The sequence below is a fragment of the Acidiphilium acidophilum genome (assembly GCF_033842475.1).
Lineage (GTDB): Bacteria > Pseudomonadota > Alphaproteobacteria > Acetobacterales > Acetobacteraceae > Acidiphilium > Acidiphilium acidophilum.
The window spans coordinates 1,984,267-2,041,181 of sequence record NZ_JAWXYB010000018.1 but is presented as its reverse complement, the minus strand read 5'-3'; the positions used below and the strand labels follow the sequence as shown (position 1 = coordinate 2,041,181).

Here is a 56,915-nt window from a genome sequence, read left to right as displayed (position 1 = left end):
CAACCTTCGAGGTAATACAAGTATTCTGTCACCGGCAGCACAGTCACGCATCGCACCAATACTGCACAACGAGGAACAATGCGCGACATTGAGGGACAACGCAGGACATGGCGGGGGAGGCGTTCACGAAAACGTGATTTCGACGCTAAGGTGTTCGAACTTCACGGGGCAGGCGAAATAGACTAAAAAAGCAATGCCGTTCTTTAGGTTGTGGAAACAAAACCATCCGCACATCACATCACATCACATCAGATGCTACGTCAATTGTGACGCTAGATTCATTTGGGTGTTTAATCGTGAATACAAAATCAGTAGAACAACGCGCTCGCCGTGCAGCTATTAAACGCGGGTTCCGGTTATACAAATCGCGTTCGAAATACGGCTATGCTTCCCTGCATCATTCGGGGCCAACATTCATGCTGTGCGGCGATCGTAACATTGTCGTCGATTACGGCAACGATCCGATGGCCTTGGTGCAGCGCATCCGGGCGGAGTAGCAAAGGGCGGGGCGGCTTGGGGTTCCCCATCCGCCCCCCGCCTACGCACTTCCAGCGCACGACGCCGCCGCCAGCGCCGCAATCTCCCGCTTGCGGGCGGCATAAAACCGCCAGCCCACCTCTCGCAGCAGCCAGTCTCCTATCATATGTAGGTGATCCACGCGCTCTGGGTCGCGCTCTAGATTTCGGGTTAGCGACAGATCAGACCCCGGCGCGAGCCCGAGCGCATCCAGTAGTCCCCCGATCTCCGGCGCGCCGGGAAAGATCATGGCGGCGGATACGGCATCGACGGCTGCCAGCAAGGCGGCGTCATCAAGTTCACCGATGCGGTTGGCGATCAGTTCCAGCGCGCCGGACCACTGCATGTAGTCGATCACGTGCAAATCTCCCGTTTTTGATGGCTTTGGAGGTGGTGCGACGGATGGCAGCGCGAGCAGGACCAGCCGCTGCTAGCGCTCCACCACGAAGCGCCGCCGCACCGCTGGCACCGAGCGCCCGGTGATGGGGGATCAGTGTCTTGCCAGCGGGACAAGCGACGGTGCGTGGAGGGCGCTGGCGGGGTTGCCGGGGCTTGGAGGTGGATCAGTGCAGGCGGGGCTGGGGGCGGCTCTGCGGCGATCGGTGGCGGCTCTGCGAGGGCAAAGCCGGTGTCGATCCGGACGTGGTTACTCTGATGCCGGCTCAAACTCGATTTCGGTATTTTGTACTTTGCCGCAGTCGCACTCAATCCGGTCTCGATCACCTCACACTCGATCAAGAGACGATCCGCCCGGGCGCACACCGAGCAGGGCCTGCCACCCTGTGCGGCGCTCACGACCGGCCTCCTGCATGGCCGTTTGTGCGGGGCTTTGCTGGCTTCGGTGCGTGGAGGCCATTGAGTTCGGCCCGATCAGCGGCGGCGGCTTCGGCCTGATTCTCCAAGATCATATCAAGTTTGCGATCCATCCGGTCGAGCTTGTCACAAACTTGATCGGCGGCGTCGTGGAGGGCGAGACGGAGGGGGGAGGTGCTCATGACCGGGCTCCGATCAGTTCTTGGTACGGGATGCCCATGTAATCGCACCACGATTCCAGCAGCGGGTAATCAATCGCCCCGTCAGCCGTCTTGAATGAGACGCCGCCTTCGAGGAAGGCATCCATCCATCCAGAGCCGGAAAAAATGCCCGCGATGTCCGCATTTTCTGGATCATACGCAAACTCGATCGCATCCATCTCGCCTGGACCGCCAAAGGTTAAAGCGCTCATGCCCCGGCTCCTTGAACGCGGGTGCGCTGGGCGACCACCAAGGCAGTCAGGGCGATTGCATCGGATGCGGTGTGGGTGTCGTAGTGATCGAGCAGCCATTTGCGGGCGATTGCAGCAGTGTCGCATACGTCGATCAGGGCAGACCGAAATCCGCCGTTGTCGAAGTTCAGTTGCTTCACTGCCTCTTCGAACTGTTCACGTTTCATCGCATAGGTTCCAATCAGGTTAAGGTTGCAGGGGATAATCGTTCGATGCCGAACTATTCGATATCGAAGTATTTTGGGGTTGGTGGCGGGGTGACGTGCGGGGCTACTACCCAATGCGTAATCCGGTTGTCGTATGCGTGGTGTAGGGGGGAGGTGACGCCCCCCACACCGATCAGTGTGAGGTGATCTGGGGTTCTCTTCATCACCCACCTCACCATCCCCGCAACGCCCCCGGCACTCTCGCAACTACGCGCATCTATAGATGCGCGTTGCGTGGTTGCGAGGGTATGTGCAAACTCGCAATTGCGAGCCAGTTGCGAGCCAGTTGCGGGCGGTTGCGAGCCAGTTGCGAGGATTGCGAGGATTGCGAAAAAGCGAAAATTGTTAGCGTGGCTTAGAATTGCGATACAGTTGCGATACAGCCATACTAACGGAGCTTTGTTACGGTTTACGAGCACTTTTTTACCCTCAAATCGTGGACGATTTCCCCGTCGATGCCGATTAATTTCATCGCCTTGAGCTTGCTCATGTGCGCCCTAAAGTTGCGCTGCTTGGCGTCTTTCGCCTTAAAATCGTCATCGGGATGGATTGCTTCGGCGAGGCCGACGCGCACACATTCACCGAACCAAACTGATTTCGTGGTGCTGCCGGGCGTCTCTGTGATCGAGAGGGCGTCGTTGAACGCGTCATAATAGTCTTTGATTTTGCCGACGAGCTTACCGGCTTTGACGCTGGCCTGCGTGGGCAGAGCCCCCCGCCACTGATCATCAGACAGCGTGATCTTCACCGTCTCGAAGTCCCTCCAGTTTGCGGGGGTGCGCCTGCGGGCTTTGCCTGGGTGGTCGAAACTGAGATTAAACCCGACTTCGCCGTCCGCCAGATCGGCCTCGGGTAAAGCACTCATTATGCCTACCGCATCAAAGCGCCAGGCTTTAGTACTTGAACCATATTGGCGGTCAGTTGCGTGGCCGGTGTGGTCCATCCAGACTTGGCCGATCTGGTTGTTTGTGAGAAATTGGACCAGAGGAAGGGTGGCGTTCCAGGCGAGTTCGTCTTTCTGATCGCCGATAAGCAAGCTCATCACGTTGTCGAAGATAACGACATCAACCCCCCCGATCACATCAATCAGGTTCGCAACCCATTTGGCTCCGGCTTCGGTGTTGAGAGGCTGCATTTTACCGATGCTGGGGATGGCGGATGCCAAACGGTCATCTATATCGCGCCCGTACAGCATTAGATTTTCTAGTGGTATCGTTCCGTTTGCGCGGCGCATCGCCTCCCGCAACCGAACCTGAATGAGTTCAGCGGGCATCTCGCCGTCGATTACTAAAACCTTTGCTTTTCGATACGATTTCCAGTGAAGAAAGCCTGTTCCCGAAGCGATGCCTGCGGCAAGCGCCATGCTAAACAGAGTTTTCCCGAGGCCGGTGCGGCCAACAAGGAATATGCGGCTCGTTGTAGTCAGCAAATCTCCGAGAAGGCGGTCTGGCGGGGCGATATCCATGTCGAGCCATGCCTGTGCGCAAAGCATGTTTACGGCGGTGCTCCGATCGTCTTGCGTGGACTGTTCCGATTGCTTCGCGCCATCCGTCTCGGCTTTGGCATCCGGCCCCGGATCATCGGCGTGGTATGCCTCATGCGCAGCCCGCGCCTTGTTGATGATGGCGCTTACATCGGCCTGATATTCCGGCCTCGGTCGATCCGGGCCAAGGTCGAGAGGCGACGCGCGGCCCGCCTTTAGGCCATCTTGCGCCGTCTTGCGCGCCGCACTCCAATCCTGCACATCACCGCCGCCATCTTCGAGCGCCTTGACGATCCAATCGACCGCCTCGCCATCCGTGAATTTTGCTTGGTGCTGCACCCCGCCAAGAGATTTCGCGTTACGCAAAACCGTGTGATGCTTGGTGCCATCGGGGGCGGTGCGGACATTGGCGAGCAAGGTGTCGATGAAGGCGGACATGCGCCGATCATTGATCCGCTCTGACGGCGTGGTGCGCGGCGCGTCGGCTGGGGGCGCCGATGATTTGACGGGTTTGTTGATCGCGCCTTCGTCGAGTTCGTCGAGCAAATCGATGAACTGGCCTTCAACTAGATGAACCTCATGTGATGGCGAGCGATTGACGCTGCCGTAAAAATAAGATTGCGAAAGCGCGAAGCTTTCCCCGCTCAGGACGCCACCTAGCGCGCCGTTTAACCGCGCCAGGAGGCGGCTACGCTGGTCCGGGGGCAGTTCACGCGAGAGGGGAGCCAAAGCCCGCCACCTTGGCGTATCGGGCGTGTGGCTGGGTGATGTGTAGACCATGGCCGCTATGCCGCGCATCGCGAGGGATTCGATGGCGTCATCGACCGCAATCTGTTCGCCGTCATAGTCCGCTTCGATGCCGGTGATCGCCAAGACGTTTGCGTTATGGCGCAGCGAGCCGATTGTCGCGGGCGGTTTTGGTGTTGTGCGCTGATCACCGAACCGTGCCAGTTTGAGCCAGGGGAGTCCGCCCTTCGTCGGGGCCGTGGTATCCCGCACCCGCTCGACTAGATCACGAAGCGAAATCTCTGTTTCGCTCTTTGTCTTGGCGAAAGCGTCCGCGAAAAACGTGACGGCAAGCGGCTTGTCGAGGGCGCTTTCGTCCGCCCCGGCCAGCGCCTCCGGGGCATCGGCCTCGTATGCGTCGTCCGGCACATCCAGCCACGCTGGCGGCTCGTCGTTCGGGTCGGTAGGGTGGATGTAGGTCATAGCGGTCTCTTTCGAGAAACCGGTTTAGAAACCTTGCAAAAGTAATCGGTAACTGCTATCACAATTTCGGTGATGATAGGCTATTCCGATTAACCCCGCTGGTGTCCATGCCGGCGGGGTTTTTTTACGCGGTTTTGCGATTAAAGGTCGCGACGGGCCGGTTTTCCAAGTATTCGCGAACGGACGAAACAATAACATAGGTCCGCCGCCCTTGCTTCACCGCCTTGATATCGCCAGCGGCCAGTCGGCGGTAACATTCACTATGCGTCCACCCGGTCAGTTCTCTCACGCCCTTAATGGTCGCGGTGATGGGCTGCTGGTAGATGGCCGTATTTACTTGTAATGGCGCGGTAGACATTGATGAACTCCATCTCTGTGTTGTCGATGGAGCCAAATTATTCAGGAACGTCAGGGAAAAAAAGGGACTTTTCCCGCTGTTCGTGTCGGTATCGAACTATTCTGGTATCCAGCTATTCCGAGGAAACCCCCACGCGGGCTCAGGGAACCGCTCAGGGAACTGAACACGGTCAAGTATTTCCAAAAATATTGCGGAGTTATCCGCCAATACATCTCGCAGAACTCGGTCGATATCGCTCCGATGAGGGTCCATTATAGCTTTGAACAGATTTACCATAGCAGTAAAACTGTCGCCGTCCGGCTCACTCATCCCCTCATTACGTAGCCGGCATGGAATTGCCGAATATGCCGCTGCTGCGCAGCATTTCCGTGAACCGCCGCATCAGGGGCAGTAGCCGGTGCTTCGGCATGTTCGGGATCAATTCATAGAGCATGCACCCCTGACGGAACAACGAGTGTGAGCGGGTCTTCGAAGTGTTGGACTTGAGCTGTCGATCCATTCCCAGGCTCTCGCCTGCCGTCCCGAGCATGGTCAGCAGCGCCATCGCAAACGCGCTGATGAGCAGCAGCCGATCGCGCCGCTCTGGTTCGGCGATGCGGATCTCAGCCATCCCCATCCCAAAACGCAAATCCTTGACGTCCCTGAAGCTGGGTTCGATCGTCCAGCGCCGGGAATATTGCTTGATCAATGTCCCTGCAGACGCCACGGCGTCACTGCTCGCCAGGCACCACGGCTCCTTCATGTCACGCGCATGTACGCACACCACGGCACCGACCTGATAGGCGTGCGAGGCGGTGACGCGCGCACCACGCAGTTTGCGCGCCCGGCCCGATTTGCCGACCCAGTCCGCCGCGGTTCGCGTCTCGCCTGCGGCATCGGTGACATGGATGTTGCCGCGGAAGCGAATGATATAGGCAAAGCCAAGCTCCGTAAGATACGCGAACAGCTTGTGGTCACCGAAGCCGCGGTCGGCCAGGATGGTCACGCGGCAGCCGGGCGGGACAACCTCCGACAGGCGGCGCAGGCAAGTATCCTCGATGGCGTTGCGCTGATCTTTCAATTCCTCTTTCCACATCGACAGCCACAACAGAGGCATCGCCCGGCCATGCTTGCTCACCAGGTTGAGCGCCAACGTTGCCTGATCGTCGCCGTCGAAATCCGTCCAGTCCATGGCAACGACGATGTCGGTCTGCGAACCCACCAGATGCGGTACCCAACGGGCGAAGCTTTCCCAGACGTCGATACTCTCGTTACTGAGCATGCGATCAACCTGCTTGATCGCGTGCTTGGTCACCAGCCCGCGCGCCTGTGCCAACGCCTGACCGATCATCGCGACGGCGAGCGACGCGCCGGTCATCACGCCCAGTGTCGCAGCAGACAGGGAGTCAACGCGTTTGGCGTGGAGATCGTGGGCATACAACTCGTCAATGAATGCGCGGATGTCCTTCAACCGCCCACCATCACGCTTTTTCGATGCTGCAATTCCCATGATCCACCCTCATCCATGCATTCCAACGCTTGGTAGAGAATCGCAGCGAATCGGCGCAATACCTGGACCTATGGAAAATGGGGGGATTCCTGAGGCCGTCCGGTTTTACCTCCCCGCCAGATCGGCCAGGAGGCAAATACATTCCTCTCGTGTAAGCAATCCCTAGACCCAGTATGGCGGTGCGCCACTGATCCTCAGAGTAGCGCCGATGCCTGATGTTTCTTATGCTCTTGGCTTTGTCTAGCAATCGCTTTCGTAGTTCCGGGTCTTTCCGCCATATATGCCTCACCTCGTGCGTGGCATCTTCCGCTTCCAATGCCCGCATTTCGTAATACTCGCGTTGACTCTTAGCCGCGCCATGCTGATCTGAAAATTGACGTAGAACGCCGTCAATAATCTTGTCGAATAACGGGTCATGATGCTGATTGAAGCGGGCGAGCGCCACCTTTACTGCGTCGGTCATGCTCGCATAGGCACGATTTGTGCGCCGCCCTGTTCGATGCCGTCGAGGGCGTCGGCCAATAGTTGCAGTGCCTTCGCCACATCGGCCTCATACCGAGCGGTGTTGTAAACCGATGCAAGAGGGGAATGAACGCTGGCGTGGTTCAGAGCGCTTTCGATGACGTGGGGTGCGACGCCCAGCTTCCCCATTTTCGTTGCGGCGGTGCGGCGTAGATCGTGGCGGGTCCAGCCCGTGGTGCCCGTTGCGGTGAATAGTTGCTTGGTGCTCTTGTCCCAATTTCCCAATGGTTTGCCAGTGCAAGTCGCAAAGATCAGCGCATCCGCCGCCACGTCATCTGGCCGAATTGAGGCAACGAGGTCGATGGCTTGGCGAGATAGCGGAACGAGGTGCGGGCGCTTGTTTTTCGTGTCTTGGATCAGCCATGTTGCTGCCCGGAAATCAATATCCCCCCATTTGGCATATGCCGCTTCGTCGCGTCGAGCACAGGTCAAGAGCAAAAACCGCATACAGGCTGCAAACGGGCGGTTATCGGCCCTCAGCACCGGCAGGATGCGCCGCAACTCATCATCGGTCAGCACCCGGTCCCGCTTCACGATGGTCGCCGGAACACGGATATCGGCGAGGTCGGCAGTGACGTATTTGCGTCCCGGTGCGCTCGCCCATTTCAGCAGTGGACGGATGCACCGAACCGCGCTCGCGGCCTGCTGCTGCGCCTGGTATCGATCCGCCGCCATCTGCAAACTACCGATCGTCACCCTGCTCAGGGGCATGGGCAGCAAGGGGCCGAACACGCGGCGGATTGCACCCTGATATTCCGGCCAAGATTTCAGCTTGCCACCTTGCTTTGCGCCGTAGTGCGCGATCAGGTCCGAGAGGGTATTGACGTTCTCTCTCGCAGCCTCCGCCTCGGCGCGGCGCTGGCGAGCGTCGTCTATAGGGTCAAACCCCTCCCTCACGCGCTCCCGGAGTTTCCGCGCAGCGTCGCGTGCGTCCGCTATTCCTATTGCCGGGTGATGGCCGATCGTGAACCGGCGAGGCGCGCCAGCAGCATCGCGTGCTCCCAATATCCAGACCTTGGAGCCTGTCGGCGTGACCCTCAAGCGCAGGCCGCGAAGCGCAGCATCAGCAATTTCAATGCGTTGGCCGGTCTCGGTAGCCTTCCTAACCGCCGCTGTTATCGCCGTGTCTGTGATTCGGGATTTCATTTCGGTTTCTCCGATCCGGGGCATCATTGGGGCATCATGTTTGTTCCGATAGGAGGAAATAATCTGGAACAATCCGGGCCTATAATTAGGAGGTATTTTCGCTAAAAGCAAGAGAAAACTTCAGTGCAATGGACAGTCTGAAACATAGGGCATCATCCTGAAACACCCATATCATCTAATTGGTAATGAGGAGGTCGAGGGTTCAATTCCCTCTGACAGCACCATTTTTTTGTGCGCAAGCGGGGCGTTGGCGGCACCGGCGATGTTTCGATGTCGTGAGCAGAGGCGCAGATGTGGGCGCGATGGCCGGCGGGTTGCCAAGTCTTCACCGGATCGTTGCTGATTTAACTTGCTCTGTCTGCCCGACAGTACCAGAGTCACGGCATGAAAACGACAAGTGGACCGATCATCGATATGACTCCGTCTGGCGAGTTCGCGCGGGAGCCCATAGCCGGGCCGACACTCGGGGTTATTTTTGCCCGTGTCGTCGCCTTCGCCATTTTGCTCGGCTTCGCGGCGATCGCGTTCTGGCTGGCGATTTTTACCATTCCGTTGCTGATAATCGCGGGACTCGGCGGCTACGCGTATCTCCGGTTCAAAATGCGCCGCCACGGCGTCCATTTCCGCCCCATCGTCGTGAGCAACTTCAGGCGGTGATGTTTCGCGCCGTGCGGGATCGGGTTCTAACCGGTTCTCACGGCGCATTGTAACCTGAGATTGTGTCTGGAAAAATTGCATAGCGGCCTATTCCCTGTAGCAGCCACCGGTTTACACCTCTGGGTTGATTGACGCGATCCTGCAACTAACTATTTTGCTTGCAGGACGTTAACTCAGACCGTAAGACGGTTTCGTATGTGGATCATTCGCTGTGCGCAGGCTTGCCGTGGTGTCGTTCTCAGCCATCCGATTGTGGCGGCGGTTCCTGCTGCCGTTGTAACGATCGGGGCCGGGGCGGCGCTGTCGATGCTCACCGCGCAAAAGCCACCGATGCCCCAATTGCCCTGCGGTTGTCATCAGGTCTGGGTCGCACCGGTGGTGCCCATGACGCCTGCAACCTACGGGAGTGTCATTCGTTCGCTCGGCGATGCCGCACTTGCGGGCATTCCTCTCGCGGATGCGCCGGGAGGATCGATCGTCGGAACGCCGCAGTTCAATGGAGTGCCGCCTGCTCTGCTCGTTCCGGTGACCGCGATCGTGCCTCCCGTGGTTCGAAACACGCCACCCGATGTCCCGCCCGCATCACCGCCCGTGGTCCCGGTACCCGAGCCGTCCTCGCTGCCGCTGCTCCTTGCCGGGGTGTTCATGCTTTTCGCAACGCGCCTGATCGCATGACGGGGCTGAAGCGTCACCCGGCCTCGGCATCCATCCGGTGAGCCGGCGGGATCGGTGCGAAATAGCGCGCCACGAGTTCCGCAGCCAGAGCCTCGACCGCCGCATGCGTCGATTCGAGCTGGGTGCCGATCGCTTCGGGGCCGCCGCGTCCCTTCGCCAGTGAGAGAGCCAGCCCTTGCAAGCCGCGCGTCAGCCGTGACGCACTGACCGCCTGGTCTTCGGCCCCGATCCGCCGCAACGCGACCGCGAGCGCATCGAGCTGGAAGGCCAGACTGCGGGGGTAATCGACCGCGCCGATCAGCAGTTCGATCGCCGGAATGGGCGAAATCGGGCCGGCATGGAGGAATTCGTAGCTCAATTGCGCATCCGCAAGCTCGATGGCGAGCGAGAGGCCGGGATCGAGGCGATCGACCGTGCCATCGAGGAGAATCCCCAGCGTCTCGGCGAGGGCTTCGGCTCGCTCAAGTCGCCGTCCGATTTCGAGAAACACGAAGCCGCCGCTGCGCGAGGCATCCTCGGCGATGACGCCGTTGAATACGGCGACGAAGCCGAGGCACGCGGTGTGCGCGGCGGGATCGCTGTCCGGCTGAGAGGGTATCCGGTCGAGCGCTGCATGCACCAGCTCCCGCATCGATGTACTGAAGCGTTCGCCGCAATGGTCGAGCAACCGGCGAACCTCGCCGATCAGCTCGCTCAGCGGACGTTCCTTGTCCAGCGTCTGATGCAGCCGCCGCGCCGAGAGAAACGGGCCGGTGGTTTCATCCGGCAATAATCGCGCCTTGATGAGGCACGAGGCCAGCATCGCCCGCTGCGCCACTTCGTGCGGAAGGCTGCTCGCATCGATAAATCGCGGGAGCGCCAGCCGCAGCAGCCGTGCTGCGGCGTCGAGCCGTTCGACCATGCGCCCGAGCCAGAGAAGGTCGTCGGCGAGGCGGCTCGGCAGTTCGGTTGCGATCCGTCCCGCTGCGCGGACCACACTTCGGTTCGGCGGGCTTGCGGTACCGTGATCGGTTTCGCCCGAATCGATCACCCAGATATCCTTGACCACTTCCTGGCCGTCGGCGCGCCGGGCGAACCCCAGCCCGCCGGGCAGCACCCGCCATACCGCGCCGATCCGGATTGCGAACAACCGGTGGCTGATGGTCGCGAAATCGAAATTCGCGGACCCGGCAACGGGGGCCTGCTCCGCATCGAGCCCGGACGGTGGCGCGACCGGGCGCAACTGCGGCAGCGTGCCGTGCCAACGCTCATATATTATGTCGAGGAACGGTCTCAGCCGGTCGTCGCCGAGCACGCCGCTGCCGGGCGCGTTGAGCATCGTGCCGCTATTGCTGCGCAGGACCCGGAACAATCCGGCGATCCCGTGGGCCGGCGCACCGCCCTGCTCCAGGGGATCGATTCCACCGCTCAGGGCCATTCGCAACAGGAGGCTCACCGGCAGCGACCCCGCCAGGGTGCGCAGCCGCAGAGTGCCGCCGGCGCATGACAGATCATCGGGGCGGAGGACCAGCGCTCCGATCTGCCGTGCCAGAAGCCGGGCATCGGCGAAATCGGCATCGCTGCCCGCAATCAGCCCGATCGGTCCGCCCCCCGCCTCGTCATGCAGCCAATCCTGCAGGCTTTCGATCACCGGCCGCTGGCTCGCCAGCGTCACCTTGCCGAACAATTCCGGCATGACCTCCGCCACCGAGCGGCGGATCGACATGGCCAGCCCCAGGCCGCGGGCTTGATCGGTATGGTCGCGCAACACCCCGAACCGGCCGGTGGCGGGGTCGCGAGCGAGGTCCACCGCATAGAAACTCAGGCGCTGGCCACGAAAGCCCGGCTGCCGCGCCAGCTGCCGCACGAAATCGGGCGCGCCGAACAGAGCCGATACCGGAATCAGATCATCGGCGATGCTGGTCTGGGCGCCGTAGATATCATCGAGCAGCGTGCCGAGGAACGTCGCCCGCTCCACGAGCCCCGCGGCAAGCGCTGCGAATTCGTAATCCATCAGCGGCACCGGTATCGGGTCGAGCCGTGGCGCTGTTCCGGCCCCGCTCGGCTGATCGAACCGCGTCCGCCGGTCCAGCGCTGCCGCCCGTGCCGCGAATTCGCTCGCCCCGATCACCTGCATGGCATCGACCACCGGCCGCCACGCCGTCCTGATATGGCCCTTCGCGTCGATCAGGCCGCCGATGGCGTCGCGTCCGTGCATCCCCCCGCATAACACCCCGGCGGGTTCGATGCGAGAGCGCGCTGAACCCGATCCGATAACCGCAGTCGCACGGCGTGAGATCATTTTCTTGTTGCATCGCGGCGGCGGTGCGACAAACATGCATGAACCGGATAAGGATCGATAATGGACCACGAACAAGCGGCGATTTTCGCAGACTACGCGCCCCATCCGTATTTCTGTGAACTGACCCGCGAGCGGGGTGACGATCAGGGGGTTCCCGAACTGGTCCGCGCCCGCCTCGCCCGCATCGGCGTCGAGGCCCTGCGCGCCCGTGCCACCCTTGCCGAAACCGACCTGATCGATCTCGGCATCACCTTCACCGTCTATTCGGATGCCACCGCGATCGACCGCATCCTGCCGTTCGACTGCATCCCCCGCATCATCACGCCGTCCGAATGGCGCACCATCGAAACCGGCGCGATCCAGCGGGTCACCGCGCTCAACGCGTTCCTGCACGACATCTACCATGATGCGAAAATCATCCGCGACGGCATCATCCCCGCCGATCTGGTGTTCGGCAACGCGAACTTCCGCCCCGAGATGCGCGATTTCGCAGTCCGCCACGGCACCTATGTTCATGTCTGCGGCATCGACATCATCCGCGACGAAGCCGGCGATTTTCGCATCCTCGAAGACAACGCCCGTACCCCCTCCGGCGTCTCCTACGTCATCGAGAACCGCCACCTCATGCTCCGTGCGTTTCCGGACCTGATGTCCGGCGTCAAACTCCGCCCGGTCGATGATTACGGGCGTCGCCTCCGTGCCGCGATGACCGAAATCGCCCCCGGCGAGGTACCGGACCCGCAGGTCGTCCTGCTCTCGCCCGGCATTTATAATTCCGCTTATTTCGAACATGTGTTCCTCGCCCGCGAAATGGGCGTGCCGTTGGTTCAGGGCTCGGATCTGACCGTCGAGAACGACCGGGTCTATATGCGCACCACCACCGGTCTCTGCCGGGTCCACACCATCTATCGCCGCCTGAACGACGATTTCCTCGACCCGGAAGTGTTCCGCCCGGAAAGCATGCTCGGCGTTCCGGGTCTCATCCGGGCCTGGCGTGCCGGCAATGTGGCGCTGGCCAACGCGGTCGGTACCGGTGTCGCCGACGACAAGGCGGTCTATGCCTACATGCCGCGGATCATTCGCTATTATCTTGGTGAGGAGCCCATCATCGAGAATGTCCAGACCAATATCTGTCGCGAACCCGAAGGCCTCGCCTATACGCTCGAACATCTGCACGAACTGGTGATCAAGCCGGTCGGCGAATCCGGCGGCTACGGCATCACCATCGGCCCGCGTGCCAGCAAGGCCGAACTGGAATCGGCGCGCGCCGCCATTCTCGACGATCCCGCTCAATGGATCAGCCAGCCGATGATCGCACTTTCCGTCGCACCCACCCTCGCCGAGGAAGGCATCGGCCCGCGCCATCTCGATCTGCGGCCCTTCGTCGTGACCGGTCGCGACAGCTGGGTTCTGCCCGGCGGCCTCACCCGTGTCGCGATGAAGCGCGGCTCGCTCATCGTCAACTCGTCACAGGGCGGCGGCTCGAAGGATACCTGGGTTCTGGCAGGGGGGAACTGAGCATGCGCGTCGAACCGGTTCTGCTCGCCCGCGACGCCGAAGGCCTGTTCTGGATGGCCCGCTATCTCGAACGGGTCGAAAACCTCGCCCGCCTGATCGATGTGGTGCAAAGCTTCGAAAGCCCCGGTCGCGAGGCGGAATCCTGGACCGCGCTGGTCGCGATCATGTCCGATCAGGACAAGTTCGAAAGCTACGACGCCGCCAGCGATCCGGATGCGGTCAAGCGGCTCTATCTGCTCGATCCGACCAACCCGACCGGCATCCCGTTCTGTCTCGATAACGCGCGGACCAACGCGCGCACGCTGCGCCCGCTGATCAGCACCGAGATGTGGCGCCAGATCAACGTGTTTCATCGTTTCGTCATGCGGATCGATACCGGCGATCTCGATGGCGACCGGCTTTCGCGCCTCTGCACCAAAATCAAGGAGTCGGTGCAGACCCATACCGGCATCACCGAAGGCACGATGTATCGCGATCAGGGCTGGCAATTCTACCAGCTTGGCCGGCTGGTGGAACGCGCCGATCAGACCACGCGGCTGCTCGACATCAAATATCGCCTGCTGGTGCCGCGCGACCGCGAAGCCCGGCGGGTCACCGAACTGACCATGTGGAACGCGGTGCTGCGCGCCGCAGCGGGCTATCATGCCTTCAAGCGCCTCGCCCGTGCCGAGTTCTCGGCGGAGGACGTCGCCGGATTTCTGCTGCGCGACCCGTCATTCCCCCGCTCGGTCTGCCTTTCGGTCCGGCGCGCCGAATACCATCTCGACGAGCTGCGCCGGATTCACCACCTTCCTCACACCAGCGGGCCGATCGAACAGGCGGAATACCTCCGGGAATTCCTGCTCGAACGCCCGATGAGCGAGGTTCTCGATGGTGATCTTCACGATTATCTCGACCGGGTCCAGATCCAGCTCAGCGAACTCGCAGGATCGATTGGCCGCGCCTTCTTCCGCGACTGGAAGCCCGAACCCGCCAGCGTCGCCGCGCCGTTGCAGTCTCAAACCATGTGACCCCCGCCCTCGCGCCGCAGGATGGCGGTGAGGGGAGGGGGCTCGATTTCGCGGGGCGGCGTTAAACCGCGGCTAGGATCTTTCGCAGCAGCGTGAACATCTCGTCGAGCTGGTCATCGGTCGTGATGAACATCGGCGAGAGGATCACGGTATCCGAGGCGACGCGGAGGACCAGCCCGCTTTCGAAGGCGCGCCGCAGCACGGCAAACCCGCGCTTGCCGGGGGCACCGTCGGTCGCGAGATCGACCGCGCCGAGCAGGCCGAAACCGCGCGTGTCGGTGACGATCGGGATATCGCGCAGGCTCGCGATCCGTTCGAGGAATTTCGGCACGAGGGCCGCGCCGCGGGCGAACAGATCGTCATCGCGATAGATTTTCAGCGTCGCCAATGCCGCCGCGCACGCGACCGGGTGGCCCGAATAGGTGTAGCCGTGGAAGAACTCGATCGCATCAGGGCCTGCCGCATCGAGGATCGCCTGCTGGATATCCTGGCGGATCGCGATGGCCGCCATGGGAATATTGCCGTTGGTGATGGCCTTGGCCATCGTCATCAGGTCGGGCGTCACGCCGAATGCATCGGCGGCGAAGGGGTGACCGGTGCGCCCGAAGCCGCAGATCACCTCGTCGAAAATCAGCAGGATACCATGCTGGTCGCAGATCGCCCGCAGACGTTCGAGGTAGCCCTTCGGCGGCACCAGAACGCCGGTGGACCCGGCGATCGGCTCGACGATGCAGGCTGCGATCGTGTCACCGCCATGCAGATCGACCATGCGCTGCAGGTCGTCCGCCAGATCGACTCCGCCATGATCGCCCTGTCCCATGACGAAGCGGTTGGGTTCGATATGGGTGTGGCGCATGTGCGAGACACCCGGCAGGCCGAGGCCGAACGCATCGCGGTTCTTGACCATGCCGCCGACCGACCAGCCAGCGAAATTCACGCCGTGATAGCCGCGCGCCCGCCCGACGAAACGCTGCCGCTGGCCTTGTCCGCGCACGCGATGATACTGGATCGCGACCTTCAGGGCCGATTCCACCGCTTCCGATCCCGATCCGGCAAAGAAAACCCGGTTCAACCCGGCCGGCAGCATCTGCGCCAGTTCATGCGCGAGGCGGAAGGTGCCCGGTACTCCGAACTGGAACGGGGGGGCGTAATCGAGTTCCTCAAGCTGCCGCGTCACCGCCTCGCGGATTTCGCGCCGCCCGTGCCCGGCCGGCGTGGTATAGAGGCCCGAGACCGAATCGAGCAGCTTGTCCCCGGCGGTGTTCCAGTAATGCACCCCTTCGGCACGCGCGATGATCCGCGGCGCATCCTGAAACTGCTTGTTCGCCGTGAATGGCATCCAATGGTGGATCAGCGGATCGTTGAAGCGCGCGGCGGCCTGGCTCATCGGGAACATCCTCCAAAGGGAGTGAACAGTTTAATATTCTGATCGTCCTGTCCGCAAGCACTTATTCGCATGAGGGCGGCGGCGGTGAGAATGTCGATTATCCTCATCGCAACGAGGGTTCGGCGCCTCGTGAAAGGTCGGGTCCGGGAACGCCCCTTGGCGAGCACGGAGCTTCGTCTTAGAAGGATTTAATAAATCGGGGACAGGAGCGAGCAGATGAAATTATTTCGTCACGGCAGCGTCGGTGCGGAAAAGCCCGGCATTCTCGATCGCGACGGTGTGCGCCGCGATCTTTCGGCGCATCTGCCGGTGCTCGATGGCGCGGCCCTCGCCGATGGCACCCTGGAACGGATCGCCGCGATCGATCTGTCCAGCCTGCCGGTCGTGCCGGAAGGCGCTCGGCTCGGCGCACCGTTGCCGCGCCCGGTCAATTTTGTTTGCATCGGCTTGAACTACGCCGATCACGCCGCCGAGACCGGGGCTGCAATTCCGAAGGAGCCGATCATTTTCATCAAGGCGGGCAGCGCCTATTCCGGTCCGTTCGACGACGTGGTGATCCCCCGGGGGTCGACGGAGACCGATTGGGAGGTCGAACTCGGTGTCGTGATCGGCAGGGAAGCGCGCTATGTGGCCGAGGCCGATGCGCTCGATCACGTCGCCGGCTATTGCATCGTCAACGATGTCAGCGAACGCGAATATCAGACCAGGCGCGGCGGTACCTGGGACAAGGGCAAAGGCTGCCCGACCTTCGGCCCGACCGGCCCCTATCTCGTGACCCGCGACGAGGTGCCCGACCCGCAGGCGCTCGATCTCTGGTGCGAAATCGACGGCAAGCGCATGCAGAACGGCAATACGCGCACAATGATTTTCGGGGTCAGGCCCCTGGTGTCCTATGTCAGCCAGTTCATCGCGCTGATGCCGGGTGACATCATTGCAACGGGCACGCCGCCCGGCGTGGGCATGGGGATCAAACCCAACCCGGTGTTCCTGCGCGCCGGCCAGACCATGAAACTCGGCATCGCGGGCCTCGGTGAACAGATGCAGCGGACGGTCGCGGCGGCGTGATCCGCCGCAGCTAAGATTTCCTTAATCCGCCCCCCCGTTGTCGGCGGGGGCGGGGTCAAGTAAAGGCCGCTGATGCGCCGCATCCTCATCACCCTCGTCCTCACCCCGATCGCGCTCGCCGGCTGTGCTCTGAGCGGCCGCAAGATCGTCTCGCCCTACGCCGATGCCCCTTCGCTGGTGGATGTCGCGGCGCTGAGCAAGTTCAACGGCCAGTTGCCGCTGGTCACGATCCCGGAGGGCACCCAGAATTGGGCACCCTCGGTGAGTTATGCGGTGACTCAGGCGCTCAAGATCAATCCGAAGGCGCAGTTTCGGGTGTACGTCACCGGACCCGCCAGCGCGATCCCCAGCGATTCGGAACTCGCCATGGCAAAGCTGACGCCGGAGGCCGCTCAGGTCGCCGATGCCATTGCGGCGAACGGCGTGATCCCGCCCAATGTCTCGCTCGGGGCCTCGACCAAGCTGGCTCATGTTCCGGCCCCGGCTGGTCCCGAAATCGTGGTATTCGCGAAATAATGCGCCTCGCCGATGCCGCGGCATCCTGGCTGCGGCGGTTCGATCCGGAAACCGCGCACGATCTTGCGATCAAGGGGCTGCGTGCCGGACTTGCCGGGCGGCGCGACCTGCGGCCCGATCCCCGCCTCGCGACGGAATTCTGCGGTCGCAACCTGCCCCATCCGATCGGTCTGGCGGCGGGATTCGATAAAAACGCCGTCGCTTTGTCGGGCCTCGCGCGGCTGGGCTTTTCGTTCCTCGAAGCTGGCACGGTCACCCTGCGTCCGCAGCCCGGCAATCCGAAACCCCGGCTGTTCCGCCTCGCGCAGGATCGGGCGCTGATCAACCGGATGGGGTTCAACAATCAGGGGATCGCGGGTTTTGCCGCCCGGCTCGCTGCGGTGGATCATGCCGTGCCGATCGGTGCCAATCTCGGGATCAACAAGGACGGGGCCGACCCGCTGACCGACTATCCCGCTCTGGTTCGCGCGGTTTCCCGCTTTGCCGATTATATCGTGATCAATGTATCCTCGCCGAACACGCCGGGGCTGCGTGACCTTCAGGCGGTCGAACGGCTCGCTGGTATCCTCGGCGCGATTGCCGCAGGGGCCGCACCGCACCCGCCGCTGTTCGTCAAGCTCGCACCGGATCTGGATGAGGCCGCCCTGTCGGATATCGTGGCGCTGGCGCTGGAACGCGGCCTTGCGGGGCTTGTGGTCAGCAACACCACCTTGGCCCGCCCGGCGAGCCTTGGCGGGGCCGCGCGTGGCGAAGCCGGGGGGCTCTCCGGCGCGCCGTTGTTCGCCCGCTCGACGCGGATGCTCGCGCGGGTGCGGCTGCTCGCCGGCGAGCGGCTCACCCTCATCGGTGTCGGCGGCGTCGGCACCGCCGAACAGGCTTTCGCCAAGCTGCGGGCGGGTGCGAGCGTGGTGCAGATCTATTCGAGCTTCGTCCTCGACGGGCCGGAGGTCATTGCCCGGATCGTCGATGGTCTGCCACGCTTGGTCGATCCATATGGCGCAGTCAGCCTTGCCGAAATCATCGGGCGGGATGCCGACCGGCTCGCGGAACTCGCGCCATGAGCATCGCCGATCTCGCCGAGCGATATGACGGGTTCATCGTCGATCTCTGGGGCGTGGTGCATGACGGCGTGCATCTCTATCCCGGCGTGATCGACTCGCTGGCCCGATTACGCGGGGCAGGGCGGCGGGTGGTGTTTCTCTCGAATGCGCCGCGCCGCGCCGGAGCGGTTGCCCAGGCGCTCGCGGCCATGGGGATCGCGCCCGGCACCTATGACGGCGTGATGACCAGCGGGGAGGCGGTGCGTACCGGTCTGCGGGACCGGACCGATCCTGATTTCGCAGCCCTGGGCAGACGCTTCGTTCATCTCGGACCCGCGCGCGATCGCAACCTGTTCGAGGATCTCGATCTGACCGAGGTTGCGCAACCGGCGGACGCCGAGTTTCTGCTCAACACCGGACCTGACGACCTTTCCGCGCAGGACGATCCCGCGATTTTCGATGTTCTGCTGGCGGAATCGCTCAAGGCGGGGCTGCCGATGGTCTGCGCCAATCCCGACCTCGAAGTGATCCGCGACGGGCGCCGGATCATTTGCGCGGGCCTCCTCGCCGAACGCTATGCGAGCTGGGGCGGGCGCGTGATCCTGCGGGGCAAGCCCGATCCTGCGGTCTATGCCCCCACGCTCGCGATGCTCGGCACCGCCCGGGCCCGCACCGTCGCGTTCGGTGATTCGCTCCGCACCGATATTGCCGGCGCGCAGGCGGCGGGCATCGATTCGGTGCTGGTTCTGACCGGCATCCATACGGCGACACCCGAACAGGCACGCCGGGATTGCGCCCAGGCCATGCTCGACCCTGTTGCGATCCTGCCGGGGTTCATCTGGTAGGGGTTTCGTGATACCGGCGGGCGCATGACAATCCGTGTCCGTTTCGCACCGTCCCCCACCGGCATGCTGCATATCGGCAGCGTGCGCACCGCCCTGTTCAACTTCCTGTTCGCCCGGCACCATGGCGGCGAATTTCTGCTGCGTGTCGAGGATACCGACACGACGCGCAGCACGCCCGAGGCGACGCAGGTGATTTTCGACGTTCTCGACTGGCTCGATATCAAGCCCGATCAGGGGCCGGTGTTCCAGTCGACCCGTTATGCGAGGCATCGCGAGGTTGCCGAGGCGATGGTCGCGGCCGGTACCGCTTATCGGTGCTACTGCTCGCGTGAGGAACTCGCCGCCATGCGCGCGGCGGCAGATGCGGCCAAAAAGCCGTTTCGCTACGATGGCCGTTGGCGGGATCGGGATGCATCCGAGGCTCCGGCGGGGATCGAGCCGGTCATCCGGCTCAAGGCACCGCGCACCGGGGAGACCGTGGTTCTTGACAAGGTCAAGGGCGAAGTCCGGGTCCGCAACGCCGAACTCGACGATATGATTCTGGTGCGTTCGGACGGGACGCCGACCTATCTGCACGCCGTTGTGGTCGACGACCACGACATGGCGATCACCCATGTCATCCGGGGCGATGATCATCTGACCAACACGTTCCGTCAGGCGCAGATCTATGACGCGATGGGTTGGCAGCGCCCCGAATTCGCGCATCTGCCGCTGATCCACGGGCCGGACGGGGGCAAGCTGTCCAAGCGGCATGGCGCGGTCTCGACCCTGCAGTTCCGCGACGAAGGGTACCTGCCGGAAGCCCTGTGCAATTACCTCCTGCGGCTGGGCTGGGGACACGGGGATTCCGAAATTCTCTCGCGTGAGGATCAGATCCGCCTGTTCGACCTCGACGGGGTCGGGCGCGGTGCGGCCAAGATGGATTATGCGAAGCTGCTTCAGGTCAATGCGGTATGGGTCCGCGCGGCCGACCCCGATCGTTTGACCAGGCTGGTGATCGAGCGGATCGAAGCTGTGCGGGGTGATGCGATCGGACCGGTCGCAGCGGGGCGGATTGCGGCCCTGATGCCGCGCTTGCAGGAACGCTCCCGCACCATCGCGGAACTGGCCGAGGCGGCGATGTTCCTGGTCCGCGATGTGCCGCTGCCATTCACGGAAAAAGCCGCCGCGATGATGACCGATGAGGCGCTTGACGATCTTTCGGCGATGGTGCTCGATTTCGCCAAGACCGATTATTCGGCCCCGGCGCTGCACGCCGCCATGGTGGCCTATGCCGAGGAGAGCGGCAAAAAGCTCAAGGTGGTGGCGGAACCACTGCGTGCGGCCCTGACCGGCAGCACGATCAGCCCACCGCTCGATGCGACGATGGCGGTACTCGGTCAGTTTGAGGTCGAGCGGCGGGTGTTCGCGGTGTTGGCCGATTGACCCCCCGTCAGGGGCGGACGAGGATATAGCCCTTGGTCACGAGTTCCATAATCCGGGGGATACCATAAGGTGTCGGGATCGCGTGGGGATTGAGTTTCGGCGCGTGGCCGGTCTTGCGCTTGATCGTGTCGATCGTGTTCATGCAGACATCGAACTCGACGCCCTGTGACACCAGGCTGTCGACGGCTTCGCGCAGAGGCGAGTTGGCATAGAGCAGTTGCACGCCCGGACCGAAACAGACCACGACGATTGAGACCGTATCGGGATAGTCCTTGAGAACGGAATTCGCGCCGCTGATGATCGCCTTCTGCTTCTCCATCGAATCATCGGAGAGTTGCAGGACGAGTTTGTGGGTCGCGAATGGATTGGCGTCCGCACGGGCGCGGCGGATGGTTGCGAGGCCGCCCAGAGGCAGCCCCGCGACGATCAGACCCGTAAGGGCAGTCCGGCGTTTCATTAAACCGGTTCTAGACCCGGATTGCCCTTCACACCAAGCAGTTTCACATGGTTCGGCTTGGTGACCTTGATGGTCTTTTTGCGCTTCAGGTTGGTTGCCACCACTTCCCACACCGGCTTGCCGGTCTGCGGCAGTGAAACCGAGGCCCAGCTGACCGTCTTGTAGGTCTTGTTGGCCTCGACCGGCTTGCCGTTGTTCAGCGTCATGTCGGAGATCCGGTGCTCGATCAGCTTGCGCGGGGCGCAGGCGTAGTTCATGCCGCCCACCCGGATCATATCGCCCCCCTGCTCATAGTAAGCGTTGCGATTGAACAGATTATCGCAGACATCCTCCATCATCGACTTGATTTCGGCGCCGGTCATCATCTGCGTGTAGGCCACGGGATAGGTGATCGCCGTCTCGGTCAGCAGGTCGCCCATGGTGAATTCGCTGCCGGGGAGGAAGGAATTGCCCCAGCGGAAGCCGGGCGAGAAGGCGATCTCCGCGTCCATTTCCTCCATGCAGGCGTCCATGATCACCTGATCGACCGAGCCGTAGAAATTATTGCGCCGGTACAGCAGGCTTTCGACGTCGGCAATCTTTTCGTCGAGCATCTTCTGGTAGGGCGCGTAGCCTTTGGTAACCTCGGCGGCGACGGCGGCATCCGGCTTGATCATGTCGGTGTAGATCGGCAGCAGCTTGTAATGCAGATCCTTGAGTTTGCCCTTGGACAGTTCGAGGTCGAGCACGCCGATGAACTTGCCGGCGGTGCCGGCATTGGTCACGATGGTCTGGCCGCTGGCATTTTTGATGATGACCGGAACCGGCACCGCATCATGGGTATGACCGCCCAGAATGATATCGATGCCGGTGACGTTGGCCGCCATTTTCAGGTCGACTTCCATGCCGTTATGCGAAAGCACCAGCACGGTATCGACTTTCTTGACGGTACGCAGGTGGTCGACGACCTTCTGCATGTTGTCGGGACGGATCCCGAAGCGCCAGTCCGGCACGAACCGGCGGGGATGCGCGATCGGCACGTACGGGAAGGCCTGGCCGATGATCGCGACCTGATAGCCGCCGAGTTCACGGATGATGTAGGGTTCGAACACCGAGCCGGTCTTCTGGTCGAAGGCCGGCGCACCCATCATTCCGGCCTCGGCGGAGAGAAAGACGTTCTGGGCGATGAACTTGCCGTTCAGCGCCTTGATGATCTTTTCGATACCGTCCTGGCCGTAGGTGAATTCCCAGTGGCCCGTCATGGCATCGATGCCGAGCATGTTGCCGAGCGCCACCATATTGAGGCCGCCAGACATATTGGCCGGCCCGGTGCCCTGGCACAGATCGCCGCCATCGACCAGCAGGGACTTGCCGGCACCCGCTCCGGCGCGCAGCTTGTCGATCACCGGTTTGAGGTAGGCGAAGCCGCCCAGCGGCCCATAGCGGTGGGCAAGTTTTTCGAAATCGAGGAACGTGAAGGCATGGGCATCGCGGGTGCCGGTGTGCATGCCGTAATGCTTGAGGAACGCATGGCCGACGAAGTGGGGCGGCTGACCGTCCATTGCACCCACACCGATATTCTGGTTCGGCTCGCGGAATTGCACCGGCAAGGCGTTGGCGTGGGTGTCGGTTTCGTGAATGATCCGCACATCGCCCTGCATGGGCACGTCGTACGGGTCGGTTGCCGAGAACGCGAAGCGCGGCATCAGGGCCGTGCTGGCCGCGGCGGTGAGTACCGCGCGTCGTGTTGTTTTCATGGGGTCGTTCTCCTCAAATCGGGGGGGCGCAGGGGGCCGGACCGACAGGGCGGTCCGGCACGGCGCGCTATTTCGGCACTTCGTTCTGCCAGAGCTTCTTCTGCGCCTTGGCCTGATTGATCGATAGTTTGGCGAGCGTATCCGCGCGCTCGGCCTTCGCCTGGGCGGTGGCGTAATCGCCCTTGGTCTCGGCCGCTTTCGCGTCCTTGAAATCGGCCACGGTTTCGAGCCACTGGTCGTTGTAACTGGCTGCGGTTTTCATTGAAGCAGCGGCTGCGGCGATCGCCTTCGCGGCATCAGCTTTCGACACACTGGCCGCATAGGTGCTGGTGACGGAGAGCAGGAAGGCGGGAACGGCGGCAATCAGGACGAGATGTTTCATAGCGGGTCTCCTCATGGCCGTGCGCCGGGGCCGGCCACCGGCAGGCCGTTGCTCATTGTCGTCAGAAAATACGCCAGATCGGCATAAACCGGAGAATCCGCCTTGAGCGGCGCCGCTTTCACCTTCTTGTTGCAGCCGATAAACCGGCGGACCAGCGTGCCCATGTCGCCCCACTTCGACCGATAAAGCGGGAAGGATGCGGTCATGCCGAGCGCGGGTGCCAGAATATCGCCGCGCAGATGCTTGCCGGCCGCCTGAAGATGGCAGCTCGCGCAGGAGAAATTGAGCTGGCCGCGTCGTGAATAGAAATATTCCTTGCCGACCGTATACGCCGCAAGCGCCGCCTTGGTATGCGGAACGACGACATCGATCGGCTTACCGTCCGAGGTCGAGGTCATGTAGGCATCGATATCGGCCAGAGGGCCTTTGGTGAGCTTCAGCGGCTTCAGACCGTTTTCGGTGCGGCACTGGTTGATCGCGAGGCCCAGCGTCATGACCTTGCCGGTCTTCTGGTCGAACATCGGATAATTCTGCGCGATGCCGATCCCGCCATTGGGGAAGCACGAAGCGTAGCTTTTGCCGTTGGGGAATTTGGTGTTGAACAGCGTCTTGCCGTTATCGACCGCGAAAGAGTAGGGCGGGAATTCCAGGATCTGCTTCCATTGCTTGCGGAGCGATGCACTGAAATTATACGAGCCGTTGACATAGTCTTTCAGCGGAAGCTTTGGAAACTGCTGCTGATAATATGATTGAAAGGCCTTGGTGTCGGCGGACGGATCCGGCTGCGTCGCGGCACTGGCCAAAACGGTCGACCCGAGCAACCCTGCGGTAACGGCCAGGCCCAGAAGCGGAAATTTCATGAATTCATCCTCCCCGATGAATAGGTCGACGCCGACCGATATGCATGACCCGGTCCGGCGCTACGATATCGTCCCAGTCGATTACGCCATCATTGGGCTTGCGGCGTCGGCATTGCTTGTTCAGTCGATCCGCCGTCGCCGCAATAAAATCGGGTGGCGATGATATCGCCACCCGATTTGCTTACATGATATTCGAAGACGTGGTCGCCGTTTCGCCTTTGTTATCGACCCAGGAAACGCCGATCGGTTCGCCCGACTTGCCGCCCTTGAACGAGAACTTGATGAACGGATTTTTCGAGACCGCTGGGCCCCAGTAGCCGGTCAGGACGACTTTGCCCTGATGGGTGAACTCGATCACTTCGATGTAGTGTGCCGGAATGATCTTGCCCGCCGCATTCTTCACGAAGCCGGAATCCATCGGATGCTTGACCAGAGCTTCCACCGTGGTGGTGTCGCCGGAGGTCATTGCGTGAACCAGAATTTGATGTGCCATGGTGCTTCTCCCTTAACCGCAACCGCCAAGGGTGACCTTGACCTGCTTTGACGCGCTCATCAGCTTGCCGCCGGATTGAATAACCGCAACGACTTGCGTCGTCTTGCCCAGCTTGACGCGGCTCGAAATCGCCGGATCGGTACCCGCCGGGATTTTGTAGGCGCACGCCATCACAAAGGGGTTATCAATCGCTAGAATGGACGCGCCGGTGACGTTTTTCGCGTTGGCATCGAACGAGACCGGCACCACTGCCCCGTTCTCGGCGATGTCTGGCGCGTCAAGCTTGACGTCCGAAGATGTCGACACGGATGACGTCCCGTACATCGCCTGGAGCGTCGCCGCCTGGGTCTTCTGGGTGAAGGCCTTCATCGGGTAGTCCTTCGCGCTCGGCGCGGTAACGGCGTCCGCTGCGAAGCTTGTGCGCGGCAGCACGAAGCTGGCCGCTGCACCGGCCGCAACCGCGGTCAGAATGGTCCGGCGCTTGGCCGAAACCGGGGGAGATCCAAAAGAATCGGTCATATTTCCTCGCTTACTTTGTGTACATGAAGTCGATGACTTCGTTGATCTGCTTAGGCGTCAATATCTGGTTTTTGCCGAAAGCGGGCATGATCGTCGACGGATTGCGGGCTTCCTCGTCGTAGATGATCTTGTAGAACTCAGCACGGTTCGGAACCATGGATTTCACATCCTTGAGTTCCGGCCCGATATTGCCCGCCTCTACGGCACCCTTGAACATGTGACAGGCATCGCAATTGCCTTCGGTCGTCGTCGTCGCGAGTTTTTCACCAGCCGCAATCTGAGCCGGCGTTGCTGCGACGGCGAAGCCGATCATGGCAACGCTGGCCGAAAGGCCAAAGACGAAGGCAGTCGCTGCTTTGTTCATGACATCTCCCTCATTTGCCGTTCTTCATGTGATCGACCGGACCCGTCAGGCGCGGCGTCAGATTCATCGTGGCGGCATTCGATGTAATCTTGATCGATGATGGACTGACACAATTCTTCATGCAAGCAGAATTATGTGTCACCGGACGAGGATCTTTCCAGTTGAACGAGTTGCGGTTGGGCATCTTGACCAGCGGAACCGATTTCGCATCGGCGACCCAACTGCTCTTGGTGATCCCGTTCATGTTCAGGATATACGCGGTGAGTGAGTAGACCTCGTCGGGCTTCAGCGTATGGGGGGCATAAAACGGCATTGCGCGATTGATGTAATCCCACACCGTCGTTGCATAAGGCCAATAGCTGCCAACCGTTTTTTCCGGGCTCGGTGTTCCGAGGGAGCCGATCCCGCCAACCAGCTGAGGATAGTTGTTCTTTCCTTCGCCAAAACCACCGTGACACATGGCGCAATTGGTCGAATAGATCGCCTCGCCCTTGGCCGCGGTACCGGAACCAGCCGGCAAGTTTTCGCCGCTGGGCGGAACCGCAATGGTCCATCCGGCGATCTGCGCCGGCGTCGGTGTCGTGCCGATCTTGTAATAATCGACTTTCGTCGCCGGCTTGTAATGGGCCAGCTTGCCGTTACCGGTCCCTTCTTCGCGCCAGACCTTCAGGTCCTTCGCCGGGACGATGCCTTTGTAGTATTTGACCGAATTATGGTCGCCGGCATGACCCGGCGGGACCGACGACGTGGCCGCGTCGGACGCGGGTGCGCTCGATGTGTCACCCGCCCAGGCGGTTGCGGTTGCAAGAACGGCGCCACCCAGCAGGATAGCGATCAGTTTACGAGAGCTGGACATTGTTCACCTCCCCGCTGGCGAGAATCTGCCACGTCTGGATCGAGTTGTTTTCATAGACCGGATCATGGCCCCAGAATTTGTGCTTCTGAACGATGGTCGGCTGAACATAGCCGGTATCATCCGTCACGCGTGACTGGATCAGGGCGGGCTTGCCGTCCCACCAGTACGGCAGGGTGAAGCGGGTCATGCATTTATCGAGAATCGGATTATCGAGCTTGGCGCGCTGGAAGTTCACGCCGCCATCGAGCGAAACGTCGACATACTTGACCTTGCCGCGACCGCTCCAGGCGAGACCGCGGATTTCGTAGAAACCGGGTCCCTGAGTGAGCGGCTTTTCGGGGCAGGGGAAGGTGATGACCGATTTCGCGTCCATCACCCAGGTGAATCCGAGAGATTTCCCGTCGCCCAGCAACTCGCTGTACTCGCTGGTTTCCTCGCGGGTAATCCACGGCTCGCGACCGACCTGAAGCTGACGCAGCCACTTGACGTTGACGTTGCCCTGCCAGCCGGGAACGACCAGGCGCAGCGGATAACCCTGTTCGGGGCGCAGCGCTTCACCGTTCTGACCCCAGGCGAGAATGCAATCGTCGAGGCATTTCACCATCGGCAGGCTGCGATCCATGTGGGCGCCATCCGAGCCGGTGGGCAGAACCCAGCGACTGTCGGGATGGATTCCGGCTTCATCAAGAATGGTTTTGAGCAGCACGCCGGTCCATTCCGCGCAGCCGATCATCCCATGGGTCAACTGCAACGAGTTGAGCTGTGCCGCCGGCCATTCCGTCGCGCCGTTCGCCGGGCATTCGATGAAATGGATGCGGGAGACCGAAGGATAGCGCATGATCTGGTCGAGCGTGAGCAGCAGGGGCTTTTTCACCCGGCCGCTGACCATCAGACGGAATTCCTTGGGATCGACGGTCGGAACGCCTGAATGGTAACGCTCGAAGAACAGACCGTTCGAGGTGATGATCCCCGGCTGATCCTGCAGCGGCGTGAAGCTGGCATCGGCGAGCCGGGTCGGCGACAACCACGGAATGTAGCGGCGGACCACGCTGCTCTCATATTTGGACGGCTGCCCATAGGGCCGCGCATCGACCGGAGCACCGAGCGAGTTCGACCACGAGTTATCCGCCGGCGGTGCCGTCGGTGCGGGAGAGGCTGCGCGGGCAGAAGCCGCGATCATGGTAGCGCCCGCAGCCGCCCCCAGCTTGAACATGTCACGGCGATTTGGTTTCGTCATTTCCCCTCGGTGCATCTTGATATTATCAACGTGGTTGCAGCGGTTTTGCCAATGGCGCGATCGAAAGTAACACTTTCATGATTCGTTGTATTAGATTTGTGTTATATGTCAAGCGCGCGCGAGGTGCCCGATTTATCGTCAGATATCCCGATGAGCCGCAGTTTTCGGCGATCGGCCCGGGCAAGCTTACCAAAGATCAATTAAATATGATCAATGAACCGGATGGTGCGGATGGCGGGACTCGAACCCGCACGCCCTGACGGGCAACAGATTTTAAGTCTGCAGCGTCTACCATTCCGCCACATCCACGATGGTCCGATCCGGTCGTTCGGAGCCTAGAACCCGTACCCGACCCGCCCGCTATTCCCCAGCGACAAGTTTCGATACCGCGCCATCGCCATCAGCGGGAAAAACCGCGGGTAGCCATGATAGCGCAGATAGAACACGCGGGGAAAGCCGACTGCATTATAGGGCTGTTCGGTCCAGGAGCCATCGTCTTCCTGAACCGATTGCAACCAGGCGATGCCGCGCGCGACGGCGGGATGATCGCACCGGCCAGCCGCCATCAGTCCGAGCAACGCCCACGCGGTCTGCGAGGGCAGGCTCTGGTGATACTCGCCGTGCGGCGCATCCGCATAGCTCTCGCAATCCTCGCCCCAGCCGCCATCATCGCGCTGCCGGGCGATCAGCCAGTCCGCCGCGCGGGTGATCGCGGGATCGTCGTGATTGAGACCGGCGGCGTTGAGGGCACAGAGAACCGACCACGTGCCATAAATGTAATTGGTCCCCCACCGCCCGAACCACGAGCCGTCCGCTTCCTGGTCACGCCGAAGATAGGCGACGCCACGATCGATCGCGGCGCGATCCTCCGGATGGTTCAGTTGCCCGAGAAACGAAACACAGCGGGCGGTGACATCGGCGGTCGGCGGATCGAGCAGGGCACCGTGATCGGCGAAGGGAATATGGTTGAGGTAGGTGAATTCATTGTCCGAATCGAACGCGCCCCAGCCGCCGGATTTGCTCTGCATGCCGAGCACCCACAGGCGCGCGCGCTCGACCGCCTCGCGATGCGCCGGGTCGCCGTTGCGATCGAGAATCATGCCGACCACGGCGGTATCGTCGACATCCGGGTAATGGGCATTGTTGTACTGGAACGCCCATCCCCCGGGCGGTGCGTCGGGCTTGCGGTGGGCCCAGTCGCCCTTCACGTCGAGAATCTGGCGCGGAATCAGCCAGTCGCATGCGGCGGCGACCCGTTCGTCGCCCACCCCTGCGGTTTCGGCGAGGGCATGGGCGGCGAGCGATGTATCCCAGATCGGCGAGAGGCAGGGCTGGACGTAGGTTGCACCGTCGAACCGGCCGGACGCATCGGTGATCAGTTTGCGCACAGCGTTCCAGGCGGTCGCGTAATCGGGATGATCCGGCGCGTAGCCGAGCGTGTGGTACATCATCACGGTATTGGCCATCGCGGGATAAATCGCGCCCAGACCATCCTCGCCATTCAGGCGCGGCGTGATGAAGTCGATCGCGGCCTGGATCGCGCGGCGGCGGCCGGGGATGAACCGTTCGAGCGGACGCAGCGCCGAATCGAGCGCCTTGAACGCATGGCCCCAACGCGACCGATAGGGCCCGCGAATATAGTCCCGCACCTCGCCGGGCGGGGTGACGAACAATTCCTCGATCCCGACGCGATGTGGATTGCGCGCGATCGGGCGTTCGGTCATCAGCACGAGAAGCGGGGCTATGACGGTGCGCGACCAGTAGCTGATTTTCCAGATATTGATCGGGAACCAGTCGGGCAGCAGCATGATCTCGACAGGCATGACCGGGCAGGCGTGCCACGGCAATGCGCCGAACAAGGCGAGCTGGATGCGGGTGAACACGTTGGTACGCGCCGCGCCGCCCCGCGCGAGAATCGCCGTACGGGCGCGCCGCATATGCGGGGCATCCGGGGAATCGCCGATTGCTTTCAACGCGAAATAGGCTTTCACGCTCGCGGAAAGATCCATCGCGCCATCATGAAACAACGGCCAGCCGCCGGGATTTTGCGGCGAATCGCCCTGGATCGCGCGCAGGAACACGCCGATCCGCGCTTGCAGTTCCGGGTCGATCCGGTCGAGAAAATGCTCGAGCAGCACGTATTCGGCGGGAATGGTCGCGTCCGCTTCGAGTTCGTAGACGTAATGACCATCCGCCCGCTGCTCCGCCGCAAGGCTTGCATGGGCACGGCGGATCGCCTCGTCGAGTTCCTCGATTTCAAATGGTAAACTGCTCAGCATATGGCGCATATAGTCAGTTTTGTTACGGATCGCCTATAGCATTTGGGAGACACTGCTACTCTGGCAGCGTTTGGCCCGTGGTCTCCCGCCCGAACGGCACGATCAGCAGACCGATCGCGAAAGCGACCGCGGTGATCGCAACCGGCGTCCCCAGCGTGCCCATTCCCTTCACCGCGCCAGCCAGGGCGAAGTTGACCCCGGCACCGGCAAACCGGCCCACCGAGGTACAGAAAGCAAAGGCGGTCGCGCGGATTTCCGTGGGATACAGCTCCGGCAGCCACAGGCTGAACATGGCGAAATTACCGCCGCCGAAGCCGAGGAAGAACAGGATGACCAGAAACGCCGTCAGCGCGTGGCCGGGTGGCAGATAGAACGCCCAGCCGAAGGCGGCGATGATGGTGATGAACATCACCACGAAATAGAAAGCGAGCGTCGCGCGCCGGCCGAAGCGCTCGGCGAGCGGCGGCAGGGCGATGCAGCCCAGGATGGTGCCGACCGAGAGGATTGCGGTTCCGAACGAGACCATGTGGATGGCCGCCGGCAGTGCCATGCCGGATTTTTTCGCGAGAATGATGATGGCGCTCGGCTCGTACACCGCGCCCGCCCAAAGCCCGATGATCGCAACGGTCAGCAGCACCGACATCACGATGGTCTGGCGCCGGTGACGCGGACTGAAAATCGCGGCGAGAGGATGGGTGGTGCGCGTGGCGCGATGGCGCTGCCATTTCCCGGTTTCCTTGACCCCGAGCATGATCAGCACCGATATAACCACCGGGGCGAGGCCGCACAGAAACATCGCCCGCCAGCCGTAACGGGCACCGACGGTGAAATTGAGCGCGGCTGCAACGAAGAACCCGGCATAGTACCCGGTCTGCAACAACCCGGCACCCATCTTGCGCCGATCCTCCGGCCAGGCTTCCGCGACATAAGTGCCCGCCATCGCCCACTCTCCGCCGATGCCGATGCCCGCGATCAGGCGAAACAGGCCGAGTTCGTAGATGTTCTGCGACAGCGCAGCGGCGCCGGTGAAGACCGCATAGAGCAGGATGGTCGCGGCCAGCGATTTCTTGCGCCCGAATCGGTCCGCGATCGGCCCCCAGATGAACGAGAACCCCCAGCCGACCAGAAACACCGCGAACAGGATCGAGCCGATCTCGCCGATATTCGCCGGTGTCGGCCGGATTCCCGACCGCGGCAGCAATTGGGTGAGGGCAGGGGCGAGGACCAGCGCATAAATCACGCTGTCCATGCCATCGAGCATCCAGCCGAACCAGGCCCCCCAGAAGCCGGCGATCTGCTGGCCGTTCAAGCGCGTGCGCGCGCCGGGCGCGCCCCGGCCGGCGATATTCGATTGGTTCATGGCGGTCCCCGCTGACGAGTTTCTTTGACGATCTGTTTTTTATATGGAGGATTCAGCCTTCGGCGGCAATCAACCCCCGGGTGCGTCGCGCGAGCCAGCTTTGACCGGGTATTGTCATCAACTGATCGACACTGCCGGCCCGCGCGACGGAGCCATCGCGTAGATACGCTTCGTGGCGCGACTCGATCGCCTCGGGATCGTACAGATAATTCACCATGATCCCGAACGACTCGGCGATGCCGCGCGGCGACGTGTTGCCGAGCCAGTTGATCCGCTCCAGCCGCGCGCCGTTGCCGAGATGAAACCGGGCGACCGGGTCGGGGCGCGGTTTATCCCGCACATCGTCGCGAAGCGTCTGGGTGAGGTACTGGGCAGCAAGCCGGAGCACCGGGGCGCGCAGGGCCGCGGTCAGATCGGGCTTGGCCCACCACGCCTCCGTCGTCAGCGCCGTGGCCAGCAAAGCCGTGTCATCGGCGGCGGAAAGCGCCGCGGCGCGGATGATCGCGTCGCGCTCCTCGGCGGTCAGCAAAGGGGAGGGGGAAGGTTGGTCGAGGAAGGCGAGGACCGCGCGCCGCAGTCCCGGCGCGGGGGACAGGGTGGAAAACCGCTTCAGCCGGGGTAGTTCGGACTGCAACTCGGCGACGACCTGCTTGATCAGAAAATTGCCGAAGGAAATTCCGCGCAACCCTTCCTGGCAATTCGAGATCGAATAGAAAATCGCGGTATCGGCGTGCGCGGCGGCATCGTGCAGGCCGCCTTCGCCGTCACTCTCGTCAGGCGCCGGGGCGAGCAGCGGCGCGATGGCATCCGCAAGACCCTGAACCAGTGCCACCTCCACAAAAATCAGCGGTTCATCGGGCAAAGCCGGATGAAAGAAGGCGAAGCAGCGGCGATCCGGTGCAAGGCGGCGGCGCAGATCGTCCCAGCCGGAAATCTCATGCACGGCCTCGTAGGCGATCAGCTTTTCCAGCACGAAGGCCGGTGTGCGCCAGTCGATTCGCCGCAGTTCGAGAAAGCCCCGGTTGAACCAGGAGGCGAACAGATGCTGCAGGTCGGAATCGAGCGGGGCCAGCGAGGGTGTGCTCCGCAGATGGGCCAGCACCTCGGTCCGCAACCCGATCAGCGCCGCCGTGCCGCCGGGGGCCATGTTCATCCGGCGCAGCAATTCCTGACGCGGCGGTTCGGCGGCATCGGCGAGGGCGGCGGCGGTCGCGGCGTCGGGCTGGGCAAGATAATTCCGGGCGGCGGCTTCGAGCCGGGCGGGATCGGGTTCGAAACCGGAGGCGAGAAATTCGAGAAACTCCTTGCGGTCGCCTGGGTTCAGGCTCCGCAATGCGCCGAGCAGGGCCGCCGCAAGAGCCGCGCCGGAAGCTTCGCCCCGCCCGCCGAGCAAGGCGTCGGCCAACAGTTCCGCCCGCTCGCGCGAAGGCAGATCGTCGTTCGGCAGGGTGACGAATTTTCGGCCATGATCCGCAATCGAGGACCACAGGCGGTCGAACCAGGAGCGGGTGGACGGAACAGGATGGGCGGTCAGAATGTCGGCCATGGTGTGATCCCTCATCGAGCGATCACCCAATATAGTCGCTGGACGGCTGCGCTGAAACGTCGCCCTGAACGGGTCAGCCCGGCACGTCGCCGATCGTCCCGGCGTCGCTGCCGGACGCCGCTATCTGCTTTCGTTAAGCGTGGCTGCGTCCACGCGCGCCTGCGCGGTGATCAGCTCGTCCGAGGCGCGCCGCCACGCCACGACATCGGCTTCATCAACAATGCGATAGGCTTCCTCGGCGCGCACCAGCTGTTCGGCAGCAACCTGTGCATCGAGCTCCGACAGCTTGACGATCTGATCGGCCAGAACCGTGCATCGATCTTCCGTCACTTCCGCGAAACCGCCGGTGACGAAGAAACGGTCGATGATCTCGTCGTCTTCGTACAGGTCGATCAAGCCACCGCGCAGCGAGGTGATCAGCTTCGCATGCTCGGGCAGGATGCCAAGATCGCCATCAGTGCCGGGGATCACCACCATGCTGACCGGGCGGGCCAGCAGGAGGCGTTCCGGGCTGATGATTTCGAGCGCGATTGTCATGGATCAGACCGTGGCGTTGAGGGATTCGGCCTTCTTCACCGCATCCTCGATGGTGCCGACCATGTAGAAGGCGGCTTCGGGCAGATGGTCGTATTCACCGGCGCAGATCGCCTTGAACCCGCGCACGGTATCCTCGACCGCCACGAACACGCCGGGCGATCCGGTGAACACTTCCGCGACATGGAAGGGCTGCGACAGGAACCGTTCGAGCTTGCGGGCCCGCGCGACGGTCAGCTTGTCGTCGTCGGAGAGTTCGTCCATCCCGAGAATCGCGATGATGTCCTGCAGCGACTTGTAGCTCTGCAGAATGCGCTGCACTTCGCGGGCAGTGTTGTAATGCTCCTCGCCGACGATCCGCGGATCGAGCGCGCGCGAGGTCGAGTCGAGCGGATCGACCGCCGGGTAGATGCCTTTTTCCGAAATCGCACGATTGAGCACCGTTGTGGCGTCGAGATGGGCGAAGGAGGTTGCGGGTGCCGGATCGGTCAAATCGTCGGCTGGCACGTACACGGCCTGAACCGAGGTGATCGACCCTTTTTTGGTCGAGGTGATGCGCTCCTGCAGCGCGCCCATATCGGTCGAGAGCGTCGGCTGATAGCCCACCGCCGAGGGGATACGCCCGAGCAGCGCCGAAACCTCGGCACCCGCCTGGGTGAAGCGGAAGATGTTATCGACGAAGAACAGCACGTCCTGGCCTTCCTCGTCACGGAAATATTCGGCCATGGTCAGGCCCGAAAGACCCACCCGCATACGCGCGCCCGGCGGCTCGTTCATCTGGCCATACACCAGCGCCACTTTCGAACCCTCGGTCGTGTTCTCACCGATCTTGATAACCCCGGCGTCGATCATTTCGTGATAGAGATCGTTGCCCTCGCGGGTCCGCTCGCCGACCCCGGCAAACACCGAGACGCCGCCATGGCCCTTGGCGATATTGTTGATCAGTTCCTGGATCAGCACGGTCTTGCCGACACCCGCGCCGCCGAACAGGCCGGTCTTGCCGCCCTTCTGGTACGGAGCCAGCAGATCGACCACCTTGATGCCGGTGACCAGAATCTCAGCCGACGTCGCCTGCTCCGCGAAGGCCGGGGCATCGCGATGGATCGGCATCGTCATCGTCTCGCCGATCGGACCACGATCGTCGATCGGCTCGCCGATCACGTTGAGAATGCGGCCGAGCACCTGCGGGCCGACCGGCACGGCGATCGACTTGCCGGTATCGGTCACCTCGGCACCCCGCGCCAGACCATCCGTGCTGTCCATCGCGATGCAGCGGACGGTGCGCTCCCCGGTCTCCTGCGCCACTTCGAGCACCAGACGGCGCTCGCCGACCCTGGTTTCGAGCGCGTTCAGAATGAACGGCAATTCACCCTCGAACTGCACGTCGACGACGGGGCCCATGATCTGGGTGATGCGACCGGTATTGTTGCTTGCCATGATGATGCTTTCCTAACCCGAACTCACAGCGCTTCCGCGCCGGAGATGATCTCGATCAATTCCTTGGTGATGTTCGCCTGACGGGTACGATTGTAATTCATCGTCAGGCGGTTGATCACGTCGCCCGCATTGCGCGAGGCATTGTCCATCGCGGTCATTCGCGCGCCCTGTTCGCCGGCCATCGATTCCAGCAATGCGCGATAGATCTGCACCGCGAGGTTTCGCGGCAGCAGCCGTTCGAGCAGCGAGCCGTCATCGGGTTCGATCTCGTATTCGCCCTCGTCCGCCTCGCTGGCATTGTCATTCGCCGCGCCGGTGCTGGCCGGGATCAACGGGGTCTCCGCCACGGTCTGCACCATGACCGAGACGAACCGGTTGAACATGAGGGTGCAGACGTCGAACCCGCCCTCATCGAACGCCGCGATGATCCGGTTGGCGATCGCTTCGGCATCGGCGAACTCGACCAGCTTCTTGCCGACGAAATTGATATCGCCGAGCATGCGGTCCGCCATGTCGCGCCGGAACGAATCGCGTCCCTTGCGCCCGACAGCGAATATCTGGACCGTTTTACCCTCGCGCTCCAGGGCGCGAACCCGCTGGCGTACCGCGCGGCTGATCGAGGAATTGAACGGTCCCGCCAGCCCGCGATCGGCGGTAACCGCGACGATCAGATGCCGCCGGTCGGCACCGGTGCCGACCAGAAGCTTCGCGGCATTCGGGTTGCTGGCCTCCGCCTTGGCCAGCGCATCCATCATTTTCGCCATCCGCGTTGCATAGGGCCGCGCGGCTTCGGCCTGGGCCTGGGCCCGGCGAAGCTTGGCGGCGGCGACCATCTTCATCGCCTTGGTGATCTTCTGGGTCGATTTGACCGAGGCGATCCGGTTTCGAAGCGTCTTCAGACTGGGCATGCTGCGGCTCCGCCATTCACGCGAAGCTGTGGGCGAAATGCTTGATGAAGTCGGTCAGCTTCGCCTCGACGTCCTTTTTGATCTCGCGGTCGTCACGGATCGAATTCATGATCTCGGGTGCCTGCGATTTCATCTCGGAAATCAGCTGGGTCTCGAAATCCCCGATCCGGTCCACCGCGACATTGTCGAGATACCCGCGAGTGCCCACGAACAGCGACACCACCTGCTCTTCGAGCGCGAGCGGCTTGTACTGCGGCTGCTTGAGCAGTTCGGTCAGCCGCGCGCCGCGCGCCAGCATCTTTTGCGTCGCCGCATCAAGATCGGAGGCAAACTGGGCGAAGGCGGCCATTTCGCGATACTGTGCCAGATCGAGCTTGATCTTGCCCGCGACCTGCTTCATCGCCTTGACCTGTGCGGCCGAGCCGACGCGCGAGACCGAGGCACCGACGCTGATGGCCGGGCGAATGCCCTTGAAGAACAACTCGGTTTCCAGAAAAATCTGGCCATCGGTGATCGAGATCACGTTGGTCGGAATATAGCCGCCGATATCGCCGGCCTGGGTCTCGATGATCGGCAGCGCGGTGAGCGAACCCGCCCCGTATTCATCGGACATCTTGGCGGCGCGTTCGAGCAGGCGCGAATGCAGATAGAACACGTCGCCCGGATAGGCCTCGCGGCCCGGCGGGCGGCGGAGCAGGAGCGACATCTGGCGATAAGCCACCGCCTGCTTGGACAGATCGTCGTAGCAGATCAGCGCGTGCATGCCGTTGTCACGGAAATACTCGCCCATCGCGCAGCCGGTATAAGGGGCCAGAAACTGCATCGGCGCGGGTTCCGAGGCCGTCGCGGCGATCACGATGGAATACTCCATCGCGCCGTATTCCTCGAGCGTCCGCACGAGCTGTGCCACGGTCGAGCGCTTCTGGCCGATCGCGACATAAATGCAATAGAGTTTCTTGCTCTCGTCGCCGCGCTCGTTGACCGCCTTCTGGTTCAGGAAGGCATCGATCACCACCGAGGTCTTGCCGGTCTGGCGGTCGCCGATGATCAGCTCGCGCTGACCACGCCCGACCGGCACCAGCGCGTCGATCGCCTTTAGCCCGGTCATCATCGGTTCGGTCACGGACTGGCGCGGCATGATCCCCGGCGCCTTGACCTCGACGAGGCGGCGCTCGGTGGTCTCGATCGGACCCTTGCCGTCGATCGGATTGCCCAGCGCATCGACGACGCGGCCGAGCAGCCCCTTGCCGACCGGTACGTCCACAATCTGCCCGGTGCGGGTGACGGTGTCGCCCTCGCGGATCGCACGATCCTCGCCGAAAATAACGATACCGACATTGTCGGTCTCGAGATTGAGCGCCATGCCCTTGACGCCGGCATTGGGGAAATCGACCATTTCGCCGGCCAGCACGTTGGTCAAGCCGAACACGCGGGCAATGCCGTCACCAACCGAGAGAACCTGTCCGGTCTCGGCGACGTCGGTTTCGGTGTCGAAACTCGCGATCTGCTTTTTCAGGATCTCGGAGATTTCGGCGGGGCGGATTTCCATGTCAGGCGGCTCCCTTCATTACAAAGCGCAGCCGTTGCAGGCGCGATTTCAAGCTGGTGTCGTAAAGCTTCGATCCGATCCGTACGGTCAGCCCGCCAAGCAGGGCGGGATCGACGGATTCGCGAATGGTCACGCGGCCATAGCCGGCTTCGGCGAGGCGGGCGGTCAACTGGGTGCGCTGAACATCGCTGAGCGGATGGGCGGAGGCGACCTCGGCGGTGACGATCCCGCGTTTGCCCGCGACATAGATCGCAAAGCCGCTGATCAGGTCGGGCAGGTCGCGCAGGCGGCGGTTCTGGATCGCGGTGCCGATGAAATGACGGACCAGATCGGAAAACCCCTGGCTGGACAGCACGGCGTCCATCGCGCGGGCGGCTTCCATCGCATCGACCGAGCGGCTGGCAACCAGCCGCTTCAGAGGGGCGTCGTTCTTGATCAGGTCGCCCAGGGTCGCCATCTCGGTTACGGTCTGATCGAGCTGCTTGCGCTCGTCGGCCAGATCATAAAGGGCGCGGGCATAGCGCGCGGACAGGCCGGATGCCCGATCCGGTGCGCCTGTAGGCGTTGGCGATGTGTTGACGGCGGACGACACCAGTTGGACCCTGCTCTCGGTTCATTATGACGTTTCAACCCCGGAAACCGCTGGCCGCATCCTCGCTTTCGTCGAAAAAGCGATGGTTCGGGCATAAGCGTCCGTTCACTCCTTCGAGTGACCAGCCGCGACTAGCATACCCCCCCCGCGCACGCAACATATGCAATCACAAGAATGAGATGGGATCGATGTCGATATCGATCCGCGCGGCACCTGGCACATCGGCCCTGACGAGCCAGTCGCGGATGACCGGTTGCAGCGCAATGCCGCGCGGCGCACGCAGCAGCAGGCGACGCCGATGCCGCCCGCGCAGCATGGCAAAGGGTGCCGGCGCGGGACCGAGCACGATGACATCGGATCGCGGCGCGGTGCGGGCGAGCGCATTGGCGGCCTGATCGGCAACGTCGTGCAGGTCGGCACTCACGATGAGCGCCGCGAGGCGCCCGAACGGAGGCCAGTGGCCCGGCTCGCGCAGAGCGGCTTCCGCCGTGCGGAATGATGCCAGATCGCCCGAGCACAGCGCACGCATCACCGGATGATCCGGCGTGTAGCTCTGTAGCAGCACACGGCCGGGCAGGGCGGCGCGACCGGCGCGCCCGGCCACCTGATGGAGCAGTTGCGCGCTGCGTTCGCCGGCCCGCAGATCCCCCCCGCCCAGCCCCAGATCGGCATCGACCACACCGACCAGGGTAAGATCCGGGAAATGCCAGGCTTTCGCGATCATCTGGGTGCCGATGATGATGTCGATCTCATGCGCGACGATGGCGCGGATCGCGGCGGCGGCCTGATCGGGTGTGGTCATGACATCGCTCGCCATGACGATGCGGCGGGCAGCAGGGAACAAGTCCGCAACCTCCTCGGCGATGCGCTCCACGCCGGGACCGATCGGCACGAAGCTGTGTTCGGCACTGCAGGACGGGCAGAGCGTCGGCTGGCGTTCGGTATGCCCGCAATGGTGGCAGAGCAGGCTGGTATGGGCGCGGTGTTCGACCAGCCAGGCGGTGCAGTTGGGGCAGTTCAGCCGGTGGCCGCAGGCGCGGCACAAGGTCAGCGGCGCATAGCCACGCCGGTTGAGAAACAGCATGGACTGGCCGCCGCCCGCCAGATTGGCGGCGAGGGCCTCAATCAGCGGCGGGGCCAGAAATTTGCCGCGCTCGGGCGGTGTGGCGCGCAGATCGAGCGTTTCGATCCGGGGCATCGCAGCGCCGCCATGCCGGGCGGTGAGGGTGATATGACGGTAACGGCCCGCCTCGGCGTTGATGCTCGATTCCAGGCTGGGTGTGGCGGATGCCAGAATGCAGCCGGCGCCCGACAGACGCGCGCGGACCACCGCCATGTCACGCGCATGGTAGATCACGCCGTCCTCCTGCTTGTAGGCGGCTTCATGCTCTTCATCGACGATGATGGCACCGAGATCGGTGAAGGGCAGGAACAGCGCGGAGCGAGCGCCGAGCACGAGCTGCGCCGTGCCGGTTGCAATCGCGTGCCAGTTGGCGCGGCGCGCGGTGGGTGACAGGGCGGAGTGCCACAGCGTCGGGGCCGCACCAAACCGTGCGGCGAGGCGGGCGGTGAACTGGGCCGACAGCGCGATTTCCGGCAGCAAAACCAGCGCCTGACGGTTCTGCCGCAGGCATTGCGCTATGGCTTCGCAGTAAATTTCGGTCTTGCCCGATCCGGTAACGCCTTCGAGCAAGGTAACGCTGAACGTCGCGGCGGCGATGCTGGTGCGGAGTGCGTCGGCCGCGCCGGTCTGATCGGGTGACAGGATCGGCGGGGCCGCATCGGGGTCGAGTTTGGCAGCACCCTGATCGCGGCGGGCGGGGCGCAGCAGACCGGCATCGGCCATGGCGCGAATGATCCCGGGCGAGACCGCCGCAGCCGCGGCCAGCGCCGCGGTGTCCGGACGGTCGAGGGCAGCGAGGGCCGCGAGCACCGCTTCGCGCCGTTTCGTGGTCGGCGTCGCCGCCCCGGCGACCCAGCCGTAACGGTCGGGTGGGGGATCGAGCAGATTGGCTTTCAGGCCCAGGGCCAGAACCTCGCCGCGCGGGGCCATGGTGTAATTCGCCACCCAGTCGATGAACTGGCGCAGGGTGTCGGGAAATGCCGGGGTTTCGAGAACCGCCGCGACCGGTTTCAGCCGATGGTCCGGCACGCTTGAATCAGCGGGCGCATCCCACACCACGCCCGGCACCATGCGCTTGCCGAGCGGCACGGTGACGATTTGGCCCGGCGCGACATTCATGCCGTCCGGCAGCGCATAGTCAAACGCGCGGTCGAACGGATAGGGCAGCAATACCGCAACGCGCGTCGCGGTCATGCGCCCGGCTCAGACGTTGAAGCGGAACAGCAGCACGTCGCCATCCTGCACGACGTAATTGCGCCCCTCGATGCGGAGCTTGCCGAGTTCGCGCGCGCCGGATTCCCCGCCATTGGCGATATAATCATCGTAGGCGATGGTCTCGCAGGCGATGAAGCCGCGTTCGAAATCGCCGTGGATCACTCCGGCGGCGGCGGGTGCGGTCGTGCCGCGCGTGATGGTCCAGGCCCGGGTTTCCTTGGGACCGACCGTGAAATAGGTGATCAGGCCGAGCAGATCGTAACCCGCGCGGATCACCCGATCGAGCCCGGAATCGGCAAGGCCGAGGCCGTCGAGGAATTCGGCGCGCTCGTCAGGCGGCAATTGCGCCACCTCCGCCTCGATCGCGGCGGAGACCACGACGGATTTCGCCCCCTGGGCGGCGGCCATCGCGGCGACGCGGGCCGACTGCGCATTGCCGGCGGCGGCCGAGGCTTCCTCGACATTGCAGACGAACAGGACCGGCTTGGCTGTGAGCAGGTTGAGCCGTTTCACCGCCTCCTCCTCGCCCTTGGGGATCGCGGTGCGGGCCGGTTTTCCCGCTTCGAGCGCCGCGAGGATGGGTTCGACCAACGCCAGTTCGGCGGCGGCGATACGGTCGTTGCCCCGGGCCTTTTTCTGCAGGTTGGGAACCCGCTTGAGCAGGGAGTCGAGATCGGCGAGCATCAGTTCGGTCTCGACCGTCTCGGCATCGCGCAGCGGGTCGATACTGCCCTCGACATGGGTGACATCGTCATCGACGAAGCAGCGCAGCACGTGAACGATCGCGTCGACCTCACGGATATTGGCGAGAAACTGGTTGCCGAGGCCCTCGCCCTTGGCGGCGCCGCGCACGAGGCCCGCGATATCAACGAATTCGAGGCTGGTCGGCACGATTTTCACCGATTTGCCGATTTTCGCCAGGGCTTCGAGCCGGGGATCGGGCACGGCGACGCGGCCGATATTCGGCTCGATCGTGCAGAACGGATAATTCGCCGCCTGCGCCGCGACGGTGGCGGTGAGGGCGTTGAACAGGGTGGATTTGCCGACATTGGGGAGGCCGACGATGCCGCAGTTGAAGCCCATTTTTATGCCTAAGGTCAGTTGAGTGAAGAAGACTTCTTTTTTATAAAAAAGAAGCAAAAAATTTTTATTTCCCGGTCCTGAGGCACGGCCCCAACAAGGGCAACGCACCAGAGTCACATAAGTTTTTTGGTTCTTTTTTACAAAAAAGAACCCTTACCCTACCCCTTTTGTCTCCAGTGCCACTTTGGTCATGAACTCTTCGGCCTTGCCCTGCGCCAGCAGCGGCGCGGCATCCGATACCGACTCGAGGGTCGGGATCAGCCACTCCTCGTCGCCCTTGGCAAAATTGCCGAGCACCCAGCCATGGACGCGGGCCTTGTCACCCGGATGACCGATGCCGAGGCGGACCCGCCAGTAGTCCGGCACGCCAAGGTGCCGATCGATGCTGCGCAGCCCGTTATGCCCAGCGGCACCGCCGCCGCGTTTGACCCGGATTTTACCGGGCGTGAGGTCGAGTTCGTCGTGGAACGCCGTGATCGCGTCGGGCGCGAGCTTGTAGAAGGCAGCGGCGGGCTGAACCGACTGGCCGGATTCGTTCATGTAGGTCAGCGGTTTGAGCGCGATGATCTTTTCGCCGCCGATCGTCCCTTCCGCCACCAGACCCGAAAACCGCCGCCGCCAGGGGCTGAACCCATGGCGGTCGGCGATGATGTCGATCGCCATGAAGCCGATATTGTGCCGGTGCCGCGCCATTCCCGGTTCGGGATTGCCGAGGCCGACCCACAGCTTCACGACGGTTTACTTCTTGGCGGCGGGCTTGGCGGGTGCCTTGGCGGCAGGCGCTGCGGCCTTGGCCGGACCACCCTTGCCACCCTTGGCGGGGGCGGCGGCTGGCGCAGCACCCGGTTCCGGCGCGGCTTCGGCGATCACGGTCGGGGCGGCCACGGTCGCCACCACGAAATCGCGGTCGATGATGGTCGGGCGGGTCTTCTCGGTGCCCTTCAGATCATGCCAGCGGATATTGTCGTTGATGTCGAGCGGGCCGAGATCCGCCTCGAAATGATCGGGAATGGTATCCGGATCGCACCAGACTTCGACGGAATGGCGCACCACGTTCAACACGCCGCCGCGCTTCATCCCGACCGAGATCGCTTCGTTGATGAAGTTCACCGCAACCGCGACGCGCACCTGCTCGCCGGTGGCGAGCCGCTGGAAATCGATGTGCTCGGGTTGGTCGGATACCGGGTGGAACTGCACGTCGCGCATCAGGGCACGGGTCTTGCCGCTCGCGGTCTCGATTTCGTACAGGCGCGAGCGCCAGCCGCCACGCTTGAGTTCGCGCATCACCACGCGCGGGTCGATCGCGATCAGGGTGGGGTCCTGCTTCGCGCCGTAGATAACGCCCGGCACCATGCCGGCTCGCCGTGTCGCCCGCGCCACCCCCTTGCCGGCCCGCGCGCGATCCTCGGCCGTGATGGTCTCGAAATTGGCCATTATTCGCTCCTATGAAAACACAAAAAACCGGCCTCCAGGGGTGCCGGTCGCGCTATCAGGTAGCCGATAGGTCCGCCCCTGGCAAGAACGCCCCGAGGGGCAACGCGTCAAAGAATGAACTTGTCCCCTAGATAGACCCGCCGCACATCGGGATGCGCCACGACTTCCTCCGGCAGGCCTTCCATCAGCACCTGGCCGTCATGCAGAATATAGGCGCGGTCGATGACTTCGAGGGTTTCGCGGACGTTATGATCGGTGATCACCACGCCGAGGCCGCGATCCTTGAGTTGAGCGACCATGTCGCGGATCTCGCCGACGGCGATGGGGTCGATCCCGGCGAGCGGTTCGTCGAGCAGGATGTAGCTCGGTCCGGTGGCGAGCGCCCGGGCGATTTCGACGCGGCGGCGCTCCCCGCCCGACAATGCAAGGGCAGGGGCGCGGCGCAGATGGAGGATGCTGAACTCCGCCAGCAGGGCCGTGAGCATCGCATCGCGCCGATCACGGTCATCCTCGACCACTTCGAGCGCCGCCATGATGTTCTGCTCGACGGTGAGGCCGCGAAACACACTGGCTTCCTGCGGCAGGTACCCGATGCCGAGGCGGGCGCGGCGATACATCGGCAGGGTCGAAATATCCGCGCCGTCCAGCACGATCGAGCCGGTATCCGGCTGGATCAGGCCGACGATCATATAGAAGGTCGTGGTTTTGCCCGCCCCGTTGGGCCCGAGCAGGCCGACAACCTCGCCGCGCCGCAGACTGACCGAAACGTTGCGAACCACCGGGCGCTTGCGGAAACTCTTGCCGAGGCCGGTCGCGACCAGCCCGCCGTCGAGGCCGGGTTTCGCAATCCGGCGGCTATCCTGATAGCCGCCCTCGATGACGCGCAGTTGCTCTTTCATGATGCCGGTTTTGCCGGGGAATGCGGCGATTTGGCGGCGGGTGCCGAATCGGGCAGGATGAGCCCCTCGACCCGATGGCCCGGTGCCGCCATCAACGTCGCAATACCGGTTTTCATATTGACCTGTCCCTTCTGCCCCGAAAGCTCGTTCGGCCCCCGCGTGATGTGGACATCGCCGGTCAGGATCGCGATCCCGGTGGCGGGGCGATAAACCCCGCGATCCCCGGTCGCGATATCGGTCGCGGTGCGCACCACCACATGCCCGACGGCGACGACCTTGCGCAGCTTGCTCGCCTGATCGTCAGGGGTGGCCGACGAGGCCCCGGGCGGTGTGACTCCTGAAGCCACGAAATAGCCGGTCAGAGTATCGGCGGCGATCGAACGATGGTCGTCGGTCACGATCAGCGCATCGCCGATCGCAACCGCCTTGTGCTCCTCCGACCAGTACTGGATCGCATCCTTGGCGGTGACCACGTCTTTCGGTGTGATCAGCTTGAGGTGCTGGCCGGTCAGGACCAACTCGTGCCGGGCCATGTGAAATACCGCAAGGTCGCCAAACGCCTGATCGGTCGCGGTAAAGATATGGACATGACCGATCGCATCGAGCTGGGTGATCTCCGACGATCCCGAATCAAGTCCCCCCAACGCCCCATCTTTCGGCGCCCCATCTTTCGGCACCCCGTCTTTTGGCGCCCCATCTTTTGGCGCGACGGCGGTGCCGGGCTTGGGATGATAGTGGGCCACCAGTTGATCCGAGGTCACGGTCACCTTGCCACGGACGGCCTTCGCATCGCCCATGGCGGTCACGGTGCGCGCGGTCTGGTTCCAGGCAATGCCGTTGCTCGAAGTGATGTTGATCGGCACCGGCGTTGCACCGGAGCCACCGCCGAAGCCGAGCGACTGGGCGTGAGCGATGAACGGGCTGCCCATCACCGCGCAACAGGCGAGAACGAGGCGTTTCACGAACCCTGCCCCGGTGTTACGGCGGGGATACTCACCTGATCCAGCACGACATGCGAACGCCCCTTGAACAGGATGTTCTTGCCGTGATCGGTTGCGATGAAACCATCATCGGCATGCAACGTGCCGAACGGGCCGAACGCCTTGACCGGGTCGGAGCCGTTCGCCGTCCCGCCCTTGATGTCGATCGCCGCACGACTGGTGCGCAATTCGGTTCCGTCGGCCCGGTAGAGTGTCACCTTGCCGTCAAGATCGAGCAACTGGCTGGTCTGGTGATACAGGCCATGCCGCGCGTTCAGCATCATCCAACTGCCGGAGCGCGTGGTCAGATCGCCCGCGGGGGCCACCAGATTGAGCTTGTCCTGACTGATCTGGGTCACCTGATGGGCGGTGATGGTGAATTTTTCGCCCTGGGCGTCGACCCCCCGATACTGCGCGCTGCTCATGCGCGACAGCGGGGTGCCGGTGGCCATGGTGGTCTTTTTATAGGAAATCCGTCCGATATTCGCGCCGTCGCGCAGGTTCGGAAACACCGCGAGCGCGGTGATCAACAGGGCTGCCATGCCCGGTAGGACGAATTTGAAAATCGACACCGCCCGGCGATGCCGCCCCAGCAAAGCGCGCTGCTGGTCGCGGGTACGGGTGAGCGTCGTGAAGATATGATCGACCGACAGGCCGTTCGACGAGGCATTGTCGGGTTTGGCGGGCCGGTCCGGCATGATCGGCTTGCTCATCACGCCACGCCCGCGCGCAACAGATCGTGCATGTGCACGATGCCGACCACACGATTTTCGGCATCGACCACGAACAGCGACATGACCTTGGGTTCGAGCGCGGTCATGTCGTGCAAAGCAGCCTCGGCGAGCGCGTCGGGTCCGATCACCCGGGGGGTGCGCGTCATGATCGCCCCTGCGGGCAGGGTCAGCAAATCCGGTCCCATGGCGCGCCGCATGTCGCCATCGGTGATGATGCCCAGCAACCTGTCGTCCGGCGCGACGACCCCGAGGCAGCCGAAATGCTTGGCGGTGATCAGCAGGATCGCCCGATCCATCGTCGTGTCGGGACCGGCGAGCGGCACCGCCTCGCCGGTATGCATCAGGTCGCGAACCCGCCGGAGCCGGTTTCCGAGCTTGCCGCCGGGATGGAACGTCGAGAAATCGGCGGCGGTGAAGCCGCGCCTTGCCAGCAATGCGATCGCGAGCGAATCGCCCAGCGCCATCTGCATCGTGGTGCTGGTGGTGGGCGCAAGCCCGATCGGCCCCGCTTCCGGCGCATCCGGCAGCAGAAGCACCACATCCGCCGCGCGCGCCAGTGTGCTGTCGCGCCGCGCGGTGATCGCGACCAGCGGCAGGGCGAAACGACGCGCGTGGGCAACGATATCCGCGAGTTCGGCGGCTTCGCCCGAATTCGACAAGGCGAGAATGACATCGCCCGGGACGATCATGCCGAGGTCGCCATGGCTGGCTTCGGCCGGGTGGACGAACAGGGCAGGGGTGCCGGTCGAGGCCAGCGTCGCCGCGATCTTGCGCGCGACATGGCCGGATTTCCCCATGCCGGTCACCACGACGCGGCCACGGACCCCATCGAACAACGCAACCGCCGTGGAGAAGGTCGCACCCAGCGTCGCCGCGAGGGCGGTCAGCGCCGCCGCTTCGGTGCCGAGCACATCCCTTGCCACCGCAAGATCGCGAAATTCGACCGTATCCCGATCGACGGACGGCATGATTGCGGGATGATCCAGGGTCTGGCTCAAACTCATGATCCTCTATGAAACCATGGTTCGTGTCGGGTCAACACAACTCGCCGCAACCAAATGTAATCACGCCCGGTTCAGCGATGGCCGAACAGGTCGGGGTCCTCATAGCCGAGCAGGTCGAGCCGGCCCCGCATGGGAAGGAATTCATAGCAGGCGGCAGCGATATCCCGCCGGTTTTCGCGGATCAGCAGGGGTTCGAGCTTCGCCCAGAGCGCGTGCAGATGCAGCACGTCGGATGCCGCATAGGCGCATTGCTCGGCATTGAGGTCGGGAGCGCCCCAATCGCTGGTCTGCTGCTGCTTCGAGATTTCGATACCGATCAGATCCCGGCACAAATCCTTGAGCCCGTGGCGATCCGTATAGGTGCGCACCAGTTTCGAGGCGATCTTGGTGCAGATCACCGGCGCGGTCATCACCCCGAGCCCGTTGTAGAGTGCCGCGACATCGAACCGGGCGAAGTGAAAGATCTTGGTAATGGCCGGGTTGGTGAGCAGGGCTTTGAGGTTCGGGCAGTCCGCACCGTGGCCGCCGAGGGCGGGCGGGATGATCTGAACCAGGTGGGCGCTACCGTCGCCGGCGGAAAGCTGGACGAGGCAGAGCCGGTCACGGCGCGGATCGAGCCCCATCGTTTCGGTATCGACCGCGACCATCGCGCCGAAATCGATCCCGGCAGGCAGGTCGTGGCGATGGATGTGAATGGTCGCACCGGCGGCAAACTGCGTCTGGCTCATGCTGGTTCCAAAATGTCGTTGGAAAAGTCGGGGAAAAATCTGGTGCCCAGGAGAAGACTCGAACTTCCACAGCCTTGCGGCCACAGGCACCTGAAGCCTGCGCGTCTACCATTTCGCCACCTGGGCACGGGGGCTGTCGGGCACCGCGCGAATGGCGGTGATCGGTGACGTGCGACTTAGCGAGACCGGAGGATGACGTCAATCGGGGCGGGACGGCGATATTGTCTTGCGCCGGCCGATCATGCGACCACCTGATCAGGCAGAGTCAGGAGAAATCATGGATACGCGCAGGATCGCAACCGTTTTCGGCGCTTCGGGATTCGTCGGTCGCTACGTGGTCAAACGCCTGGCGGATGCCGGGTATGTGGTGCGTGCGGCGATGCGCGATACCGAGGCCGGGGCATTTCTCCGCCCGCTCGGTTCGGTGGGGCAGATCGTACCGCTCTATGCGCCGCTGGACCATGAGGCAGCAATCCATCGCGCGGTCGAGGGGGCGGATGTCGTGATCAATCTGGTCGGCATCCTGGCCGAACGGCGGCGCGGCGATTTCGACCGTATCCAGCACGTCGGCGCCGCCACCGTCGCGCGCCTTTCGGCATCGTGCGGGGTTCGGGTTCTGGTCCAGATATCGGCGATCGGCGCGGACGCTTCGAGCGCCAGCTTCTATGCGCGGAGCAAGGGCATGGGCGAGGCCGCGGTGCGCGCGGCCTTTCCAGCCGCCACGATCCTGCGGCCCTCGATCGTGTTCGGCGCGGAGGACCAGTTCTTCAACCGGTTCGGCTCCATGGCCGTGATGTCGCCGGTGTTGCCGGTGATCGAAGGTGCGACCCGGTTCCAGCCGGTCTTCGTCGGCGATGTCGCCGCAGCGGTGAGCGCGGTCATCGACGATCCCGCCGCCGCCGGACGGACCTACGAACTCGGCGGACCGGACATCGAGAGTTTTCGGGATCTGATGACCTATATCAATACCGAAACCGGCCGCCACCGAACCCTGATGGCGGTGCCGCGCTGGCTCGCCACCATTCAGGCCGCGGTGCTGGAGCACCTGCCCGGCAAACTCCTGACCTCCGACCAATTGATGCTGTTGCGGCGCGACAACGTCGTGGCCGAAGGAATGCCGGGTCTGGAGGCGCTCGGGATCACCCCAACCCCGATCCGTCTCGTGGTACCCTCCTATCTCCGGCGCTACCGCCCAGGCGGAAAAAACAAATAGGACAGCTTTGTGTCCTATTAACCGGATCGTGCGGACCAAAACAGCAGATGCAATGCTGCCGCGCGCCAAACAAAGGCAATGACGCTGCCATATAGGTGATTTATTGCTGGTAACCCGGTATCTCATCGGATAAACCGGATGCCAACATCAGATTCATCGAAATGGAGTTGTGCCGATGACCGAGCACATGCAGCAATTCGTGCGCCTGCCCCAGAAGCCGCCGGTCAAACGCGGCGCATCGGAGCGCCGTGAGGATTTCGGCGAGATTTACCGGGAATTCGACCAGCCGGGTGCGGCGACCCAGGCGAGCCGGTGCAGCCAGTGCGGGATACCGTTCTGTCAGATCCATTGCCCCCTCGGCAACAACATTCCGGACTGGTTGAAACTGTCCGCCGAGGGCCGGCTGGAGGAAGCCTACGAAATCTCCGCCGCCACCAACACGTTTCCTGAAATCTGCGGCCGGATCTGCCCGCAGGACCGGCTGTGCGAAGGCAATTGCGTGATCGAGAAAGGCTTCGAGAGCGTCACGATCGGCGCGGTTGAGCGGTTCATCACCGATACCGCATTCGAAAACGGCTGGGTCCGGCCGATCCGTCCGCGCCGGGAACGCGCGGCTTCGATCGGCATCGTCGGTGCCGGCCCGGCTGGTCTGGCCGCCGCCGAGGCGCTCCGCCGTCAAGGCTATCAGGTCCATGTCTATGACCGGCACGACCGGATGGGCGGGTTGCTGATCTACGGCATTCCCGGTTTCAAACTGGAAAAACCGATCGTCGAGCGGCGCCGGCTGTGGCTCGAGGATGGCGGCATCCGGTTTCATCTCAATCAGGATATTGGCGGTGCGCTGAGTTTCGAGGCGTTGCGCGGCCGTCACGCGGCGGTGCTGATCGCGACGGGGGTCTACAAGGCGCGCGAAATCGCCGCTCCGGGGTCGAGCCTCGCGGGCATCGTGCCGGCGCTCGACTACCTGATCGCCTCGAACCGCAAAGGTCTGGGCGATGACGTGCCCGATTTCGAGTCCGGACTGCTGAACGCGGCGGGCAAGCGGGTCGTGGTGATCGGCGGCGGCGATACCGCGATGGATTGCGTGCGCACCGCGATCCGCCAGGATGCCGCCTCGGTCACCTGCCTGTACCGGCGCGACCGGGCGAACATGCCGGGATCGATGCGCGAAGTGACCAATGCCAGGGACGAGGGGATCGAGTTCACCTGGCTCGCCGCCCCCGAAGCGTTTCTCGGTGAGGATCATGTCACAGCGGTGCGGGCGGTGCGGATGCGCCTCGGCCTCGCCGATGCCTCGGGGCGGCAGATCGTCGAGCCGGTCGCCGGATCGTCCTTCACGATCGAGGCGGATCTGGTCATCAAGGCGCTTGGCTTCGATCCCGAAGACCTGCCCGGCGCCTTCAACGAACCCGGCCTCGCTCTGACACGCTGGGGAACCCTCAAGGTGGGATCGAAGGATTTCATGACCGCGCTGCCCGGCGTCTTTGCGGCCGGCGACATCGTGCGCGGGGCAAGCCTCGTGGTCTGGGCGATCAAGGACGGGCGCGACGCCGCCGCCGCCATGCATAAATATCTCGAACAGCGCGAGTCGTTCGCGACCGCAGCGGAGTGAAGATCATGACCGATGAAACCGCCGCCGAATTCCTCGCCGCATGGCAAAGCAACGTCGCGACACTCTCCGGCAGCTATCACCCCTCGCAGGAGCACGATAATTGCGGCGTGGGCCTGATCGCCGCCCTCGATGGTCGCAAGCGCCGCGACGTGGTGGTCGCCGGGATCAACGCGCTGAAGGCGGTGTGGCATCGCGGTGCGGTGGACGCCGATGGCAAAACCGGCGACGGTGCCGGGATTCACGTGGAAATTCCACAGGATTTCTTCGCCGATGCAGTAGAGCGCGGCGGCGACCGGATGCGCCAGGGCCCGATCGCGGTCGGCATGGTATTCCTGCCCAAAACCGATCTCTCGGCGCAGGAGCGCTGCCGCCAGATCATCGAAACCGAGATCCTGAACTTCGGCTACCGCATCTATGGCTGGCGCCAGGTGCCGATCGACGTTGCGTGCATCGGTGAAAAAGCCAACGCAACCCGTCCCGAAATCGAACAGATCATGATCTGGAACGCGCTGGGCAAGGACGAGGCGGATTACGAGCGCGATCTCTACATCATTCGCCGCCGGATCGAAAAAGCCGCGATCGCGGCACAGATCCCCGAACTCTATATCTGCTCGCTGTCGTGCCGTTCGATCATCTACAAGGGCATGTTCCTCGCCCAGAGCCTCACCGAGTTTTATCCCGATCTGCTCGACGAGCGGTTCATCTCGCGCTTTGCGATCTACCACCAGCGCTATTCCACCAACACCTTCCCGACCTGGCGTCTGGCCCAGCCGTTCCGCACCCTCGCGCATAACGGCGAAATCAACACGCTGGCCGGCAACGTCAACTGGATGAAGAGCCACGAAACGCGCCTGTCCGCCACTGTGCTCAACAATCATCTCGACGACATCAAGCCGGTGATCCAGGCCGGAAGTTCGGATACCGCAACGCTCGATGCCGTGTTCGAATTGCTGATCCACGGCGGCCGCGATGCGCCGATGGCAAAGACCCTGATGATTCCGCCGGCTCTCAGCGGCGACGCCGCGATGAAAGCCGCCCATCGTGATCTGATCTCCTATTGCAACGCCGTGATGGAGCCGTGGGACGGACCAGCCGCGATCACCGCGACAGACGGAAAATTCGTGATCGCCGGGCTCGACCGCAACGGCCTCCGGCCCCTGCGCTTCACCAAGACCAGCGACGACCTCCTGATCGTCGGTTCGGAAACCGGCATGGTGAAACTCGATGAAATGCGCATCATCGAGCGCGGCCATGTCGGGCCGGGCGAGACCATCGCGGTCGATCTGGCCAATGGCCGGTTCTACCACTACCCGGAACTGATGGACATGCTGGCGGCGCGCCAGGATTTCGGCGCCTGGACCAAGCGGATCACCGTGATCGACCATATCGTCAAAACCGATGCGCCGGAGCCGGTTCTGTTCACCGGCGAGGCGCTGCGCCGCCGCCAGCTCGGGGTGGGCTACACGCTCGAAGAGCTCGAACTGATCCTGCATCCGATGGTCGAGGATGCCAGCGAGGCAACCGGCTCGATGGGCGATGATACGCCAATCGCGGTGCTCTCGGAGCGTTATCGCGGCTTGCAAAACTATTTCCGCCAGAACTTCTCGCAGGTGACCAACCCCGCGATCGACAGCCTGCGCGAAGGCCGGGTGATGTCGCTGAAAACCCGCCTCGGCAATCTCGGCAACGTGCTCGACGAAGATTCCGACCAATGCGATCTGTTGCAGCTCGACAGCCCGGTTTTATCGACCGCCGAGTTCGATGCGATGCGCCGGACCATGGGGGCGAATGCCTGCGTGGTGAACTGCACCTTCCCGGTCGCGACCGGCGAGGCCGGGTTGCGCGCCGCGATCGAACGGATCCGGCGCGAGGCCGAGGAAGGCGTGCGCGCCGGACGCACCCATGTTATTCTAACTGACGAAACCTTCGACGAAGCCCACGCCCCGATCCCGATGATCCTCGCGACCGGTGCTGTGCATACCCATCTGGTCCGGCAATCGCTGCGCACCTTCACCAGCCTGAACGTGCGGGCCGCCGAGTGCATGGACGTGCATTATTTCGCTGTGCTGATCGGCGTCGGTGCCACCACGATCAATGCCTATCTCGCGCAGGAAAGCATCGCGGATCGCCACCGGCGCGGCCTGTTCGGCACACTCTCGCTGAAAGATTGCGTCGGGCGCTACAAAAAGGCCGTCAGCAAGGGGCTGCTCAAGGTGATGTCCAAGCTCGGCATCTCGGTGATCTCGTCCTATCGCGGCGGCTATAACTTCGAGGCGATCGGCTTATCGCGCGCATTGGTGGCGGAGTTTTTCCCCGGCATGCTCTCGCGGATTTCCGGCATCGGCCTGCCCGGTATCGCGCACAAGCTGCTCGAACTTCATGCCACCGCCTGGGATTCCGATGCGGTGACCCTGCCGGTCGGCGGCGTCTATCGCCTGCGCCGTCAGGGCGAGACCCATGCCTTCGACGGCGGCATGGTCCACATGCTGCAAACCGCGGTCGCGACCGATAGTTACACGCTCTACAAAAAATACGCCGATGCGGTCCACAGCCAGGCCCCGGTCGCCCTGCGCGACCTGCTCGATTTCCGCCGCGAGGGACTGACACCGATCCCGGTCGATGAAGTGGAAAGCATCACCGAAATCAGAAAACGCCTGCTCGCACCCGGCATTTCGCTCGGCGCGCTCTCGCCCGAAGCGCACGAGACGCTCTCGATCGCGATGAACCGGATCGGCGCGCGCTCGGATAGCGGTGAAGGCGGGGAAGATGCCGAGCGCTCGAAGCCGCGCGCTAATGGCGACAATGCCTCCTCCGCGATCAAGCAGATCGCCTCGGGCCGTTTCGGCGTCACCGCGGAATACCTCAACAACTGCCGCGAGATCGAGATCAAGGTGGCGCAGGGGGCCAAACCGGGCGAGGGCGGCCAGTTGCCCGGCTTCAAGGTGACCGGCCTGATTGCCAAATTGCGCCACGCCACCCCCGGCGTCATGCTGATCAGCCCGCCGCCGCATCACGATATCTATTCGATCGAGGATCTGGCTCAGCTTATTTATGATCTCAAGCAGATCAACCCGCAGGCGAGCGTCTGCGTGAAGCTGGTATCGCGTTCCGGTATCGGTACGATCGCCGCCGGGGTGGCCAAGGCCAAGGCCGATGCGATCCTGATTTCCGGCCATTCCGGCGGCACCGGCGCGAGCCCGCAAAGCTCGATCAAATATGCCGGATTGCCGTGGGAAATGGGTCTGTCGGAAGCGCATCAGGTGCTGATGCTCAACCGGCTCCGCCACAAGGTCCGGCTGCGCACCGATGGCGGCATCAAGACCGGCCGCGATGTCGTGATCGCCGCCATGCTCGGGGCCGAGGAATTCGGCATCGGCACCGCCTCCCTCGTCGCGATGGGCTGCATCATGGTGCGCCAATGCCATTCCAACACCTGCCCGGTCGGCGTCTGCACCCAGGACGAGGCGCTGCGGGCGAAATTCGAGGGTAGTCCCGAGAAAGTCATCAACCTGTTCTCCTTCGTGGCCGAGGATGTCCGCCACATCCTCGCCTCGCTCGGGGTTCGTCATCTGGCCGATGTGATCGGGCGGACCGATTATTTGCATCAGGTCTCGCGCGGATCGGAGATCCTCGACGATCTCGATCTCAACGCGATCCTGGCCCAGGCCGACCCCGGCCCGCATGCGCGCTACTGCACGCTCGAAGGCCGCAACGAGGTCCCGGAAACCCTCGATGCCCAGATGATCGCGGATGCCGGGCCGTTCTTCGAGCGCGGCGAAAAAATGCAGCTGCAATACGGCATCCGCAACACTCACCGCGCGATCGGCACCAAATTCTCATCGCGCATCGTGCGGAGCATGAAGGGGATGGACCTCAAGCCGGATCACGTCACGGTCAGGCTGCGCGGTGCCGCCGGCCAGTCGCTCGGCGCGTTTGCGGTCAAGGGGCTCAAACTCGAAGTGTTCGGCGACGCCAACGACTATGTCGGCAAGGGCCTGTCGGGCGCGACGATCGTGGTGCGCCCGGCGCCCTCCTCGAACATGATCAGCAACGAGAACACCATCATCGGCAATACCTGTCTCTATGGTGCGACCGCCGGCAAGCTGTTCGCGGCGGGGCAGGCGGGCGAGCGGTTCGCGGTGCGTAATTCCGGCGCGAACACCGTGGTCGAAGGATCGGGCTCGAACGCCTGCGAATACATGACCGGCGGCACCGTGGTCATTCTCGGCGCGACCGGGGATAATTTCGGCGCAGGCTTCACCGGCGGGGTCGCCTTCGTCTACGACGCCGATGATGATTTCGAACGGCGTATCAACCCGGAAACCCTGTCATGGGCGCGGGTGACCGAACCCTACTGGGCCGACGAATTGCGGAATCTGGTGCGCGAACACGTCCAGGAAACCCAGAGCCGCTATGCCGAGGCACTGCTGACCGACTGGGACCGCACGCTCGGACGGTTCTGGATGATCGTGCCGCGCGACTTTGCGAAATTTCTGCCGGTCCCGATGGAACCGGCAGAACCGCTGCGCGTGCTGGCGGAGTAATCGATCATATCCCCTGCGCGTCGGGCCGGACGCGCAGGCACCCGCCTATGAGCGGAATCCGTTGAAGGCCCCGCCATCGGGGTAAAGATACTGGCTCGCGAAATTCGTCGCGTGGTTGGCGATCGGCACTGCCGGGAAATGGGCGAGCAATTGAAGGCTCGCTGCGGGACTCGCGGTGAAGCCGGGGCTGCTCAGGGCGAGGTTTGCCCCGGCGATATTGCCGCGCCTGATCTGCTGCGCCGCACCGACCAGCGCGTCAACCACGATTTGCGATGAGGTTCCGGGCGCGATCCCCATGGTCCGCCGCACCGCCGACCGCGCCTGAAGCATCTGCTGGCGGGCCAGTGAATTCATGCCCACCCACCGTGCTCCGGTCGCGAACTGACCGGCCATTGCATCGAGCGAGGCGATCGCGATCGCCATCCGCGCGGGATGTCCCTGCATCGCGGCGGGGTGGGCGAAGGCGTAGGTCGCCGCGTTCATCGCCTCGATCGCCGGGTCTTCGCCGACGATCGAATTGCGGAAGGTGCTGAACGGCAGATAGCCGGTGGCTGGGAGCTGTGGTTCCAGCGCACAACCGCCAAGAGCAACCATGACGAGCAGCAGCAGGATCAATCCGCGCATCGCATCCTCCGGAACGGATATGATGACAGGCGGGCAGAATTCCCGGTCACAACGCCTTGAGCCCGCGGCGGTATCGTGCGGAGCGGCTCAACTATCCGCCAGAGGCACCCAGGGGATCCGACCGACCTCGATTCCGTCTTCGGCAAGGGCTTCGGCTTCGGCCTCGGTCGTCTCCCCATAGATGCCGCGCGCTGGAGCCGAGCCGTCATGGATCCGGCGGGCTTCGTCCGCGAATTTCGGCCCGACGTAATCGCAGCGTTCCTCGACCTCCCGGCGGACCCGTGCGAGGAGGGCGCGCATTTCAGCCGGCATCCGCCCGGCCACCGCAGTTTCGGGCGGCGCGGGGGCACCGCTCTGGTCGATCACGGGTGGAGGCGGGGCCGCAGGCGTCGCATCGACCGGCTCGGCGTGCCGCTTGCGCGATTTGCCGCCGATCCGCGGAGCCATCATCGCCCGGCTGACGCCGCGATCGCCGCAGCGGGGGCATTCCAGCAGGCCGCGCGCGGCCTGATCCTCGAAATGGGAACTGCTCTTGAACCAGCCGTCGAACTCGTGATCGGCGGCGCAGCGCAACTGATAATGGATCATGCGCGCCGATCAGCCTGATGTGACCAGGAGCGGATCGAGCTTGCCGGCCCGATCGAGGGCAAGCAATTCGGTGCAGCCGCCGATTGCGACGTTATCGATAAAAATTTGCGGCATGGTGGTTCCGCCACCCGAGCGCGCAGTGGCTTCCCGCCGGGCGGCGGAGCCGTGGGGCGCGTCGATCTCGGTGAAACTGACCCCCTTGTCCCGCAACAGCTTCACGGCGCGGGTGCAGAACGGGCAGAAGAACTGGGTGTATATTTCGACTTTGGCCATGAGTTCATTCACATACGCGAGCGCGATAATAACTCAAGAGTGTTGAGGAAAGCTTAATCGGCGTCCCTCGTCTCGGCATCCGCCACGCGTGCCAGCGCCAGCACGTCCACCGCCGCCGCGCCGGTGCGATACAGGATGTCCGCACAGGTCGAGGCGGTGATGCATGACGTCAGGATGTCATCGATCAGCAGGATCGATTTGCCGGCGACCACGGACTCACGCCCCGGCCGGATTGCGATTGCGCCGCGAAGTGCGAGTTCACGGTCGTGCTGATCGAGTTCGGCGAGAGCGCGGGTGGCGCGGGTGCGGATCAGCGCATCGATCGCAACCGGCTTTTCGGCCAGCCGGCCGAGGGCGCGGGCGAGTTCGCCGGCCTGATTATAACCCCGGCTGGCGAGGCGGCGGCGATGCAGTGGCACCGGCACAAGCAGGTCCGCCGAGGCGAGCAGATCGGCTCCGGGCCGGAGCAGAAGCCGCGCGAGGCCGCCGGCGGCTTCCGGCCGATCCGCGTATTTGAAGGGCAGCACGATCCGCTTTGCGACCGGCCCGTAGCGAAAGGCGGCCCGGGCGGCACGAAACGCGGGAGGCGCCCAGTCGCAACTGGTGCAGAGCGGCGCGGGCTCGGCCAGAGGCAGGCCGCAATGGCTGCAGAAGGGTGCGGTGATGAAATCGAGCCCGGCGAAACAGGCTCCGCAGAGCTGGCCGGGACCGCTGGCCGGTTCGGTGCAGGCGAGGCACTGGGAGGGCAGGAGGGTCTCGATCGTCACGCGCAGCAGGGTTTTCAGCATCGCCGGGGGTATCCCCGAATGATCTGCTGCGGCACAACCATGATGATGAGCGGGCAGGGTATGATGATGTTCGATCGTGCGGCGGTGGCGGCGCATCGGACCCGGGCGGCGGCGCGGCGGGGGGCGGTCGCGCCGGTGCTTGAGGATCTCGCCGTTCGCGTGCTCGACCGGCTCGATGATACGGGCCGGCACTTCACGCGCGCTCTGGAAATCGGCGGGCGGGGGGTGGTGGCGCCGTTGCTGGCCGCGCGGGGGATTGAGGTGATATCGACCGATCTCGCCCCGGCCATGGCGGCGGTGGCGGGTGGACCCGCGATCGTGGCGGATGAGGAGTTTCTGCCGTTCGGGGCGG

The 56,915-nt window shown here is 63.3% G+C and carries 53 protein-coding genes and 2 tRNA genes (1 of these 55 running past the window's edge); 13 read left to right on the top strand and 42 right to left on the bottom strand.

All coding sequences use genetic code 11. The features are described from left to right. Window positions 1-538 precede the first annotated feature (538 nt). The 8 genes from SIL87_RS12360 to SIL87_RS12325 all read right to left on the bottom strand — a co-directional run bounded on the left by SIL87_RS12360 (window position 539) and on the right by SIL87_RS12325 (window position 8,220). Entirely contained in the window at window positions 539-874 is a 336-nt protein-coding gene (locus SIL87_RS12360) for a hypothetical protein (RefSeq protein WP_319614479.1), read from the bottom strand. Window positions 875-1,307: 433 nt separating this feature from the next. Beyond that, window positions 1,308-1,511, bottom strand: a complete 204-nt coding sequence (locus SIL87_RS12355; protein WP_319614478.1) for a hypothetical protein — start codon at window positions 1,509-1,511, stop codon at window positions 1,308-1,310. After that, entirely contained in the window at window positions 1,508-1,741 is a 234-nt protein-coding gene (locus SIL87_RS12350; protein ID WP_319614477.1) for a hypothetical protein, read from the bottom strand. The genes SIL87_RS12355 and SIL87_RS12350 overlap by 4 nt, the downstream gene beginning before the upstream one ends. Continuing rightward, entirely contained in the window at window positions 1,738-1,947 is a 210-nt protein-coding gene (locus SIL87_RS12345; protein ID WP_319614476.1) for a hypothetical protein, read from the bottom strand. Before SIL87_RS12345 ends, SIL87_RS12350 begins: the two co-directional genes overlap by 4 nt. A 448-nt stretch (window positions 1,948-2,395) precedes the next feature. After that, window positions 2,396-4,678, bottom strand: a complete 2,283-nt coding sequence (locus SIL87_RS12340; protein ID WP_319614475.1) for an AAA family ATPase — start codon at window positions 4,676-4,678, stop codon at window positions 2,396-2,398. A gap of 124 nt (window positions 4,679-4,802) precedes the next feature. Next, entirely contained in the window at window positions 4,803-5,036 is a 234-nt protein-coding gene (locus SIL87_RS12335) for a hypothetical protein (protein ID WP_319614474.1), read from the bottom strand. Between the two features lie 316 nt (window positions 5,037-5,352). Then, window positions 5,353-6,525 carry an IS4 family transposase gene (locus SIL87_RS12330; protein WP_319612376.1) on the bottom strand — a complete coding sequence of 391 codons (1,173 nt, stop codon included), beginning with the start codon at window positions 6,523-6,525 and terminating at the stop codon, window positions 5,353-5,355. Between the two features lie 459 nt (window positions 6,526-6,984). Then, window positions 6,985-8,220, bottom strand: coding sequence for a tyrosine-type recombinase/integrase (locus SIL87_RS12325; protein WP_319614473.1), 1,236 nt, complete (start codon window positions 8,218-8,220; stop codon window positions 6,985-6,987). Window positions 8,221-8,577: 357 nt separating this feature from the next. On the opposite strand from SIL87_RS12325, the gene SIL87_RS12320 reads away from it, so the two are divergent. Together SIL87_RS12320 and SIL87_RS12315 are read left to right on the top strand one after the other, a co-directional pair. After that, window positions 8,578-8,850: a hypothetical protein gene (locus SIL87_RS12320; protein ID WP_319614472.1), complete on the top strand. Its 273-nt coding sequence runs from the start codon at window positions 8,578-8,580 to the stop codon at window positions 8,848-8,850. 384 nt (window positions 8,851-9,234) lie between these two features. Continuing rightward, window positions 9,235-9,525 (top strand): PEP-CTERM sorting domain-containing protein, encoded by a 291-nt coding sequence (locus SIL87_RS12315; protein WP_319614471.1) that lies wholly within the window; start codon window positions 9,235-9,237, stop codon window positions 9,523-9,525. A gap of 13 nt (window positions 9,526-9,538) precedes the next feature. On the opposite strand, the gene SIL87_RS12310 is transcribed toward SIL87_RS12315, so the two are convergent. Then, window positions 9,539-11,722, bottom strand: coding sequence for a circularly permuted type 2 ATP-grasp protein (locus tag SIL87_RS12310; protein ID WP_319614470.1), 2,184 nt, complete (start codon window positions 11,720-11,722; stop codon window positions 9,539-9,541). Window positions 11,723-11,866: 144 nt separating this feature from the next. On the opposite strand from SIL87_RS12310, the gene SIL87_RS12305 reads away from it, so the two are divergent. After that, window positions 11,867-13,324 carry a circularly permuted type 2 ATP-grasp protein gene (locus SIL87_RS12305; protein ID WP_319614469.1) on the top strand — a complete coding sequence of 486 codons (1,458 nt, stop codon included), beginning with the start codon at window positions 11,867-11,869 and terminating at the stop codon, window positions 13,322-13,324. Window positions 13,325-13,326: 2 nt separating this feature from the next. Next, window positions 13,327-14,334, top strand: coding sequence for an alpha-E domain-containing protein (locus tag SIL87_RS12300; RefSeq protein ID WP_319614468.1), 1,008 nt, complete (start codon window positions 13,327-13,329; stop codon window positions 14,332-14,334). Window positions 14,335-14,395: 61 nt separating this feature from the next. Here SIL87_RS12300 and SIL87_RS12295 read toward each other — a convergent pair whose 3' ends face one another. Next, window positions 14,396-15,721 carry an aspartate aminotransferase family protein gene (locus SIL87_RS12295; protein WP_319614467.1) on the bottom strand — a complete coding sequence of 442 codons (1,326 nt, stop codon included), beginning with the start codon at window positions 15,719-15,721 and terminating at the stop codon, window positions 14,396-14,398. 216 nt (window positions 15,722-15,937) lie between these two features. Here SIL87_RS12295 and SIL87_RS12290 point away from each other — a divergent pair, with 216 nt between their 5' ends. The 5 genes from SIL87_RS12290 to gltX all read left to right on the top strand — a co-directional run bounded on the left by SIL87_RS12290 (window position 15,938) and on the right by gltX (window position 20,612). Continuing rightward, window positions 15,938-16,786, top strand: coding sequence for a fumarylacetoacetate hydrolase family protein (locus SIL87_RS12290; RefSeq protein ID WP_319614466.1), 849 nt, complete (start codon window positions 15,938-15,940; stop codon window positions 16,784-16,786). A 72-nt stretch (window positions 16,787-16,858) separates the two neighbouring features. Beyond that, on the top strand, window positions 16,859-17,302 hold the full coding sequence (locus SIL87_RS12285) for a hypothetical protein (RefSeq protein ID WP_319614465.1): 444 nt from the start codon (window positions 16,859-16,861) through the stop codon (window positions 17,300-17,302). Continuing rightward, on the top strand, window positions 17,302-18,363 hold the full coding sequence (locus SIL87_RS12280; protein ID WP_319614464.1) for a quinone-dependent dihydroorotate dehydrogenase: 1,062 nt from the start codon (window positions 17,302-17,304) through the stop codon (window positions 18,361-18,363). Before SIL87_RS12285 ends, SIL87_RS12280 begins: the two co-directional genes overlap by 1 nt. Continuing rightward, window positions 18,360-19,187, top strand: coding sequence for a TIGR01459 family HAD-type hydrolase (locus SIL87_RS12275; protein WP_319614463.1), 828 nt, complete (start codon window positions 18,360-18,362; stop codon window positions 19,185-19,187). The genes SIL87_RS12280 and SIL87_RS12275 overlap by 4 nt, the downstream gene beginning before the upstream one ends. 24 nt (window positions 19,188-19,211) lie before the next feature. Continuing rightward, the gene (gene gltX / locus SIL87_RS12270) at window positions 19,212-20,612 is read left to right on the top strand and encodes a glutamate--tRNA ligase (protein ID WP_319614462.1); all 1,401 of its coding nucleotides are present in this window, start codon (window positions 19,212-19,214) and stop codon (window positions 20,610-20,612) included. A gap of 7 nt (window positions 20,613-20,619) precedes the next feature. Here gltX and SIL87_RS12265 read toward each other — a convergent pair whose 3' ends face one another. From SIL87_RS12265 to SIL87_RS12130, 28 genes are all read right to left on the bottom strand, one after another. Then, window positions 20,620-21,069 (bottom strand): DsrE family protein, encoded by a 450-nt coding sequence (locus tag SIL87_RS12265; RefSeq protein ID WP_319614461.1) that lies wholly within the window; start codon window positions 21,067-21,069, stop codon window positions 20,620-20,622. Next, a complete protein-coding gene (gene soxB, locus SIL87_RS12260) occupies window positions 21,069-22,805 on the bottom strand; it encodes a thiosulfohydrolase SoxB (protein ID WP_319614460.1) in 1,737 nt (578 codons plus the stop codon). Before soxB ends, SIL87_RS12265 begins: the two co-directional genes overlap by 1 nt. A 67-nt stretch (window positions 22,806-22,872) precedes the next feature. Further along, on the bottom strand, window positions 22,873-23,187 hold the full coding sequence (locus SIL87_RS12255) for a hypothetical protein (protein WP_319614459.1): 315 nt from the start codon (window positions 23,185-23,187) through the stop codon (window positions 22,873-22,875). A gap of 11 nt (window positions 23,188-23,198) precedes the next feature. After that, entirely contained in the window at window positions 23,199-24,047 is an 849-nt protein-coding gene (gene soxA, locus SIL87_RS12250) for a sulfur oxidation c-type cytochrome SoxA (RefSeq protein WP_319614458.1), read from the bottom strand. Between the two features lie 181 nt (window positions 24,048-24,228). Further along, window positions 24,229-24,540, bottom strand: a complete 312-nt coding sequence (soxZ, locus tag SIL87_RS12245) for a thiosulfate oxidation carrier complex protein SoxZ (RefSeq protein ID WP_319614457.1) — start codon at window positions 24,538-24,540, stop codon at window positions 24,229-24,231. Between the two features lie 12 nt (window positions 24,541-24,552). Then, window positions 24,553-25,059: a thiosulfate oxidation carrier protein SoxY gene (gene soxY, locus SIL87_RS12240; RefSeq protein ID WP_319614456.1), complete on the bottom strand. Its 507-nt coding sequence runs from the start codon at window positions 25,057-25,059 to the stop codon at window positions 24,553-24,555. Between the two features lie 10 nt (window positions 25,060-25,069). Then, window positions 25,070-25,423 carry a sulfur oxidation c-type cytochrome SoxX gene (soxX, locus tag SIL87_RS12235; protein ID WP_319614455.1) on the bottom strand — a complete coding sequence of 118 codons (354 nt, stop codon included), beginning with the start codon at window positions 25,421-25,423 and terminating at the stop codon, window positions 25,070-25,072. Between the two features lie 10 nt (window positions 25,424-25,433). Further along, window positions 25,434-26,279: a c-type cytochrome gene (locus SIL87_RS12230; RefSeq protein WP_319614454.1), complete on the bottom strand. Its 846-nt coding sequence runs from the start codon at window positions 26,277-26,279 to the stop codon at window positions 25,434-25,436. Then, complete coding sequence (gene soxC / locus SIL87_RS12225) at window positions 26,263-27,516, bottom strand: sulfite dehydrogenase (RefSeq protein WP_319614453.1); 1,254 nt, start codon at window positions 27,514-27,516, stop codon at window positions 26,263-26,265. Before soxC ends, SIL87_RS12230 begins: the two co-directional genes overlap by 17 nt. 223 nt (window positions 27,517-27,739) lie before the next feature. Further along, a tRNA-Leu gene (locus SIL87_RS12220) sits at window positions 27,740-27,825 on the bottom strand. A gap of 26 nt (window positions 27,826-27,851) precedes the next feature. Then, window positions 27,852-29,795 carry a squalene--hopene cyclase gene (gene shc, locus SIL87_RS12215; protein WP_319614452.1) on the bottom strand — a complete coding sequence of 648 codons (1,944 nt, stop codon included), beginning with the start codon at window positions 29,793-29,795 and terminating at the stop codon, window positions 27,852-27,854. 55 nt (window positions 29,796-29,850) lie between these two features. Beyond that, complete coding sequence (locus tag SIL87_RS12210) at window positions 29,851-31,155, bottom strand: MFS transporter (RefSeq protein WP_319614451.1); 1,305 nt, start codon at window positions 31,153-31,155, stop codon at window positions 29,851-29,853. Between the two features lie 52 nt (window positions 31,156-31,207). Then, window positions 31,208-32,716, bottom strand: coding sequence for a malonyl-CoA decarboxylase (locus SIL87_RS12205; protein WP_319614450.1), 1,509 nt, complete (start codon window positions 32,714-32,716; stop codon window positions 31,208-31,210). 105 nt (window positions 32,717-32,821) lie between these two features. Next, the gene (atpC, locus tag SIL87_RS12200) at window positions 32,822-33,238 is read right to left on the bottom strand and encodes an ATP synthase F1 subunit epsilon (RefSeq protein ID WP_319614449.1); all 417 of its coding nucleotides are present in this window, start codon (window positions 33,236-33,238) and stop codon (window positions 32,822-32,824) included. 3 nt (window positions 33,239-33,241) lie between these two features. After that, on the bottom strand, window positions 33,242-34,672 hold the full coding sequence (gene atpD / locus SIL87_RS12195) for a F0F1 ATP synthase subunit beta (protein WP_319614448.1): 1,431 nt from the start codon (window positions 34,670-34,672) through the stop codon (window positions 33,242-33,244). A 23-nt stretch (window positions 34,673-34,695) separates the two neighbouring features. Beyond that, window positions 34,696-35,580 (bottom strand): F0F1 ATP synthase subunit gamma, encoded by an 885-nt coding sequence (locus SIL87_RS12190; protein ID WP_319614447.1) that lies wholly within the window; start codon window positions 35,578-35,580, stop codon window positions 34,696-34,698. Between the two features lie 16 nt (window positions 35,581-35,596). Beyond that, entirely contained in the window at window positions 35,597-37,129 is a 1,533-nt protein-coding gene (gene atpA / locus SIL87_RS12185; protein WP_319614446.1) for a F0F1 ATP synthase subunit alpha, read from the bottom strand. A 1-nt stretch (window position 37,130) separates the two neighbouring features. Further along, window positions 37,131-37,721 carry a F0F1 ATP synthase subunit delta gene (locus SIL87_RS12180; protein WP_319614445.1) on the bottom strand — a complete coding sequence of 197 codons (591 nt, stop codon included), beginning with the start codon at window positions 37,719-37,721 and terminating at the stop codon, window positions 37,131-37,133. Between the two features lie 166 nt (window positions 37,722-37,887). Further along, window positions 37,888-40,038 (bottom strand): primosomal protein N', encoded by a 2,151-nt coding sequence (locus SIL87_RS12175; RefSeq protein WP_319614444.1) that lies wholly within the window; start codon window positions 40,036-40,038, stop codon window positions 37,888-37,890. 9 nt (window positions 40,039-40,047) lie between these two features. After that, entirely contained in the window at window positions 40,048-41,142 is a 1,095-nt protein-coding gene (gene ychF, locus SIL87_RS12170) for a redox-regulated ATPase YchF (RefSeq protein ID WP_319614443.1), read from the bottom strand. Window positions 41,143-41,295: 153 nt separating this feature from the next. Continuing rightward, window positions 41,296-41,874: an aminoacyl-tRNA hydrolase gene (gene pth / locus SIL87_RS12165; protein WP_319614442.1), complete on the bottom strand. Its 579-nt coding sequence runs from the start codon at window positions 41,872-41,874 to the stop codon at window positions 41,296-41,298. 6 nt (window positions 41,875-41,880) lie between these two features. Continuing rightward, the gene (locus SIL87_RS12160) at window positions 41,881-42,576 is read right to left on the bottom strand and encodes a 50S ribosomal protein L25/general stress protein Ctc (RefSeq protein ID WP_319614441.1); all 696 of its coding nucleotides are present in this window, start codon (window positions 42,574-42,576) and stop codon (window positions 41,881-41,883) included. Between the two features lie 107 nt (window positions 42,577-42,683). Further along, on the bottom strand, window positions 42,684-43,475 hold the full coding sequence (lptB, locus tag SIL87_RS12155) for an LPS export ABC transporter ATP-binding protein (RefSeq protein WP_319614440.1): 792 nt from the start codon (window positions 43,473-43,475) through the stop codon (window positions 42,684-42,686). Beyond that, window positions 43,472-44,437 (bottom strand): LptA/OstA family protein, encoded by a 966-nt coding sequence (locus tag SIL87_RS12150; protein ID WP_319614439.1) that lies wholly within the window; start codon window positions 44,435-44,437, stop codon window positions 43,472-43,474. Before SIL87_RS12150 ends, lptB begins: the two co-directional genes overlap by 4 nt. After that, the gene (gene lptC, locus SIL87_RS12145) at window positions 44,434-45,168 is read right to left on the bottom strand and encodes an LPS export ABC transporter periplasmic protein LptC (RefSeq protein WP_319614438.1); all 735 of its coding nucleotides are present in this window, start codon (window positions 45,166-45,168) and stop codon (window positions 44,434-44,436) included. The genes SIL87_RS12150 and lptC overlap by 4 nt, the downstream gene beginning before the upstream one ends. Then, window positions 45,168-46,193 carry a KpsF/GutQ family sugar-phosphate isomerase gene (locus SIL87_RS12140; RefSeq protein WP_405055233.1) on the bottom strand — a complete coding sequence of 342 codons (1,026 nt, stop codon included), beginning with the start codon at window positions 46,191-46,193 and terminating at the stop codon, window positions 45,168-45,170. Before SIL87_RS12140 ends, lptC begins: the two co-directional genes overlap by 1 nt. Window positions 46,194-46,264: 71 nt before the next feature. Beyond that, the gene (locus SIL87_RS12135) at window positions 46,265-46,921 is read right to left on the bottom strand and encodes a ribonuclease D (protein ID WP_319614437.1); all 657 of its coding nucleotides are present in this window, start codon (window positions 46,919-46,921) and stop codon (window positions 46,265-46,267) included. A gap of 40 nt (window positions 46,922-46,961) precedes the next feature. Beyond that, window positions 46,962-47,047: transfer RNA gene (locus tag SIL87_RS12130), tRNA-Leu, on the bottom strand. A 151-nt stretch (window positions 47,048-47,198) separates the two neighbouring features. Here SIL87_RS12130 and SIL87_RS12125 point away from each other — a divergent pair. From SIL87_RS12125 to gltB, 3 genes are all read left to right on the top strand, one after another. Then, window positions 47,199-48,134: a complex I NDUFA9 subunit family protein gene (locus tag SIL87_RS12125; protein WP_319614436.1), complete on the top strand. Its 936-nt coding sequence runs from the start codon at window positions 47,199-47,201 to the stop codon at window positions 48,132-48,134. Window positions 48,135-48,309: 175 nt separating this feature from the next. Next, window positions 48,310-49,746 carry an NAD(P)-dependent oxidoreductase gene (locus SIL87_RS12120; RefSeq protein WP_319614435.1) on the top strand — a complete coding sequence of 479 codons (1,437 nt, stop codon included), beginning with the start codon at window positions 48,310-48,312 and terminating at the stop codon, window positions 49,744-49,746. Window positions 49,747-49,751: 5 nt separating this feature from the next. Next, on the top strand, window positions 49,752-54,290 hold the full coding sequence (gene gltB / locus SIL87_RS12115; protein ID WP_319614434.1) for a glutamate synthase large subunit: 4,539 nt from the start codon (window positions 49,752-49,754) through the stop codon (window positions 54,288-54,290). A gap of 45 nt (window positions 54,291-54,335) precedes the next feature. On the opposite strand, the gene SIL87_RS12110 is transcribed toward gltB, so the two are convergent. The 4 genes from SIL87_RS12110 to SIL87_RS12095 form a co-directional block, all read right to left on the bottom strand. Then, window positions 54,336-54,914: a hypothetical protein gene (locus SIL87_RS12110; RefSeq protein ID WP_319614433.1), complete on the bottom strand. Its 579-nt coding sequence runs from the start codon at window positions 54,912-54,914 to the stop codon at window positions 54,336-54,338. A gap of 87 nt (window positions 54,915-55,001) precedes the next feature. After that, on the bottom strand, window positions 55,002-55,502 hold the full coding sequence (locus tag SIL87_RS12105) for a DUF1178 family protein (protein WP_319614432.1): 501 nt from the start codon (window positions 55,500-55,502) through the stop codon (window positions 55,002-55,004). A gap of 9 nt (window positions 55,503-55,511) precedes the next feature. Next, on the bottom strand, window positions 55,512-55,775 hold the full coding sequence (gene grxC, locus SIL87_RS12100; RefSeq protein WP_319614431.1) for a glutaredoxin 3: 264 nt from the start codon (window positions 55,773-55,775) through the stop codon (window positions 55,512-55,514). 53 nt (window positions 55,776-55,828) lie between these two features. After that, complete coding sequence (locus SIL87_RS12095) at window positions 55,829-56,563, bottom strand: ComF family protein (protein WP_319614430.1); 735 nt, start codon at window positions 56,561-56,563, stop codon at window positions 55,829-55,831. 60 nt (window positions 56,564-56,623) lie between these two features. Between SIL87_RS12095 and SIL87_RS12090 the strand changes: the two genes are divergently transcribed. Then, a protein-coding gene (locus SIL87_RS12090; protein ID WP_319614429.1) for a methyltransferase domain-containing protein crosses the window boundary here: on the top strand, window positions 56,624-56,915 show its start. It continues 476 nt past the right edge of the window; the window shows 292 of its 768 coding nt (coding positions 1-292); it begins with the start codon at window positions 56,624-56,626; its stop codon lies beyond the right edge, outside the window.

Excerpts from the sequence above, each read along its gene's own strand:
- SIL87_RS12120 (WP_319614435.1), top strand. The coding sequence starts at position 48,310 with ATGACCGAGCACATGCAGCAATTCGTGCGCCTGCCCCAGAAGCCGCCG.
- SIL87_RS12230 (WP_319614454.1), bottom strand. The coding sequence starts at position 26,279 with ATGTCCAGCTCTCGTAAACTGATCGCTATCCTGCTGGGTGGCGCCGTT.
- ychF (WP_319614443.1), bottom strand. The coding sequence starts at position 41,142 with ATGGGCTTCAACTGCGGCATCGTCGGCCTCCCCAATGTCGGCAAATCC.
- soxA (WP_319614458.1), bottom strand. The coding sequence starts at position 24,047 with ATGAAATTTCCGCTTCTGGGCCTGGCCGTTACCGCAGGGTTGCTCGGG.
- SIL87_RS12275 (WP_319614463.1), top strand. The coding sequence starts at position 18,360 with ATGAGCATCGCCGATCTCGCCGAGCGATATGACGGGTTCATCGTCGAT.
- SIL87_RS12345 (WP_319614476.1), bottom strand. The coding sequence starts at position 1,947 with ATGAAACGTGAACAGTTCGAAGAGGCAGTGAAGCAACTGAACTTCGAC.
- soxZ (WP_319614457.1), bottom strand. The coding sequence starts at position 24,540 with ATGGCACATCAAATTCTGGTTCACGCAATGACCTCCGGCGACACCACC.
- SIL87_RS12310 (WP_319614470.1), bottom strand. The coding sequence starts at position 11,722 with ATGCACGGACGCGACGCCATCGGCGGCCTGATCGACGCGAAGGGCCAT.
- SIL87_RS12190 (WP_319614447.1), bottom strand. The coding sequence starts at position 35,580 with ATGCCCAGTCTGAAGACGCTTCGAAACCGGATCGCCTCGGTCAAATCG.
- atpC (WP_319614449.1), bottom strand. The coding sequence starts at position 33,238 with ATGACAATCGCGCTCGAAATCATCAGCCCGGAACGCCTCCTGCTGGCC.
- SIL87_RS12305 (WP_319614469.1), top strand. The coding sequence starts at position 11,867 with ATGGACCACGAACAAGCGGCGATTTTCGCAGACTACGCGCCCCATCCG.
- SIL87_RS12095 (WP_319614430.1), bottom strand. The coding sequence starts at position 56,563 with ATGCTGAAAACCCTGCTGCGCGTGACGATCGAGACCCTCCTGCCCTCC.
- SIL87_RS12280 (WP_319614464.1), top strand. The coding sequence starts at position 17,302 with ATGCGCCTCGCCGATGCCGCGGCATCCTGGCTGCGGCGGTTCGATCCG.
- SIL87_RS12110 (WP_319614433.1), bottom strand. The coding sequence starts at position 54,914 with ATGCGCGGATTGATCCTGCTGCTGCTCGTCATGGTTGCTCTTGGCGGT.
- SIL87_RS12320 (WP_319614472.1), top strand. The coding sequence starts at position 8,578 with ATGAAAACGACAAGTGGACCGATCATCGATATGACTCCGTCTGGCGAG.
- SIL87_RS12205 (WP_319614450.1), bottom strand. The coding sequence starts at position 32,716 with ATGAGGGATCACACCATGGCCGACATTCTGACCGCCCATCCTGTTCCG.
- SIL87_RS12285 (WP_319614465.1), top strand. The coding sequence starts at position 16,859 with ATGCGCCGCATCCTCATCACCCTCGTCCTCACCCCGATCGCGCTCGCC.
- gltB (WP_319614434.1), top strand. The coding sequence starts at position 49,752 with ATGACCGATGAAACCGCCGCCGAATTCCTCGCCGCATGGCAAAGCAAC.
- SIL87_RS12210 (WP_319614451.1), bottom strand. The coding sequence starts at position 31,155 with ATGAACCAATCGAATATCGCCGGCCGGGGCGCGCCCGGCGCGCGCACG.
- atpD (WP_319614448.1), bottom strand. The coding sequence starts at position 34,672 with ATGGCAAGCAACAATACCGGTCGCATCACCCAGATCATGGGCCCCGTC.
- soxY (WP_319614456.1), bottom strand. The coding sequence starts at position 25,059 with ATGACCGATTCTTTTGGATCTCCCCCGGTTTCGGCCAAGCGCCGGACC.
- SIL87_RS12135 (WP_319614437.1), bottom strand. The coding sequence starts at position 46,921 with ATGAGCCAGACGCAGTTTGCCGCCGGTGCGACCATTCACATCCATCGC.
- SIL87_RS12105 (WP_319614432.1), bottom strand. The coding sequence starts at position 55,502 with ATGATCCATTATCAGTTGCGCTGCGCCGCCGATCACGAGTTCGACGGC.
- gltX (WP_319614462.1), top strand. The coding sequence starts at position 19,212 with ATGACAATCCGTGTCCGTTTCGCACCGTCCCCCACCGGCATGCTGCAT.
- SIL87_RS12255 (WP_319614459.1), bottom strand. The coding sequence starts at position 23,187 with ATGAAACATCTCGTCCTGATTGCCGCCGTTCCCGCCTTCCTGCTCTCC.
- lptB (WP_319614440.1), bottom strand. The coding sequence starts at position 43,475 with ATGAAAGAGCAACTGCGCGTCATCGAGGGCGGCTATCAGGATAGCCGC.
- SIL87_RS12140 (WP_405055233.1), bottom strand. The coding sequence starts at position 46,193 with ATGAGTTTGAGCCAGACCCTGGATCATCCCGCAATCATGCCGTCCGTC.
- SIL87_RS12340 (WP_319614475.1), bottom strand. The coding sequence starts at position 4,678 with ATGACCTACATCCACCCTACCGACCCGAACGACGAGCCGCCAGCGTGG.
- SIL87_RS12350 (WP_319614477.1), bottom strand. The coding sequence starts at position 1,741 with ATGAGCGCTTTAACCTTTGGCGGTCCAGGCGAGATGGATGCGATCGAG.
- SIL87_RS12160 (WP_319614441.1), bottom strand. The coding sequence starts at position 42,576 with ATGGCCAATTTCGAGACCATCACGGCCGAGGATCGCGCGCGGGCCGGC.
- atpA (WP_319614446.1), bottom strand. The coding sequence starts at position 37,129 with ATGGAAATCCGCCCCGCCGAAATCTCCGAGATCCTGAAAAAGCAGATC.
- SIL87_RS12175 (WP_319614444.1), bottom strand. The coding sequence starts at position 40,038 with ATGACCGCGACGCGCGTTGCGGTATTGCTGCCCTATCCGTTCGACCGC.
- grxC (WP_319614431.1), bottom strand. The coding sequence starts at position 55,775 with ATGGCCAAAGTCGAAATATACACCCAGTTCTTCTGCCCGTTCTGCACC.
- soxC (WP_319614453.1), bottom strand. The coding sequence starts at position 27,516 with ATGACGAAACCAAATCGCCGTGACATGTTCAAGCTGGGGGCGGCTGCG.
- SIL87_RS12290 (WP_319614466.1), top strand. The coding sequence starts at position 15,938 with ATGAAATTATTTCGTCACGGCAGCGTCGGTGCGGAAAAGCCCGGCATT.
- SIL87_RS12355 (WP_319614478.1), bottom strand. The coding sequence starts at position 1,511 with ATGAGCACCTCCCCCCTCCGTCTCGCCCTCCACGACGCCGCCGATCAA.
- SIL87_RS12330 (WP_319612376.1), bottom strand. The coding sequence starts at position 6,525 with ATGGGAATTGCAGCATCGAAAAAGCGTGATGGTGGGCGGTTGAAGGAC.
- SIL87_RS12300 (WP_319614468.1), top strand. The coding sequence starts at position 13,327 with ATGCGCGTCGAACCGGTTCTGCTCGCCCGCGACGCCGAAGGCCTGTTC.
- SIL87_RS12325 (WP_319614473.1), bottom strand. The coding sequence starts at position 8,220 with ATGATGCCCCGGATCGGAGAAACCGAAATGAAATCCCGAATCACAGAC.
- SIL87_RS12335 (WP_319614474.1), bottom strand. The coding sequence starts at position 5,036 with ATGTCTACCGCGCCATTACAAGTAAATACGGCCATCTACCAGCAGCCC.
- SIL87_RS12265 (WP_319614461.1), bottom strand. The coding sequence starts at position 21,069 with ATGAAACGCCGGACTGCCCTTACGGGTCTGATCGTCGCGGGGCTGCCT.
- shc (WP_319614452.1), bottom strand. The coding sequence starts at position 29,795 with ATGCTGAGCAGTTTACCATTTGAAATCGAGGAACTCGACGAGGCGATC.
- soxX (WP_319614455.1), bottom strand. The coding sequence starts at position 25,423 with ATGAACAAAGCAGCGACTGCCTTCGTCTTTGGCCTTTCGGCCAGCGTT.
- SIL87_RS12315 (WP_319614471.1), top strand. The coding sequence starts at position 9,235 with ATGACGCCTGCAACCTACGGGAGTGTCATTCGTTCGCTCGGCGATGCC.
- SIL87_RS12125 (WP_319614436.1), top strand. The coding sequence starts at position 47,199 with ATGGATACGCGCAGGATCGCAACCGTTTTCGGCGCTTCGGGATTCGTC.
- soxB (WP_319614460.1), bottom strand. The coding sequence starts at position 22,805 with ATGAAAACAACACGACGCGCGGTACTCACCGCCGCGGCCAGCACGGCC.
- lptC (WP_319614438.1), bottom strand. The coding sequence starts at position 45,168 with ATGAGCAAGCCGATCATGCCGGACCGGCCCGCCAAACCCGACAATGCC.
- SIL87_RS12295 (WP_319614467.1), bottom strand. The coding sequence starts at position 15,721 with ATGAGCCAGGCCGCCGCGCGCTTCAACGATCCGCTGATCCACCATTGG.